The sequence below is a fragment of the Spirillospora sp. NPDC048911 genome (assembly GCF_043198015.1).
In the GTDB taxonomy this organism is placed as follows: domain Bacteria; phylum Actinomycetota; class Actinomycetes; order Streptosporangiales; family Streptosporangiaceae; genus Spirillospora.
In genome coordinates this window covers 903497-958755 of sequence record NZ_JBICUD010000002.1, presented here as the reverse complement: position 1 = coordinate 958755, position 55259 = coordinate 903497, and the positions used below count along the sequence as shown (strand labels likewise).

Here is a 55259-nt window from a genome sequence, read left to right as displayed (position 1 = left end):
CCGGTGCCGTCGAGCGACGCGCTGCCGAAGGGCGACGACGACACGTTCGTGATCCAGGAGCATCACGCCCGCAGCCTGCACTGGGACCTGCGGCTCGAACGGGACGGCGTGCTCGTGTCATGGGCGGTGCCCAAGGGCATCCCGCCGAGCCCGAAGGTGAACCACCTCGCCGTCCATACCGAGGACCACCCGCTGGAGTACGCCACGTTCGAGGGCGACATCCCGAAGGGCGAGTACGGCGGCGGCAAGATGACGATCTGGGACCGCGGCACGTACGAGACCGAGAAGTGGTCCGAGCGCGAGGTCATGATCGTGCTGCACGGCTCGCGGGTGTCGGGGAAGTACGTGCTGTTCCGCACGCGCGGCAAGAACTGGATGATCCACCGCATGGACCCGCCCGCCGACCCCGACGCCGAGCCGCTGCCGGAGAAGGTGCGGCCGATGCGCCCCGCCGAGGGCCGCCGCCTCCCCCGCGACCAGGGGGCGTACGGCTTCGAGTTCGCGTGGGGCGGCCGCCGGCTGCTCGCGTACGTCGAGGGCGGGCGCACCCGGTTCACCGACGGGCGGGCGCGCGAGGTCGGCGGCCCGGCCGGCCTCGGCGGCCCGCTCGGCCGCGACGTGGGCGCCCGGCCGGTCGTGCTGGACGGCGAGCTCGCCCAGGTGAACGGGACCGAGACCTACCTCATCTTCGACGTGCTGCATCTGGACGGGCATCCGCTGCTCGACGTCCCCTACTCCGAACGCCGCGAGCGGCTGGACGAGCTGGGGTTGTCGGGACCGCGCTGGCAGACGACGCCGTGGTTCCCGGGCGAGGGAGACGCCGTGCGGGAGGCGGCCGGGTCGCAGGGGCTCCCCGCGATCGTCGCCAAGCGCCTCGACTCCCCGTACCGGCCGGGTGAGGAGTCGGACGCCTGGCGGCTCATCCCCGTCCAGTAGGCCCGTTCAGCAGGCGCTGTCAGTAGGCGACGGTGATGCGGCGGCCGACCGCGTTCCGGTTCTCCAGCTCGTCGACCAGCGCGATGGCGTAGTCCTCGGCGCTGATGCGGCTGTTGCCCTCGGCGTCGGCCAGCAGCCGGTCGCCGCCCAGCCGGAACGTGCCGGTCCGCTCGCCCGGCTCGATGACCCCGGCGGGCGAGATGTAGGTCCACTCCAGGTCGTCCGCCTCCTTCCGGATCAGCTCCAGCAGCTCGGCCTGCGCCAGGGACTCGGCCTTGTACATCTCCGGGAAGTGCGGGTCGTCGACGAGCCGGACGCCCGGCGCCGTCTCCAGGCTGCCCGCGCCGCCCACCACGACCAGGCGCCGCACCCCGGCCCGGCGCAGCCCGTCCAGCACGGCGCGCCCGGCCGCCAGCAGGGGGCCGGCGGCGTCCGAGCCGTCGCGCGGCGGCGCGATCGCCAGCACGACGGCGTCGTGCCCGGCGGCGGCCGCCGCGACGGCCCCGGTGTCGCCGGCGGTGAGTTTCGTGGTCCCCTCCGCCCCGCCGCGGGTGGTGCCGGTGACCTCGTGGCCCCGCGTGCGGGCCTCGGCGGCGACCCGGCTCCCGATCATGCCGGTGGCGCCGATCAGCAGAATCCTCATGGCTCTGACCTCCGTGAACGTCGTCATGCTTCGACGGTATCCATCGGATACTGGTTACTTCAACGTGCCATTGGTACCCTATGGAAACCATGATGAACGGTGACGCCTTCGACCCCGACTGCCCGACCCGGCTGATCCTCGACCGCATCGGCGACAAGTGGTCGGTGCTGGTCGTGCTGAGCCTGCGCGACGGACCGCGCCGCTTCACCCAGCTCCGCGACAGGATCGGCGGTGTCACCCCCAAGGTCCTTACCCAGACCCTGCGGGCGATGGAACGCGACGGCCTGCTGACCCGGCGTGTGTTCGCCGAGGTGCCGCCCCGGGTCGAGTACGAGCTGACCCCGCTGGGCCTGTCCCTCCAGCGGCCGATCCAGGCGATCACCGACTGGGCCGAGGAGAACGTGAACGAGGTCATGACGGCCCGTTCGGCCCACGCGGGAACCTGAGCCGCCGCCAGTCCCTCAAATCGGTAGAGAGCCGCACCGGCGCGCCGTCGCCGGTGCCGATCACCATCCGGTTAGAGTCCGGCCGTGGCGACGAAAAAGGTGAATACGCGGGTGAAGCTCGCATGATGGGCCGAACGCACGCGCTCAGCGGAGCGCTGGCCTGGATGGCCGCGGTGCCGGTCATCAGCCAGGAGAGACTCCTCGACGACTACGCCGTCTCGTTGTCCGCCCAGCAGGTCCTCGCGGGCGCGGTCGTCTGCGCGGGCGCGGCGATCCTCCCGGACATCGACCACCACAACGGCCGCATCGCCAACACCTTCGGCCCGATCACGAACGTCATGTGCAAGTGGATCGGCAAGGCGTCCGGCGGGCACCGGATGGCCACGCACTCGATCCTGTTCGCGGTGCTCATCGGCTGGGCCATGGACGCCCTCGCCACCCACTACGTCTACGCGTGGTGGGCCTGCCTCTTCATGATCGTCGGCCTCGGGCTGCGCGGCGTGGGCTTCGACTTCGAGGGCAAGGAGCCGCAGTCCGCCTTGATGGACTGTGCCCTCGCGGGCATCACGGTCTGGCTCATGCACGACCTCGACATGAGCTTCGTCGGCTTCGCGGTGACACTCGGCTGCCTCGCGCACGTCGCCGGAGACTGCCTGACTCCACGCGGCTGCCCGGTCTTCTGGCCGCTCCAGCTGCGCGTCGAGCTCCCGGTGGTCCCGCGTACGGACGGCAAGGTGGAGAAGTTCGTCATCGCACCGCTGCTGACCCTGGGCGTCGCCATCATGGCCGTGCGTTCCATCCTGGGGGACGTCGCGGCCGACTGGCTCAACAACACCGGCTGACGGGCCTCAGCGCAGGTCGCGGTAGTTCTTGCACGAGAGGATCTGTCGTATGTGGGGCGGCTCCGGGGTCCCCGGCGCCTTGGTCAGCACCACGCGCACCCCGCCGTCCACGTCGGCGGCCTCTCCGGTGCACGCGAGCTGGCCGAGTGCCCGCCGTGACCATTTCACCTCCAGGGCCGGTGTGACCTCCAGAACGCGGATCTCCGAGGATCCGCTCCACCGTCCCCACAGGGGGGCGACCGGCACCTCAGAGGACAGCCCCTTGGATTGCTCGTCCCAGGTGGGCGCCGCGGCCAGCTGGTTGATCGCGAGCAGTTCGAAGCCGGGGAGCGCGGGGCGGGTCGTCTCGACCAGCTTCCCCTTCTTGACGAGGAACACCGTGATCGTGCCGCGCGCCCCGGCCCCGGGCGCGGGACCCGCGCTGACGACCGCGGTGCTCCGGACACCCCAGCCGCGCACCACCACCGCCACCAGCGCCACCGTGACGCCCGCCGCGATCGTCACGGCGGCGGCACGCAGCACGTTCGACCGTCGCATCATTCCTCCTCAGCTCCGCCTGGCCCGGCCAGCGGCAGCCAGAGCGTGAACACCGCACCGCCCTCCGCCGCGTTCCCGGCCTCCAGCACGCCTCCGTGCAGCACCGCGTTCTCGCGGGCGATGGAGAGACCCAGACCGCTCCCCTCACTGCGCGACCGGGCGGCCTCCGCCTTGACGAACCGGTCGAAGATCACCGGCAGCACCTCGGCGGGGATGCCGGGCCCGCCGTCGGTGACCACGAGTTCGAGCCCGTCCCGGCCGTCCCGGACGGCGCGGCCGAAGCCCAGCCGGACCGGCGGGCGCCCGTGCCGGAGCGCGTTGCCCGCCAGGTTGGCGACGATCACGTCGAAACGGCGCGGATCGAGCCGGGCCACGAGGTCCGCGGGTCCTTCCACCTCGATCCGGTCCGCCAGGCCCCGGGCGCCGAGCGTGGCGGCGACCGCCTCGGCCACCACGACGTCGTCCAGGACCAGGCGCGCCGCGCCCGCGTCGAAGCGGCTGATCTCAAGGAGGTCGTCGGTGAGCCGGCTGAGGCGGCGGGTCTCCTCGGCCACGAGCCGGACGGCCAGCGTCCCATCAGTGAGCACCGCCCCGTCTCCGTCGTCCACCGTCCCGTCCGCGAGCACGTCCGTCGCCGCGACCATCGCGGTCAGCGGCGTGCGGAGCTCGTGCGACACGTCGGCGACGAACCGGCGCGACGCGGCGTCCTTCGCCCGCAGTTCGGTCACCATGCCTTCGAGCGCGTCGGCGGTGCGGTTGAAGGTCTCGGCCAGGTCGGCGAGCTCGTCCGCGCCGCGGACCTCCACCCGCGTACCGAAGTCGCCCGACCCGAGAGCACGCGCGGCCCGGCCGAGCCCGCGCACCGGACGCAGCACCCCCCGGCTCGCCAGCAAGGCCAGGATCAGCGCGGCCAGAAGGGCCAGCGCGTCGGCGACCACGATCGACCGGGTGAACGAACGGAGGTCGGCGGCGACGCGTTCGAGGCTCACCGACACGATGGCCACCGGTACCGGGGCCTGCATTTCGACCTCGTCCGCGGGCACGCGGCTTCCGATCAGCAGGTAGGGACGGCCGTCGCCGACGACCCGCTGGAAGACCAGCCCCTTCACCGCCCGCCGCGCGAAGTCCGCCGTGACCCGGGCGTGCAGAGCACCGGCCGGTGGCAGCGGCGGGACGCCGAGCTGGCCGGAGCCGGCCGAGGGCCCGACGTAGGCCTTGCGGCGCCCGTCCGTCGTGGCGAGCGCCTTGGCCAGTATCTCGGCGAACTCCGTGGCGACACCCGGCGGAAAGCTGGTGGGGACCATGCGGGCGAAGGTCTGCCGGAACTGGATGAGCTCGGCCTCCTGCGTGCGCTGCAACATCTCCCGGCGCACCAGCACGTACGAGATCCCGCTCGCCCCCACCGAGGCCAGCAGCGCTACCGCGGCGAAGGCGGCGACCAGGCGGGCGCGCAGCCCGGTGAACGCCCTCACCGGACGGTGAACCGGTAGCCGAAGCCGCGGACGGTCTCGATGAGGCGCGGGTCGGCCGGCTCCACCTCGATCTTGGCGCGGACGCGTTGCACGCAGGCGTCCACGAGCCGGGAATCGCCCGGGTAGGTGTGCTCCCACACGGCGGCCAGCAGGTGCTGGCGGGTCATCGTGTGGCCCGGCCTGCGGGTCAGTTCGAGCAGCAGCCGCAGTTCGGTGGGGGTGAGCCGGACGTCGGAGCCCGCCTTGGTGACCTTCAGCGAGGTCCGGTCGATGACCAGGTCGCCGTAGGCCGACCGGTCGGCGTGGGTGTTCTCGGCGCGGCGCAGGACGGCCCGGATGCGGGCGTCCAGGACCCGCGGCTCCACCGGCTTGACCACGTAGTCGTCGGCGCCCGCCTCCAGTCCGAGGACGACGTCCAGATCGTCGCCGCGCGCGGTGAGCAGGATGACCGGCAGCGTGTCGGCGCGCCGGATGCGGCGGCACGTCTCGATGCCGTCGATGCCCGGGAGCATGACGTCCAGGACGGCGATCTCCGGGCGGCGGGCGCGCAGCGCCGCCAGGCCGTCCTCGCCGGTGTGCCGGGAGGTCACGCTGTGCCCGAGGCGGGTGAGCGCCATCTCCAGCGCCACCCGGGCCGAGGGGTCGTCTTCGACGAAGAGGATGCTCGCCACCCGGTCATTATCGATCATCCGGCGATCTTGATCCCGTTCTGTCACGAGATCCGGACATCGCCCCGACGTGACCATGACATTCGGGCACGACGGTGGGCCGCATGGTTCGAGTGCTCTCACCGTCGCAGGCGGCGACGATCATGCAGGCGCAGTCGTCGGCGCGCCGCCGGCGCCAGCTGACGGTGCTCTTCGTCTCGGGCTGGCTCGTCCAGGTCCTGATCCGGCTGTGGTTCGCCCGGACGCGGACGTGGCCGGCCGCCAACCCCGACGAGACCGGATACATGCTCGCGGCACGCTGGCTGGCGGGAGGACCCGGCGCCGACCTGTCGGGCAACACCTTCTACCAGGGCGGCTACCCGCTGCTGCTGACCCCGGCGTACTGGCTGAGCCACGATCCGGCGACGGTCTACACGCTGGTCATGGTGACGAACGCGATGGTCGGCGCCCTGGCGTTCCCGCTGGCCTACCTCGCCCTGCGCAGGCTCGGCACGGGACGGCGGGCCGCGGTGACGATGGGCTGGGCGGCGCCGCTGCTGCCCGCGTCGACGTTCTTCGGGGCGTACGCGCTCACGGACGCCGTGCTGCCCGTGATCGTGCTGGGCTGGGTCCTCGCGCTCGACCGGTTCGTGCGCCGCGGAGACGGGTGGACGGCGGCCGGCGCGAGCCTGATCGCCTGCTACGCCGCCGCGGTCCACACGCGCGGAACGGTGCTGGTGTGCGTCCACGCGGCCGCGCTTCTGGTCGTCCTGGCCAGGCGCGGGCGGCGGCTGACGGCGCTGCTCGGCGCCGTGACGACGGCGGGCGGCTTCTCGGCGGTCATGACCTTCCACGGCCTCGTCCAGGCGAACCTCTACCCGGAGGGTGTGCGGGATCTCGGGAACAACCTGGAGATCCGCCTGACCACGCTGGACGGGCAGCTGTGGGCGATCTCCGGAGCGATCGGGCAACTCTGGTACCTGACCGTCTCGACCTGGGGGCTGGCGGGCCTTGGTCTGGTCGCCCTGGTCGCCACCCTGGCCGGACGGCGCACGGGATTCGAGGAACGGCTCATGGCGGGAGTCGTCTTGGCCGCGACGGTCGGGGTGGCCTACATCTCGTCAGCGGCGCTGGGTGACGAGCACCGAGTCGGCAACTTCGCCTACGGCCGGTACCTGGCCTGCCTGGCGCTCGTGCCCACGCTCGCCGGTCTCGCGTTCCTGCTCCGTTCGGACCTGCGGCGGCAGATCATGGCCGCCGCGGGGGCCGCCGCCGTGACGGCGGGCAGCGGCCTGTGGGTGGCCCTGTACGCGGGCGAGCGGCTGCGCACCCACCATTTCATCGGGTTCGACTTCCCCGAGACCTCGTTCCTGGCCGCCGACCGGGCCGCGTTGCACCTGACCACGGCCTCGTTGTCGGCGCTCGGGCTGCTGGCGGGCCTTCTCGCGCTGCGGAGGCTGCACGAGTTCGCGCCGGCGGCGGGACTGCTCGCGATCAGCCTGGCCGCCATGACGTTCATCGTGGGCACGGGCATGAAGCGGGTGACACCCGACCCGCCCGTCCAGCTCCCGGCCGGCGGGCGGGTCGCCATCGACCGGTCGCTGGCCTGGGGAGTGCGGATCATCCTGCTGTACCCGGTCTGGTGGACCCGGCTGGAGCGGTTCGACTCGCGGACCACGCGCCCCGATCCGGAGGTGTGCACGGTGATCGTCAACCGGCCCGCCGGGACGGAGCCGGCGGCCTCCTGGCCGGGCCGTCCGGCGGGATGGACGGCCACGGCGGGAGAGTCGTGGGGCACCCATTGGGTCACCTGGCGGGCGCCGTCCTGCCCTGCGGAAGGGACCCTGCCCTGAGGAAGGGCCCGACGCCCCGGGGGACGAGCCCCGGAGCATCGGACCGTTCCAGCTCAGAATCGCGTGACGAGCGCGATGCGGTCGTGGTCGACCAGGAAGCCGTCGGAGACGAAGGTGACCTCGCCGCCGTACTCCAGGGTGGTCTCGATGATGTTGTCGACCACGTCGTCGACGACGTCGGCGCCCCTGAGCGCGCCGAGCGGCCCCTCCACCGGGACGAGCTCGTCGTGGGTCTTCACCGCCGGGGCGTAGTAGCCGCGCTCGACGACCAGGTGCTCGCCGCGGCCGTCCTCGACCAGGCTCATGACCTCGCCGAGCCCGGCGGCGTAGCGGTGGATGCTGCGCGCCGCCTCCAGCTCGGTGAGCACCGCGACCTCGCGGAAGTCGTCGTAGGCGTGCAGCACCGGCCGGGCCAGCTCGGCGAGCTGGCGGGGCGTGGCGCCCTCGTAGCTGCCGTCGACACGGCCCGCGATGGTCACGCCGTGGCCGGCGAGCTCGTCGAAGAACCTCTGGTGGCGGGTGACCCCCGCCACGATGACGGGCCGCCGGTCGTGGGCGAGCACGCCGTCGAGCGCCCCGGCCACCTCGCGGATCAGCTGCCGGTGGTGCTCGTCGCCGTGCCGGTCGATCCGGGGCGAATGGCGGGCGGCGCGTTCCTGCTCCCGGGTCGGGGAGCTGACCGGGAAGCCGTTCTCGGTGACCTCCGTGAGCTCGTCGCCCTGGCCGTCCCACAGCCGGGTGTGCTGGTCGGAGATCGACAGCAGCCAGTAGCGCGGGGTGCGGGTGTAGGCGGCGACCAGATCACGGGTCGCGAACGTGGTGTCAACGATCACGCGTTCGTCCACCGGCTGGTCGATCGTGAAGGCGTGGTGCTCGCCGTCCGGCGCCGCGAACAGCACCAGGCCGTCCTCGGCGTGCCGCAGGTCGACCTCGCCGGCCGCCCGTTCCAGGCCGCGCACGACCTCGTCGACGGCGGCGGGGGCGACCCGGGTGTCGTCGCGCAGCCGGCGGCGCACCTCGGCCAGGAGGTTGCGCAGGCGAATCGGGTCCTGCCGGTTGCCCGGCGCGCGGCGATTGGTCGGCATGAGCACCGACACCGCCGGGAACGTCCGCGGCTTGCGCAGTTCGGAGAGAGTAACGGCGTCCATGATCCCCCGATCGGTCGTCCTTCTCGTCTGGTCTCATTTGTAACGAGTCCCAGGTAAACGAGGCGTAAGCCGCGCTTGAGGATCGTTTCCGGTTAGCCGTAATTCGGCTCACGCGGAGACCGGGACGAGGACGCCCGGGTTGAGGATGCCCGCCGGATCCACGGCGTGCTTGGCCGCCCTGAGGGCGGCGGCGAACGGGTCGGGGCGCTGCCGGTCGTACCAGGGGCGGTGGTCGCGGCCGACGGCGTGGTGGTGGGTGATCGTGCCGCCCGCCGCGAGGACGGCCTCGCTCGCCGCCCGCTTGATCCCGTCCCACTGGGCGAGCTCGTCGCCGCGGCGGGCGGGGGCGAGCACGGTGAAGTACGGGGCCGGGCCGTCGGGATAGGTGAACGCGAACCGGCACGTCACGATCCCGGCGCCGCCGAGCGCGTCGCGGACGGCGCCTGTGACGGCCGCGTGGAACGCCGGGAACCGATCCCAGGTGACGGCGGTCTCGAAGGTCTCGGCGACGAGCCCGATGGCGGGGTAGGCGTTGCGGAGGTACGGCATGCGAAGGAACGCGTCCTTCCAGGCGGCGCCCTGCCCCCCGCCGGCCGTGCGGACCTCGTCCCACGTTCCGCCGTGCGCCCGTGCCAGCTCCAGGCCGCGGTCCATCCAGGCGCCGACGGGGTGATCGGCGGACTCGAAGCCGAGCATGAGCAGCGCGGACGTGCCGTCGCCGCCCGACGTCAGGCGCGCCTCGGCCGCGTCGAGCAGCCGGCAGTTCGACGGGTACAGCCCGGCCTGCGAGATCGCCCGCACCGCCTCCGCGCCTCGGTAGAACGACGGGAACCGCACCGCCGCCGAGGCGCGGTGATCGGGCCGGGGCCGGACCCGCACCCAGGCCTCAGTGATCACGCCGAGCGCGCCCTCCGAGCCGAGCAGCATCCGGTCCGGCGACACGCCCGCGCCCGAGCCCGGCAGGCGCCGCGACTCCCAGACGCCGCGCGGGGTGATGGCGCGGACCGACTCGACCAGATCGTCGATGCGGGTCGTGAGCGTGGCGAAGTGCCCGCCCGCCCGGGTGGCGATCCAGCCGCCCAGCGTGGAGAGCTCGTACGACTGCGGGAAGTGCCGCAGGGTGAGGCCGTGGGCACCGAGATGGCGGTCGATGCCGGGACCGAGCATGCCCGCCTGGATCCGGGCCGCCCGCGAGACCTCGTCGACCTCCAGCACCCGGCCGAGGCGGCCCAGGTCGAGGCTGACGGTGGGGCCGAGGCCGCGCGGCTCGACTCCGCCGACGACGCTCGTGCCGCCGCCGTAGGGAATGACGGCGACGCGCGAGTTCTCGGCCCACTCCAGGACGCGGATGAGGTCGTGCTCGTCGCCCGGCCGCGCGACGACGTCCGGCGGGTCGTCGAAGCGGCCCCGGAAGGCCCGCACGAGGTCGCGATAGGCCTGCCCGTAGGTGTGCGCGATCCGCTCGTGCGGCTCGGTGGTGCAGAACGGCAGCGCCGGCGGGGCGACCCGGGGCGGGGGCAGCCGGACGGCCTCGGCGGGCACCGGCTCCTCGATCGTGCCGTCGAGTTCGAAGCCGGTCACGGCACTCATCAGCTCGGCGGCGGCCGTGATCTCGGCCCGCGACGGCTCCTCGTTCGCGTACCCCCAGGCCCAGTGGCTTCTGCGTCTCATGATGAGAGCCTCCCGCGAAAGGCGCGCCGGGTCAGCCGAGCCGTTCGATGACCGGGCCGAACACGTCCATGAAGGGGCCGTGCACCGTGATGTAGGAGAACCCGTACCGCTCGCGCCGTTCCCGCAACTGCTCGGCCATCTGCTCCTCGGTGCCGATGAGCAGGTAGGGCGTCTCCAGGATCTCGTCGGCCGTCAGGTGGGGCAGCCGCCGGACGTTCTCCTCCGCCACCGCCCGGCGGTCATCGGTGACGACCACGAACTGCACGAGCAGGTTCCACTCGATCTCGCCGGCACGGTCGCCCGCGTGCTCGCGGACGAACCGCACCCGGTCGTCGGCCTGCTCGGCGGTGCCCAGCAGGAACGTGCCGGGCGGCTGCCCCTTCGCCTGGTAGACCCCCGCGATCCCGACGATGTCGGCGTGCTCGGCGGCGAGCCGCAGCACGGTGTCGCCCGTTCCGCCGATGAGCAGCGGCGGTCCCGACCCGCCGAACCCGGTCCGCTGCTCAGGCACGAGGTCTGTCAGCCCGAACATCTCGGCCGTCGCCCTGCGCTGCTCGTAGCCGGACGTCGCGAAGATGCGGCCCAGTTCCTCGACGGTCTCGGCCAGCCGGTCGACGCGGGCGCCGAACGGCTGCCAGGGGATGCCCGCCTCGTCGAACTCCCACTTCATGTGGCCCGCGCCGAGGCCGATCTCGACCCGCCCGCCGGTGAGCCGGTCGGCGGTCACGATCTCCCGGGCGAGCAGGTGCGGGTTCCAGAACGGCGCGTTCAGCACCAGCGTGCCGACCCGCAGCCGTTCGGTGGCGTCCGCCGCGGCCATCATCGTGGGGAAGGGCGCCGGGGCGCCCAGATGATCGGCCGCGAGCGCGATGTCGTAGCCGAGGCCCTCCGCGCGGCGGCAGCGCTCGACGAACTCCGCCCGCGACGGCACGTCGAAGACGTTGAAGCCGAACCGGAAATCCGGCATGCCCTGCTCCTAACCGGGCGTGATGAAGCCCGTCTCGTACGCGAAGATCACGGCCTGGGTGCGGTCGCGGGCGTGGAGCTTGCCCAGCACGTTGCCGACATGGGTCTTGACCGTCTGCGGGCTGACGAACAGCTCCGCGGCGATCTCGGCGTTCGAGTGGCCCTTGGCCATCAGCCGCAGCACGTCGGCCTCGCGCTCGGTGAGCTGGGCGTGCCAGCGCGCGCCGCCGCCGCCGCTGCCGCCCGCGCCGCCGTGCGCCGCGGCGAGCGACCGGATCGCGGCCGGGAAGAGCAGGGTGTCGCCGTGCGCCACCATGCGGATGGCCTGGAGGATCTCCTCGGGGCGGGTCCGCTTGAGCAGGAACCCGCTGGCGCCGGCCTTGAGCGCGTCGTAGACGTACTCGTCGTTCTCGAACGTCGTGACGACGATGACGCGGGGCGGCTCGGGGCCCTCCATGATGCGCCGGGTCGCCTGGATGCCGTCCAGCTTGGGCATCCGCACGTCCATGAGGATCACGTCCGGCTCGACCCGCTTCACCTCGGCCGGCACGTCGGCGCCGTCGGCGGCCTCGCCGACCACGGTGAGGTCCGGCTCGGCATTGATGATGGCGGCCAGACCGGCGCGGATCAGCCGCTCATCGTCCACCAGCAGCACCCGTATTGTCATGAACCCGACCTTAGGGGCAGCGACACCCCGACGCGCCACTGGCCGCCGTCCGGGCCCGCGGTCATGTCGCCGCGCAGCACGGTCACCCGTTCGCGGATGCCGTCCAGCCCGCGGCCGCCGCTGTGATGCCCGGCGGACACACCGTCCAGCGGATTGCTCACCTCGACCTCCAGCCTGCCACCGCGGACCGTGATGCGCAGTCGCACCGGCACCTTGCCGGCGTGCCGCAGCGCGTTGGTCAGGGCCTCCTGGACGATCCGGTAGGCCTCGCGCGACACCGCGGCGGGCACGTGCTCGACGCCCCCGTCCACCTCGGCGTCGAGCTTCACGCCCGCGATCCGGGTCTGCTCCAGCAGGCGATCGACGTCCTTGAGGGTGGCCTGCGGTGCGGTGCGCGGCGAGGCGTCCTCGCGCAGCAGGCCCAGCACGTGATCGAGATCCTCCAGCGCGGACCGCGCCGACTCCTCGATCGCGCTCAGCGCCTCGCGGGCGAACGCGGGGTCGGTGTCGAGCACCCGCCCGGCGGCGCCCGCCTGGAGCGTGACCACGCTGAGCGCGTGCCCGACGGAGTCGTGCAGCTCGCGCGCCAGCCGGTTGCGCTCGGCCAGCTTCACCGCCTTGGTCTCCAGCTCGGCCAGCCGCTCGGTGGGCGTGGGGCCGAGGAAGATCGGGGCCAGCCGGCTCAGCATCTCCCCCGCCGCGATGATGAGCGCGAGCAGGACGAGGACCATCAGCAGCCCGGCCGGCGGGCCGAGCCACTCCCACGCGCTCTGCTTCCAACCGTGCAGTGGCGACTCGTCCTCGGCAAGGCCCCAGTCGACGAACGGGAACAGCAGCAGGCCGATGGCGAACGGCGGGATCGCCAGGCTCATCGCGGCGATCACCACGCCGACGTGCAGGTGCAGGCTGAACCAGGCCCCGGCGCGCGCCCGCGACTCCCAGGAGTCCGGCGGCCGGGCGTTCAGCTCGCCGCTCGCGCCGCGCAGCAGTTCCCTGGCCGCCGTGCTCTCCAGGGGACGCACGGTCGGGACGAGCCCGGTGACGAACGCCGCGAAGATCGGCACGATGAGCACGGCCACGCCCGACAGCCCGCCTTGGGGTATGAAGGGCACGAGTCCGACGAGCACCATGCCGAGAAGCCAGTAGGGCAGGAGCAGCGCGCCGCCCACGACGAGATACGCCCACCGTCGCCAGGTGGTCTGGTCGGTGAGGCGGCGCAGAACCATGGACACACCACGATCCTTACAGATCGCCAGGGTCGGGGGCTCCCCCGCAGGTCGGGCGCCTGATCCCCCATACGGGTGAGGTCAGCCCTTGCGGCCCTGCTTGTCCTTCTCGGCGAGCTTGGCCAGCCGCGCGTTGTAGGCCGCCAGCTCGTCGTCCTGCCGCCCCGCCTCACCGGCCGCGGCGGCACGGTCGGCCTGCCGGTCGAGCCGCTTGGCCTGCCGCTGGTCGTCGAAGTACCACTGGAAGGCCAGCACGACCAGGACGATGAACGTGGGGATCTCGCCGAAGCCCCAGGCGATGGCGCCGCCGGTGTGGTGGTCCTTGATCACCGAAGTGCCCCAGGGCGGATTGACCGTCGCGTACCAGGCCTGAGCGAGGGGCTGCCCCAGGTTCATCAGCGCGAGGCCGAAGAACGCGTGGAACGGCATCGTCACGAACAGCAGCAGGATGCGTCCCGGGTAGGGCAGCTTCTTGGGCGCCGGGTCGACGCCGATCAGCACCCAGAAGAACAGCGTTCCCGACAGCAGGAAGTGGATGCTCATCGCGATGTGCCCGAGGTGGTTGCGCATCGCGCCCTCGAACAGCGAGGTGAAGTACAGCGTGAACGTGCTCGCCACGAAGATCACCGTGGCCACGGCCGGATGCGCCACGAACGCGGTGACCTTGCTGTGCAGGGCGACGGTCAGCCACTCGCGCGGGCCCCGGTCGCCGCGGATCTTGGCGGGCTTGAACGCGCGCAGCGCCAGGGTGACCGGCGCGCCCATGACCAGGAAGATCGGGGTCAGCATGGACAGCACCATGTGCTGCACCATGTGCACGCTGAACAGCACCTGCGCGTAACGCCCCACCCCCGTCTCGGTGACGGCCACGATGGTGAGCAGCCCGACGAACCAGGAGACGGTCCGCCCCATCGGCCAGGCGTCGCCGCGCCGCCGCAGCCGCAGCACCCCGGCCACGTACAGCGCGCCGAGCACCACCACGAGCGCCGCGAAGAAGAAGTCGAACGTCCACATGGACGCCAGCCGGCCGGGCGTGATCTCGGGCGGCATGTCATAGCCGGTGAGCGCCTTGATCGGGCTCTCTTCCTCCGTCGGCGCGGGCGGTGCTGTGCGCGCCAGCGCCACCGCGAGCCCCATGGTCGCGGCCATCACGGCCACTTCCACCCCGGCCAGCCGGGTGAAGGCCAGCGGCTTGCGCTCGGCCAGCGCCGGCAGCGTCCGCCCGCGGTGCCACCAGCCGAACCAGCCCAGCACCACGAAGAAGGCGATCTTGCCGAGCGCCAGCCGGCCGTAGTCGGTGCTCAGCAGCTCCGCCGGGTCGGGCAGCCGGGCGATCACGTTCACCAGCCCGCTGACGCCGACGGTGACGTAGCACCACAGGGCCATCCGGCTGAACCGGCCGGCCATGATCTCCAGCTTGTCGCGCCTGGTCATCGCGTGCACGACCAGCAGCGCGAGCCCGCCGACCCACGGCACCACGGCCGCGACGTGCAGCGCGACCCCCGTGACGGCCACCGAGTGGTTGGCCGCCGAGGCCGCGTGGCCGGTCAGCGGCGGCGGCAGCAGGGCCACCACCGCCATGACGAGCAGGCCGAACGCGGCGCCGGGCGTGGCCGCCGTCCGTGCCAGCAGCGCGACGACGACCGCGAGCAGGACGACGAGCATCAGGGCGGTGCCCTGCGGAAGCTGCCCCACATAGCTGCTGAGCTCGCTGCCGGTGACGACCTGGCCGACCGGCTCGCCGAGCACGTCCGCGACCGTGAAGATCAGCGTCCCGGCGGCCGCGGCGGCCCACGCGGCGGCGACCCACGAACCGGCCCGCAGATAGCTCACGGCGTCGTCGGAGAGCGTCGCCGCCCGTCCCCCGCCGATCGGCAGCAGCACCGCCGAGGCCAGCAGCGCGCCCACCGTCACCGCCGCGCACAGGTCCATCAGCAGCCGCGAGACCGGCAGCCCCCAGCGCGTCACCACGCCGGCGTCGCCGAGCCCCGGGATGATCTTCTCCGCCACCGCCCCGCCGAGCACCAGCCCGGCGACCAGCGTGCCGACCGCCGCCGCGACGGCGATCACCGCGACCCGCAGGACGCCCAGCGTGCCCCTATTCACCGCCGGAGCCCGCCCCGTGATCGCGCTTGGCCCGGTACACGATGACCATCCCGATCCCGATGCCGATCAGCGCCCCGACCACGATCATGACCCACTTGGCGCCACCAGACGAAGACTCCTTCACCGCCTTGGAATCGGTCACAGGAGGATCGGCCGCCGGCGTGGTCGTGGCGGCACCCTGCGCCCCGGTGAGCTGCTCGCCCGCCGTCGCGGTGAACTTCAGGTCGGCCTTCTCGATCCGGTGCCCGTCCTCACCCACCACCGCGTACGCCACGGTGTAGGTGCCGGCGGGGAGAGCACCGGTCAGCTTCTGCGTGACCTCGGGCCCCGACCGCGCGGCCGGACCGGTCTGGAACTCCTTGCCCTTCTCGTTCTTGACCAGCACCTTCGCCATGCTGATCTTGTCGCTGAAGACCAGCTCGACCTGGCTCACCCCCGTGGCCGTGGCGTCCTTGCCCGGCGTGCTGCTGAGCAGCCGGGTGTGCGCCAGCGCGGGCGTGGCGAAGACCGTCCCGAAGAAGAGGAGCAGCGCGGTGACGAGACCGGCGCGCCGAACCGGCGCGCGAAGCGTGGAGGTGATCATAGGAGGCGGAATCTCCAGTAAGAGAGGAAAGCATCCTCACCCTACTGAGCCTGCGCCATGGGTGCGCCGCGGGGCGTGAACAACCTGATCACAGGGTGGTCAGGATGTGGGTGCGGCCGTGTGATGCGAACTCGGCGCGGAGGGCGGCGGCGCGGTCCGGGTTGAGGGGCTCGTAGGTCAGGGCGCGGCCGGGGCGGTGCCAGATCGGGTCGTCGGCCTCCCAGCGGTCGCGGCGGAGGGGGCGCTTGTCGACCTTGCCCGTGGCGGTGAGCGGCATGGCGGGGACGACGCGGACGAAGCGCGGGGCCCATTTGGTGCCGAGATCGGGCTGGGCGGCCAGGAAGGCGGCGAAGGCGCCGGGGTCGAACGGGGCGTGGAGTTCGAGGGCCGCCATGACCTGGTCGCCCGTCCGGGGGTCGGGCACGGGGTAGACGGCGCACATGACGACGGCGGGCCAGCGGGAGAGGATGCGCTCGACCGGCGCGGCCGCGAAGTTCTCGCTGTCGACCCTGAGCCGGTCGGCGCCGCGTCCGGCGAAGTAGAAGAAGCCCTTCTCGTCGCGGTAGCCGAGGTCGCCGCTCCAGTATTTGCCGTCGCGCACTCGTTCGCCGTCCGCCTCCGGGTTCTTGTAGTAGCCCTCGAACGCCGACGCCACGTTCAGGCCGACGATCTCGCCGATGGCCTCCGGATTCAGCAGGCCGTTGTGGTCGTCGAAGCGGGCTCGGGGGCATTCGGCGCCCGTCTCGGGATCGAGGATGGCCACCTCGATGCCCTGTTGGGGCAGTCCCAGTGCGTCCGGTGGCGTCTCGGGTGTCTTCTGCAGGGAGATGGCGCCCTCGCTGGAGCCGTAGCCCTCGATGATCCGGCAGCCGAAGCGGGCGCTGAAGCGGGTCATGTCCTGGGCGGACGCCTCGGTGCCGAAGCAGGCCTGAAGGGGGTTGTCCGCGTCAGCCGGGTCTTCTGGCGTGGCCAGGATGTACGCGAGGGCGCGGCCGACGTAGTTGAAGTACGTGACGCCGAACCGCCGCACGTCCGGAAGGAAGCCCGAGGCAGAGAATTTCCTGCGCAACGCCACGGTGGCCCCGGCGTGCACGGCCATCGCGAGATTGGCCATGACGGCGTTGCCATGGAAGAGCGGCATCGCGACGTAGGTGACGGAGTCGCGCGTGATACTCATCCGCTCGGACATCACCGCTATGGCGGCAAGTCTCCCCTGACCGCAGGCCACCGCCTTGGGCGCTCCGGTGGAGCCCGACGTGAAGAGGAGCAGCAGCCGGTCCTGCGGCTTGACCGGGACGGGCTCCGCCGGAGCCGGCAACGCCGCCTGGTACTGAGCGGTGTCGATCAGCAGCAGCCGGTCGGTGCCGATGTCCAGCCCCTCCAGGAGAGGGGCGTGGGCGGTGTCGGTGACGATCAGGTCGCAGTCGGTATGGCGGATGTCGGTCGCGAGCTCCTGACCGCGCCGCGTCGGGTTGACGCCCACGACCGTGGCCCCGGCGAGCGCGGCGGCGCCGATCCAGAAGACGTACTCCGGCACGTTCTCCAGCAGGACGCCGACATGCGTGCCGGGCGAGATCAGCCCGGCACGCCGCCGGGCCGCCGTCACGACCTCGGCCCACGTGTACGACTCGTCCTCGAAGCGCAGTCCGGCATGCCCGTCATCGGCCCGCGCCAGCAACAGATCCGCGAACGTCCCGATCGCCACCCCGCGAGCCTGCCACCCAAGCTACCGCTTGGTCAATCCCCGCACGCCACGACCACCGCGTGGCCACCACCCATCGCGTGGCCACGGCCTACACGCGCCGCGAACTCCACGTGTCCGCCACCACGCGCGGTCAAGGGCTGCGCGTGGGCGAGGGACTGGGGTGGGTTAGACGCCTGCGCAGGTCAGGGCTCTGCGGTAGGCGGCCATTCGGGGCTCGGCCGGGGCTCCTGTCTCGGCCAGGAGTTCGGCCAGGTCGAACCAGGCCTGGGCGGCCTCGCGGGAGGACTCCATCTCCTCCAGGTGGGTCGCGGCGCGGGTGAGCACGTCGATGGCACGGTCGCGGCGGCCGAGGCGGACGCAGGCCTCACCTAGGACCGTGAGGGCCCAGGCGGTGGCGCGGCGGGGGGCGTCGCCGAGCAGGTCGAGCGCCTGCTCGGCCAGCTCGATGGCCTCGCCGGGACGGCCCAGCGCGATCTCGGCGCGGGCCAGCTCGGTCAGGCACCAGGCGACGTCGATCTCGCCGGCCGCGCTGGCGTTGATCTCGCCGCGCACCCGGGCCAGCAGGTCGCGGGCGCTGCCGGCCTGCTCGGGACGGGCCCGCAGGAGCAGGCCCGCGTAGGCGATCCGGAGCCGGTGCAGGTTCCGGGGGTCGGCGCTGAGACCGCCCTCGGGCTCCTCGCCCGCGAGGACTAGCGCGCGCTCGGCCAGGGCGACGCCCTCCTCGTACTCGCCGCGCACCTCGGCGACGTAGGCGGCCTCCCAGTAGGCGGCCATCCGGGCGCGGGCGCTGCCGATCCGCTCGGAGCGTTCGATCAGCTGTTCGGCGAGCTGGCGCGCGCGCACCAGGTCGCCGCGCTCGATGAACGCGGCGAGCAGCGCGGCGCCCAGGTGCACGGCGGCGTCCGTCGAGTCGGCGCCGATCGCGATGAGGTGGCGGAGTGCCTCCTCGGCGACCTGCACGCTGGCGCTGATGTCGCCGCGTTCGCGCAGGCACCGGCTGAGCGCGACGTGCACCTTGGACCAGTGGTCGAGATCGGCGTCGGCGGACGCCTCGGCGGTCAGCCCGCGCAGCCCGGCGATCGCCTCCTCCAGCTGGCCCGCCGCTTCCAGGGCCAGGGCGTGGCCCCAGCGCGCCTGGTGCAGCATCTCGGGGAGCGCGACCGCGTCGGCGTTGGCCAGGACCTCGGCGAAACGCGCCCTCGCCTCGGCCGCCGCGCCGTTCTGCAGGGCGATCTCGGCGTAGTCGAGCGTCACCCTGAGCTCGTCCACGACGTCCTCGCTGACCCCGCTGACCAGATAGGTCGGCGAGCAGCTCAGCTTGGTGGCGAGCAGCTCGATGACGCTGGGCGCGGGCACCCGCTTGTCGCTCTCGATCAGCGAGATGTAACTGTCGGACAGCTCCGGGAACGCCAGCTGAGCCTGGCTGACGCCCTGCCGGATGCGGAGCGCCCGGATGCGCTGCCCCAGTGTCTCCCGATCCATCGTGTGACCACCGCCTACCACGTGCTCACCGCTGCGTCGCGCGCAGGGCGAGGAAGAAATCGACTCGATCTTCCAGTGTGCCGAGATCCCGCCCGGTAAGTTCCTCTATTCGGCGGATCCGGTACCGAAGCGTGTTCACATGGACATGCAGCCGCGTCGCGGTACGGCTCCAGGAGCCCGAGCAGGCCAGGAACATCTCCAGCGTGTGCACGAGGTCGGCGCGCTTGTCGGAGTCGTACTCCTCCAGCGGGCCCAGCAGGCGGTCCCGGAACGACCAGCGCACCCGCTCCGGCACGGAGGCCAGGAGCAGGGCGTAGGAGTCGACCTCTCCGACCAACTCTCGCATTCGCACCTGCGCAGGCTATACACGGCGTCCCGTCCCAGTACAGAAGGGGGGCCTGCTGTACTGGGACGCATGAGCCTGTCCACGCACGTCCTCGACACCCACCGCGGGCGCCCCGCCGCCGGAATTCCGGTCCGGCTCGACCAGTACGAAGGGGACACCTGGAAGTCCCTCGCGGAGGGCGTGACCGATGACGACGGCCGCTGGACGGCCCTCCAGGAGCCGCCTGAGATCGGGACCTTCCGTCTGAGATTCGGTACCGGCCCGTACTTCACGAGCCTGGGCGTGGCGACCTTCTATCCCGAGGTGTGCGTCATCTTCGCGGTGCCCGACAGCGGGACGCGCCAGCACGTGCCCTTGCTCGTCAGCCCCTACGGCTACTCCACGTATCGCGGCAGCTGATCTGAACAGACCGTTACACGGATACCGGTTCGACCGGATCAGGTCAAGGGCAGTTAGGGTGTGCTCGTTTTCTTTTGATCGACCGGATTCGGAGCTCGGGTAGATGTCGCACGCCAAGACCGATGTCCCGCCCAGCCGGCTGGACGGGTTCTTCGACCTGACCGGGCGCGGGACCACCGTCGCCCGGGAGCTCCGCGGCGGGGTGACCACGTTCTTCGCGATGGCCTACATCGTCCTGCTCAATCCGATCATCCTCGGCGGGGCGAAGGACGTCACGGGCGCGAGCCTGTCGATCTCCCAGCTCACGACGATGACCGCGCTGTCGGCCGCCATCGCCACGACCATCATGGGCCTGGTCGGCAACACGCCGCTCGCGGTCGCCGCCGGCCTGGGCATCAACGCGGTGGTCGCCTTCCAGGCGGCGCCGGTGATGACCTGGCCGCAGGCGATGGGCCTGGTGGTGCTCGAAGGCGTCGTCATCGTGCTGCTCGCGGTCTCCGGCGTCCGCGAACGGATCATGAACGCGATCCCGCTGGCGCTCAAGCACGCGATCGCGGTCGGCATCGGCTGCTTCATCGCGCTCGTGGGCCTGATCGACGCGGGCTTCGTGACCTCCAGCGCCCAGAGCCCGCCGCTCTCCCTCGGCACCGGCGGTCACCTGCGGACGTGGCCGGCGGTGGTGTTCGCGTTCTCCCTCGTCCTCATGATCGTGCTGTACGTGCGGAGGGTGCCGGGCGCGATCCTGTTCGGCATCATCGCGGCGACCGTGCTGGCCGTGGTCATCCAGGACAACGCGTCCATCCCCAAGGGCGGCTGGGGCATCGTCACCCCGGACGTGCCCGACAAGCTGTTCGCGGCCCCCGACTTCGGGCTCTTCGGCGAGGTGGACCTGTTCGGCGGGTTCGGCCGTGCCGGGGTCATCACGGCGCTGGTGGTGCTCTTCACGCTCGTGCTCTCGGGATTCTTCGACGCGATGGGCACGATCCTCGGGATCAGCGACGAGGCCGGGCTGGTCAACGAGCGCGGCGAGGTGCCCCGGCTGGGCCGCGTCCTCACCGTGGACGGCATCTCCGCGTCCCTCGGCGGCGTCACCAGTTCCTCGGCCAACACCGTCTTCGTCGAGTCGGCGGCCGGCGTGGGCGAGGGCGCCCGCACCGGGCTGGCCAACCTCGCCACCGGCGCGCTGTTCGCCCTCACGCTCTTCCTGACCCCGCTGGCCGCGGTCGTCCCGGCCCAGGCGGCGGCGCCCGCGCTGGTCGTGGTCGGCGCGCTGATGATGACGCAGGTCGCCAAGCTCGACTGGAGCGACCTGGGCATCGCCATCCCGGCGTTCCTCACGATCATCTTCATGCCGTTCACCTTCTCGATCACGATCGGCATCGGCATGGGCGTGGTCAGCTACGCCGTCATCCAGGCCGCCCGCGGGCAGTGGCGGGCGGTCTCGATCTGGCTCTGGCCCGTCGTCGTGCTCTTCCTGGTCTTCTTCGCGATCGAGCCGATCGAGAGCTGGCTCGGCGTGAAATAGGCGTCCGCGAAGCAGGCGCGCCCGTCAGGCAGGCGCGCCCGTGCGGCGGGACGCGTCAGCGGGTGCCCGGGGCGGCGAACAGCTCGTACAGGTCGTCCAGCCTGATCACCAGCAGCGCCACCACGGCCACCGCGACGGCCGTGAGCGCCATCCCGGCAGGCGGGGGCGAGCCCGCCGCCAAGGCGGCGGCCAGCCCGGCCACGGCCGCGCACACCAGCAGCGCGTTGCGGACGACGTGCCGCCACCCGATCGGGGCCGTGCTCGCGCCGAAGCACCGGCATGAGGTGCTCACCCCGCCGCGCAACGCGGCCACCATGGCCACGCTGAACACGGCGAGCAGCAAGGCCGCGACACCCAGGCCGGCCGGGGCCGTCACCGGGACCAGGACCAGCAGCGCGGCCGCGATCTCCGCGGCGGCGACCGCCCGCGCGGCCCACCCGGCGGCGGCCCGGCCGACCTCGCGGCGCCGCAGCGCCGCGGCGAGCAGGATCCGGGTCGTCCGGGTGAACTCGGTGAACGCCGCCCGGCCGCGGACCTTGCCGAAAGCCGAGACGACGAAGATCAGGCAGATCAGGCCCCGGGCCCCGAACGCGACGTACTCCACCGGATGATCATGAGCTGGGGCGGGACGGGAGTCAAGAGCCGGGGATCCGGTTCCCCGGGTACTCCAATTTGAATGCCGCCGACGAAGTTCTGGGTGTCAAATAGTGCCGTCATGGCGTAAGCAGAAGGTAGGGCCTTACCCCCTGCGTGAAAGGCTGGCAGTTGGTGTCCGCGGACAATCCTCCCGATCCGCCTCCGCGCGGTCACGTGCTGCTCGCGCCGGACAGATTCGGAGGGGCGCTCACCGCGCCCGAGGTGGCCCGCCATCTCGCCGCCGGGCTGCGCCGTGCCCGGCCCGCGGTGCCGGTGGTGGAGCTGCCGGTCGCCGACGGCGGCGACGGCACCGCCGAGGCCGCGGTCGTGGCGGGCTACCGGCGGGTCGAGGTCGAGGTGTGCGGGCCCACGGGCCGCCCCGTCACCGCCTCGCTGGCGATCGACGGCCGTACCGCGGTGGTGGAGCTGGCCCAGGCCTCGGGGTTGCGGCGGCTGCCCAACGGCAGGCCGCAGCCGCTCACCGCGACCAGCCTGGGCACCGGGCAGCTGGTGGCGCACGCGCTGCGCCTGGGCGCCCGGCGGATCGTGCTGGGTCTCGGCGGCGGCGCGTGCGCCGACGGCGGCGCGGGCCTCATCCAGGGCCTCGGCGGCCGGCTGCTGGACGCCATGGGCAAGGACCTGCCCCCGGGCGGGGCCGCGCTGCGGTCCCTGCACGCCCTCGACCTGCGCGCGATGCCCGATCTGTCCGGCGTCACGATCGTCCTCGCGGGCGACGCCGTGGATCCGCTCCTCGGCCGCAACGGCGCGGCCTCCTCGTCGTTCGGGCAGCAGGGTCCCCGCCGGGGCGCGAGCAGGGAGGAGGCGCGGATCCTCGACGCGGGCCTGCGCCGCTGGGCCGATCTGGCCGAGGCGGCGTCCCGCAGGCCGACCCGCGACCGGCCGGGCGCCGGCGCGGCCGGGGGCGTGGGGTTCGCCGCCCTGGCGTTCCTCGACGCCCGGTTCGAACCGGGCATCGCCCTGCTGCTGGAGCTGCTCGGGTTCGCCGAGAAGGCCCGCGGGGCGCGCCTGATCGTCACCGGTGAGGGCACGCTGGACGTCCAGACGCTGCGCGGCAGGCCGTCGATGGGGGTGGCCAGGGCGGGCGCCCGGGCCGGGGTCCCGGTGGTGGCGGTGGCCGGACGGCGCGGGCTGACCGGAGAGCAACTGCGCAGAGCCCGCATCCAGGCCGCCTACGTGCTCACCGACATCGAGCCCGACCCCGACCGGTACCGGCGCCAGGCGGGCCCGCTGCTCGAACAGCTCACCGTCGCGATCGCCGACGAATGGCTCCCGCCGCGCGGCCCGCGCGACTGATCCGGCACCGATCCGCACCGATCCGCGATTGAGCTGCGGAGCTTTACATCTTGTTAGGAATGCGGGGAATGCCTATACACGTTGAACATGGCAAGGGGAGGCCGCCACACCGCACCCTGTAGGCGTACATCCTGGTCACATCCCTGGTCAATGACGATCGAGGGCACCGTCGGAGGACATCGTGAAGGTCGGCGTTCCGCGCGAAATCAAGAACCACGAGTACCGGGTGGCCATCACCCCGGCGGGGGTGCACGAGCTCGCCCGCCACGGGCACGACGTGTTCGTTGAGCGCGGCGCGGGGCTGGGCTCCCAGATCCCGGACGAGGACTTCGCCGCCGCCGGCGCCAAGATCCTGGACGGGCCGGACGAGGTGTGGGGCGAGGGCGAGCTGATCCTCAAGGTCAAGGAGCCCATCGCCGACGAGTTCCACCGGATGCGCCGCGGCCAGACCCTCTTCACCTACCTCCACCTCGCCGCCTCGCGCGAGTGCACCGACGCGCTGCTGGAGTCCGGGGTGACCGCCATCGCCTACGAGACGGTCCAGCTGCCCAGCCGCTCGCTCCCCCTCCTCGCCCCGATGTCGGAGGTGGCCGGGCGACTCGCCCCGCAGGTGGGCGCCTACAACCTGATGCGCTTCAACGGCGGCCGCGGGGTGCTGCCGGGCGGCGTGCCGGGCGTCGCCCCGGCCAAGGTCGTCGTCATCGGCGGCGGCGTCTCCGGGCTCAACGCCGCCCAGATCGCCGTCGGGATGGGCGCGGACGTCACGATCCTCGACGTCAACGTCGACCGGCTCCGCCAGATCGACGCCATCTACCAGGGCCGCCTCACGACCCTCGTGTCCAACGCCTACACCATCGAGCAGCAGGCCCGCGCGGCCGACCTGGTCATCGGCGCGGTGCTGATCCCGGGCGCCAAGGCCCCGACCCTCATCTCCAACGAGCTGGTCGCGCACATGAAGCCCGGCTCGGTGCTCGTCGACATCGCGATCGACCAGGGCGGCTGCTTCGAGGACTCCCGGCCCACCACGCACGCCGACCCCACCTACAAGGTGCACGAGTCGGTCTTCTACTGCGTGGCCAACATGCCGGGCTCGGTGCCCAACACCTCGACGTACGCGCTGACCAACGTCACGCTCCCCTACGCCGTGTCGATCGCCGACAAGGGCTGGCAGGGCGCCCTCCGCGCCGACCCCGCGCTGGCGCTCGGCCTCAACACCCACCACGGCCGGCTGACCTACGACCACGTCGCCGAGGCGCACGGACTCCCGTTCACCCCGGTCGCCGAGGTCCTCGCCTGAGCCCCGTACAGTGGCCCCCATGGGGGAACTGATCATCCTGCGGCACGGCGAGACCGAGTGGAGCCGCGACCGGCGCCACACCGGCCGGACCGATCTCCCGCTGACCGCGCGCGGCGAGGATCAGGCCCGCGCGGTGGCGCCGCTGGTGGCGGCGCGGCACCCCGTCCGCGTCGTCTCCAGCCCGGCCGAACGCGCCCGCCGCACGGCCGAGCTGGCCGGGCTGCGGGTGGACGAGACCGATCCCGATCTCTGGGAGTGGGACTACGGCGGCTACGAGGGCGTCACCAGCGCCGCGATCCGCGAGGAGCGGCCGGGCTGGTACCTCTGGGACGACGGGGTGATCCCCGGCGACGCCGATCATCCGGGCGAGCCCGTGGAGCAGGTCGGCAAGCGGGTCGACGCGGTGCTGGCCCGCGTCCGGCCGCTCTTGGCCGACGGCGACGTGGCCATGGTCGCGCACGGGCACGTGCTGCGCGTCCTCACGGCCCGCTGGCTGGAGCTCGAGCCCGCCTCGGGACGGCTGTTCGCCCTCGACACCGGCACCGTCTCCACGCTCGGCACCGAGCACGACCGCCCGGTCATCACCTCGTGGAACGTCCCGCCACCCGCGTAGGGACGAGCGGGTAGGATACCCCCTAGGGGGTTACCCTCTCCCGCGGGAACGTTCGCGGGCACCCCGACCGATTGCGAGGACGACGATGGCGACGGAGACCCCGACCCGCGGCTACACCGCCACCAAGGACCAGCTCCAGACCCGGCTGCGCCGGATCGAGGGCCAGGTCCGCGGCATCGAGCGGATGGTCGAGGACGACCGCTACTGCATCGACGTCCTCACCCAGATCAGCGCCATCCAGGCGGCGCTCGACAAGGTCGCGCTCGGGCTGCTGGACGGCCACGTGCGGCACTGTGTGGCCGAGGGCGCCGAAGAGGGCAAGAGCGAGCAGATGTCCACCGAGCTGATGGCCGCGGTGGGCCGCCTGATGCGCCGCGGCTGACCTTGTGGAGGGGCCCCGCTCCATGGTCTCCTTTGGGGAGCGGGTCGGGGGACCGGGACCATTGCCGTCTCGATGACAGGGGCCTCCCCATCATGGCCGACACGACGCCTGCCAAATCTCCTCCGTCCGCCGCGTCCACCGCCGGAAGACCGCCCGAAGGGCTCGATCGCGCGATCATCGTGCTCGGGCTGGTCATCGTCTCGGGCAACATCATGGCGATCCTCGACACGACGATCGTCAACGTGGCCCTGGAACAGCTCGGCCGCGACCTCGACGCCGGGCTCGCCACGATCCAGTGGGTCATCACCGGCTACCTGCTGGCGATGGGCTCGGTCATCCCGCTGACCGGCTGGGCGATCGACCGGTTCGGCACCCGCAAGGTGTGGATGACCTCGATCCTGCTCTTCGTGGCCGGCTCCGTGCTGTGCGGCCTCGCCTGGAACATCGGCAGCCTCATCGCCTTCCGGGTCCTCCAGGGGCTCGGCGGCGGCATGCTGATGCCCACCGGGATGTCGATCCTGACGATGGCCGCGGGCCCGCAGCGGATGGGCCGGGTCATGAGCATCGTCGGCGTGCCGATGCTCCTCGGCCCGGTGCTCGGGCCGGTGCTCGGCGGCTGGCTCGTCGGGGTCAACTGGCGCTGGATCTTCTTCGTCAACCTGCCGGTCGGCGCTCTCGCCCTCGCGCTGGCGTGGTGGAAGGTGCACGACGAGCGCGGCGAGAACGGCCCGTCCGCGCTCGACCTGCGCGGCCTGCTCCTGCTCCCGCCCGGCTTCGCGCTGCTGATCTACGGGCTCTCCACGGCGAGCGGCGAGGGCGGGTTCGGCCGGCCGTCGACGATCGCCTGGCTCGTGGCCGGTGCCGCGTTCGTGGCGCTCTTCGTCGTGCACAGCCTCAACCGCCGGGAGAAGGCCCTGATCGACGTGCGGCTGTTCGCGGACCGCACGTTCGCGGCGGCGGCCGTCGCGGTCTTCTTCGTCGGCATCGCCCTGCTCGGCTCGCTCCTGCTGCTGCCGCTGTACTTCCAGGTGGCCCGTGGTGAGGACGCACTGTCGGCCGGCCTGCTGCTCGCCCCCCAAGGTTTGGGCGCCGCCTGCGCGATGCCGCTCGCGGGCCTGGCGACCGACAAGATCGGGCCCGGCCGGATCGTCCCGGTGGGGATCGTGGTCCTCGTGCTCGGCACGATCCCGTTCACGATGGTCGAGGCCGACACCTCCTACTGGTGGCTCGGCGCCGCCCTCTTCGTCCGCGGGCTCGGCCTGGGCTGCACGATGATGCCGACGATGTCGGCGGCCCTGACCACGCTGGCCAGGTCGGCGGTGCCCCGGGCGACCAGCTCGCTCAACATCATCCTGCAGCTCGGCGGCTCGTTCGGCGCCGCGCTGCTCGCGGTGGTGCTGTCCAACGAGCTGCGGTCGCACCTCCAGGTGGCGGCGTCCGGCGGCGGCGAAGGCCGGATGGGCGAGATCCCCGACGAGGTCCGGGAACGGTTCGGGCCGATGCTGGCCGAGTCGTTCGGCCAGACGTTCTGGGTCGCGCTCGGCCTGACCGCCGTCCTCATCATCCCCGCGCTGTTCCTGCCCCGTAAGGGCACCGGCGGCGGAGGCCCGCCCCCGATCGGCTAGGCACGCCCGGTAACCCTGGAGCGTCAGGAGCGCCCGCGGAGCGTCAGGAGGCGATCGACCAGGTGGTGATCGCTTCCTGGTGCTCCCGGGTGAGGTCACGCGCGCGCTTGGCGTCCGGCGAGTACCGGTAGCGTTCGGGCACGACGTGCGAGGTGCGGTAGAGGCCCTTGAGGGTCAGCGTCGCGGCGAGATCCGAGGTGGGCAGGCCCGGCAGTCCGTACATACGGCGGGCCCACCGCGGCAGCGTCGTGACGACCAGCGTCGCGATGCCGGGCGCGGCGAGCTTGAGCGGCAGCATCTGCCGCGGGACGTTGGGGTTGAACAGGCGGCGCAGCCCTACGCGGGCCTCCTTGCACGCCCAGATGTGCGGGCGCATGCCGTCGTAGTACTCCTTCATCTCGCCGACCGAGGCGGGGACGACGGCGGGGTCGAGGCCGACCACCTCGGCGGCGCGCCGCTGCTCGTCCACGAAGCGGTCGGCGTCGGCGGCCGAGAGCGGCACCCCGGCGCGGCGGGCCACGTCCAGGTAGGAGTCGACCTCGCCCATGTGCACCCAGAGCAGGTTCTCCACGTCGTCGACGCGGAAGGTCTCACCGGTGCGCAGGTCGAGGCCCGTCAGCTTGGAGTGCAGCTTGCGGATCCGGCGGCCGACGCGGTCGACCTCCCCGGTCGTGCCGTAGGTGCGGACGCGCACGAACTCGACGGTCCTGCCGAGCCGCGCCCAGGCGGCCTGCGGGTCCATGAGCTCGGAGTTCTGCGCGGTCCCCCACATCGACCGCGGATGGAGCGCCTGCAGCAGCAGGGCCCGGACGCCGCCGACGACGAGCACCGGCTCTCCCATGACCCGCCAGGTCACCGAGCCGGGCCCGAACAGCCCGTAGTCCTCGTCACGCACCTGGGTCCGCCTTTCTCCGACAGCCGAGGCAACCACACCGCCCGAAGTAATTAAAGACTTATTGCCCGCGTATGACCTGCATCACACCAGTATGTCCAGATCAGCGGTCGGCGAGGCGGACGACGAAACGCTGGCCCGACCAGGTCTGGTCCACCGCGCAGACCTTGTTGTCGACCATCCCGGTGGCCAGCCCGTACTCCCGGACGATGTCGTCGGAGAGGTCGGTGGCCACGCCGCTCGACTTCTTCGGCCAGGCGATCCAGAGGCCGCCCGCGGTTTCGAGCCGCGCCCGCGACGCACCGAACCGCCGCTTCAGCGTGGCGAGGTCGGGGCAGAACGCCAGGATCACGTCGTACGGCTCGCGGCCGGACGGGCGGCGGTGCAGGACAACGCCGGGCGGAAGCGGACCCAGCTCGAAGCCGTCGGGCGTCCCGGCCATGAGCACCCGGTGCTCGGGCTTGATGCCCAGCTTGCGGGGCAGCGGGGTGCCCGAGTACCCGGCCGGCACGGCCATCAGTCGACCGCCGCGTCGTCGACGGCCTCGTCCTCCTCGGCGGGCTCGGTCTGCTCGGACATCCAGGCCAGGTAGTCCATGCTGCCCGCCACCACCGGGGTCGCGATGATCTCCGGGGTGTCGTAGGAGTGCCCCTCGGTGATGAGGGTCGCGAGCTCGTCGAACCGGTCGGCGGTGGTCTTGAAGAACACCATCCACTCCTCGGCGTGCTCGATCTCGCCCTCCCACCAGTAGGTGCTGGCGACGGGCCCGACGAGCTGGGCGCACGCCGCCAGCCGCTCGGCGACCGCCGACTTCGCCAGCTCGGCCGCCTCCGACCGCGAGTCGGTGGTCGTGGTCACCTGAACGTACGCCTGCGCCATGGCAAGCTCCTTCCCCCACCACCGATCGTAGTCGCGCTCCAGTCCGGTCACCTGGCCGGACGCACGACTTACCTGGCCGGATTCACGACGAGCGCGGCACCTCCGCCACGACGGGTGGGCTCCGCCACCGCCTGCACCAGGCCGGGACGCAGGATCTCCAGGCCGGTGGCTGCGCCGATGACGCCGGCGGGCGGGCCCGGGAAGGGCTCCAGCTTGTGGCCGCGGGCCGTGAGCGCCTCGCCGTACAGCTTGATGAACGCCGCCTCGGCGAAGACCGCCGGAGTGTTGCGCTGGGTGGCGCGCGGCGCGGCCAGGGCCGTGGGCAGGTCCATGCCGAGGTCGATCCGGTTGAGCAGGATCTGCAGGACGGTCGTGATGATGGTCGAACCGCCGGGCGTGCCCACCGCGAGCATCGGGCGGCCGTCCTTCAGCACGACCGTCGGGGCCATGCTGCTGCGCGGCCGCTTGCCCGGTCCCGGGAGGTTGGGGTCGGGTGCCGCGCCGGGCGCGGGCGGCTGGAGGCTGAAGTCGGTGAGCTCGTTGTTGAGCAGGAAGCCGCGGCCCGGCACCGTCAGCCCGCTGCCGCCGAACTGCTCGATGGTGACGTTGTAAGCGACGACGTTGCCCCACTTGTCTGCGACGACGAGGTGGGTGGTCTGCGGGCCCTCGTACGCCAGGGCGCGCGTCGCCTGCCCCGGCGGGATGCACGGCGTGTAGCCGCCGTCGGGCGAACCGGGCGCCACCGGCGCCGTGGCCGCCTGGCCGGCCTTGATGAGGCAGGCGCGCTCGCGGGCGAATCCGGTGGAGAGCAGCTCGTCCAGCGGCACGTCCACCTTGGCCGGGTCGCCGACGTAGCGGCCGCGGTCGGCGTAGGCGAGCTTGCTCGCCTCCAGGTAGTAATGCAGGGTGCGGACCGGGTCGTTGGCGCCCAGCCGGAAGTTGCCCAGGATGTTGAGCGCCTCGCCGACGGTGGACCCGCCGGACGAGGACGGCGGCATCCCGTACACGTCCAGGCCGCGGTACGTGACGCGGGTGGGCTTCTTCGACAGCGCCTTGTAGGCGCGCAGGTCGCGCGTCTCCATCAGGCCGGGACGGACGTTGCGGGTGGACGCGGGATCCACCGGGGGCCGCTTCACCGTCCGGACGACGTCCTTGCCGAGCTGCCCCTCGTACAGCCAGCGCGGCCCGCGCTCGCCGAGCTCGCGGTAGGTGCGCGCGAGGTCGGGATTGCGGAACGTCGAGCCGACCTCGGGGAGCTTGCCGCCGGGCAGGAACAGGGCGCGGGTCGGCAGGATGTCGCGGAACCGCGCCTCGTTGGTGGCGGTCTGGTCGCGGAACTCCTGGTCCACGACGAAGCCGCGTTCGGCGATCTTGATGGCGGGCTTGAGGAGGGTGCGCAGGTCGCGGCTGCCGAACCGGCGCAGGCCGAGCTCCCACTGCGCGACCGTGCCGGGCACGCCGACGCTCAGCCCGCTGGTGACGGCCTGGTCCATCGGGATCGCCTTGCCCGTGGCCGGGTCCACGAACGACGTCTCGGTCATCTTGGCGGGAGCGGTCTCGCGGCCGTCGAGCGCGTAGACCCTGCGGGTCTTGGCGTCGTAGTAGGTCATGTAGCCGCCACCGCCGATGGCGGCCACGTACGGCTCGGTCACGCCCAGCGTCGCGCCCGCCGCGACCGCCGCGTCCATGGCGTTGCCGCCGCGCCGGAGCACCTCGATCGCGGTGCGGCTCGCGTCCGGATCGACCGTGGAGACCGCGCCGCCGTATCCCGTGGCCACCGGCTGCCGCGACGGCGGGGCGGGCGGGGCGTCGGTGCCGGGAGCGTCCGCCGAGGCGGCGGAGAGCGGTGTGACCAGGGCGAACGTGAGAGCCGGGAGAACGGCCACCCCGATACGCCGGTGATTCCTGCTGCGGGACACGGAACCTCCTGGAATGCGTGACGCCCCCACCGTCCCATCGATCTCCGCGACCCGCCAGCGTCCCGGCCTACCCCGGCCTCCCCCGCCCTCCCGGGGAGCGCTCCCAGCAGATGACGCCTGTCCGAATCAAGGGAAGACGTTGCGGTTTTACCTGTAACTGGGGAATTCTTAGGAACTTCAGCAAGCTCTGTCTCGCGAACAGCGGCGCGGGTTCAGGCCAAGGGACACCTATGACCTGGGACATCCGCATGCGTAACGACATGTTCCGACGGCTGCCGGTGGAGCAGGCGACCGGACAGCTGTACGGGGGCCGGCACCGGCTGCGCGTCGTCTACCGGACCCGAGACCTCATCGTGCTCGGGCTGGGCGTCATGATCGGCGCGGGGATCTTCAAGGTCGCGGGCCAGCAGGCGGTGAACAACGCGGGCCCGGCGGTGATCATCTCGTTCGTGGTGGCCGGGCTGGTCTGCCTGCTGGCGGCGCTCTCGTACGCGGAGCTCTCCTCGATCATCCCGGTCGCGGGCAGCGCCTACTCCTTCAGCTACGTCGCGTTCGGCGAGGTGTGGGCCTGGGTGGTGGGCTGGTCGCTCATCCTCGAACTCCTGCTCGCCACCTCCGTCCTGGCGCGCGCCTGGTCCCTCTACGCGACGCAGGCGCTCACCGACTTCGGCGTGCCGATCCCCGAGCCGCTCGTCGGGATCATCGGCCAGGAGAAGGGGTTCGACCTCTTCGCGCTGCTGATCCTGCTCCTGGTCGTCGGGATGCTGGCGACCGGCAGCCGGCTGGGCCTGCGCACCCTCTGGTACATGGTGCTCGCCAAGCTGATCGTGCTCGGCCTCGTGATCGCGACCGGGCTGAAGTTCTTCCACCCCGGCAACCTCACGCCGTTCGTGCCGCCCGCGCAGCCCGCCCCGGACACCAGCAGCCAGACCGTGCTGGACGCGATCTGGGGCGGCGTGACCGGCGGCAGCCCCCAGGTCTTCGGGATCTGGGGCATCCTCGCCGCGACGCCCGCCATCGCGTTCGGCTACATCGGCTTCGACCTGATCGCCACCGCCTCGGAGGAGACCGAGGACGCGCCGCGCAAGGTGCCCCGCGGCATGATCGTCTCGCTGGCCGTCACCATCGTGCTCTATGTCGGCGTCGCCGTCGCCATGATCGGCATGATCTCCTACAAGAGCCTGGACCCGGACAAACCGCTGCTGGCGGTGGCGTTCGGCAAGGTGGGCGCCGACTCGATGGGCAAGATCATCGACGTCGGGGTGGTGCTCGGGCTGACCACCGTCATCCTGGTGCTGGTCATCAGCCTGACCCGGGTCTTCTTCTCGATGGCGCGCGACGGTCTGCTCCCGCGCGGCATCGCCAGCATGAGCCGCTACAAGGTGCCGTCGCGCGCGACCCTGACCGCCGGCGTCGCGGCGATCGTGATGTCGCAGACGCTGGACGTGCTCACGCTGGAGCAGATGGTCGTGATCGGCACCCTGTTCGCGTTCATGTTCGTGGCGGCGGCGGTGCTGGCGCTCCGCCGCGATCGGCCCGACCTGCACCGCCCGTTCAAGGTCCCGGCCGCCTCGCTGACCGTGCTGGTGACGATCCTCGCGGTCGGCTGGCTGATGCTCAATCTCCAGGTGCTGACCTGGGGCTACTTCGCGATCTGGATGGCCATCGGGATGGTCGTGTACGTCGTGTACGGGCGCCGCAAGAGCCAGTTGCGCGAACTGCTGAAGGCGGCGGCCGCCGCCCCGCCGCCGGTGGCCGTGGCGGCGCCGCTGGCCGCTCCCCCGCCCGGCATGTACCCCCCGGCGAGCACGCCGGTCGCCCGCTCGCAGACGACGGGGGCGTTCGCCGCCGACCCCTACCACTTCACGGCACGCCCGAACGATCCGTATCAGAACGACCCGTACGCGAACGATCCGTATCAGAACGATCCGTACGGCAACGAGCCGTACCGGAGCGATCCCTACGGCCACCCGCCGAGCCAGCCCCCGAGCCAGCCGCTCAGGCGGCCTTCAGGGCAGTATCCGGCCGAGCCGTACCCGGGCAGCCGCCCGCCCGCGGGTCAGTCCCCCACCGGCCGGTACTCCTCGGAGCCGTACCAGAGCGGTCCTCGGCGCATCGACCCGTACGAGCCCTACGAGCCTTACGACCCGTCCGCGGACGAGCCGTACCCGAACGAGCCCGGCGACGAGTATCCCGACCCGCCGTCCGGCGGGCGGCATCGCCGCTGAAGACCTGGCCAGAGGCCGTCTCCCGAGAGGGAGGCGGCCTCTTTCGCTTTAAGGGTGGACGAGCGGCGGCAGCCGGGTTATGTTCTTCTCATAGCGAGATTGACTCAACTTGAGACCTACTCAGAGGGAGATCAACGCGATGGCCCCGGACCCACGGCGCGACGAGCAGGAGTTCCTCGCCAAGTACGACCCCCGGGACTACGACCCGGTCGCGGTGACCGTGGACGTCGTGGCGCTGACCATCCGCGACGGCGGCCTGAACGTGCTCCTCGTGCGGCGCGGCAACGCCCCGTACGCCGGGATGTGGGCGCTGCCCGGCGGCTTCGTCCGGGGCGTGCGCGACGCGGAAGACCTGCCCGACGCGGCGGTCCGTGAGCTGGCCGAGGAAACCGGTGTCAGCGCCAAGGGCGGCGCGCTCGGCCGCGTCCACCTGGAGCAGCTCGGCACGTACGGCGCCCCAGGCCGGGACCCGCGCATGCGCATCATCTCGGTCGCCTACCTCGCGTTCGCCCCCGAGCTTCCCGACCCGGAGGCGGGCAGCGACGCCGTCGACGCCGCCTGGGTGCCGGTCGACGCGCTCGGCCTCACCGAGGCGGCGGATCAGCGGCCCGGGACGACGCGCAGGCTCGCCTTCGACCACGCGCGGATCCTGAGCGACGGCCTCGAACGCGCCCGCGCCAAGCTCGAGTACACGCCGCTGGCCACGGCCTTCTGCGCGGGCGAGTTCACGATCCCCGAGCTGCGCGCCGTCTACGAGTCGGTCTGGGGCGAGGAACTGCACGCCGGCAACTTCCACCGGAAGGTCCTGTCGGTCCCCGGCTTCGTGGAGAGCACCGGCGGCACCTCGGACAAGGGCGGCCGGCGCGGCGGCCCACGGCCCAAGCTCTACCGCGCGGGCGACGCCCGCCTCCTGCACCCCGCTCTGCTCCGGCCCAGCCGAGAGGAAGAGATCAGATGACGACGAAGATGGAGCTCGACGAAGCCCTGGCCCGGCTCGACCGGGTACGGACCCCCGCCGGCCTGTTCGGCGCCGACGCCGCCGAGGCGACCCGGACCTACCGGCGGCTGGCCCACCTGGTCCATCCGGACGCCACCGGCGGCCGCACCCGCGACGCGTTCACCCGGCTCAACGCGCTCTGGCGCACCTACAACCGGGACGACGCGGGCACGATGACGACCCGCCGCCACTCCTACCGCCTCGGCGGCGTCCAGGCAGAAGGCGATCTGGCCAACCTCTACGCCGCCGCGTACGACGGCGCGCGCCGGGCGGTCGTCAAGCTGCCGCGCGATCCGCGCGACAGCGACCTGGTCGAACGCGAGGCGGTGGCGCTGCGCCAGCTCCCCGAGGACGGGGACGACCGGTTCCGGGCGTACGTGCCGCGGCTCATCGAGACGTTCCGGCACCGCGACGCGGCGACCGGCGAGCAGCGCCAGGCCAACGCGATGGTCGCGCTCGACGGCTTCCGCAGCCTCGCCGAGGTCCGCGAGGCCCATCCCGGCGGGCTGGATCCGCGCGACGCGGCCTGGATGTGGCGGCGGCTGCTGGTCGCGCTCGGGTTCGCCCACCGGGCGGGCGTCCTGCACGGCGCGGTGCTGCCCGAGCACGTCCTCGTCCATCCGGAGAAGCACGGGCTGGTGCTCGTCGACTGGTGCTACTCGGTGCCCGGCTGCTACTCGTACGCCGACGCCACCGGACGGGTGCCCGCCATGGTCGACCGCTACACGTCCTGGTACCCGCCGGAGGTCCCGGCGCGGCAGCGGGCGAGCGCCGCCACCGACCTCTTCATGGCGACCCGCTGCATGACCGAGCTCATGGGCGGCCTCGGCCAGACGAGCACCGCGCCCAAGGCGATCCGCATGTTCGCCAAAGGCTGCCTGCTCACTGCACAGAAGCGACGCCCGGACGACGCCTGGCGGCTGCTGGGCGAATTCGACGAACTGCTCGAACGGCTGTACGGCCCACGCCGTTTCCGCCCGTTCCACATGCCTGACTCACACCCCCCGGTGATCTAAGGAGGACACCATGGGAAGCGGATACTGGTCCACCGACGTCTACGCGGCCGCGGCGAGCTACCGCTCGGCCACCGGTGCGAGCGCCTTCGCCTACAGCGACGGCGGCGCCACCGCCGTCCACCCCGACCTCGACCCGAAGGGGGTGACCGCGCGGGAGAGCCGGGACTCCGACGACCATCCTGAATCGCTGGCCGTCGCGGTGCTGTTCGACGTCACCGGCTCGATGGGCGGCGTGCCGCGCACGCTGCAGACCAAGCTGCCCGACCTGCTCGGCCTGCTGCTGCGCAAGGGGTACGTCGAGCACCCGCACATCCTGTTCGGCGCGGTCGGCGACGCGACCTGCGACCGCGCCCCGCTGCAGATCGGGCAGTTCGAGGCCGACAACCGCATGGACGACGACCTCGGCAAGATCTACCTCGAGGGTGGCGGCGGCGGGCAGATGACCGAGTCGTACGAGCTCGGCATGTACTTCATGGCCCGGCACACCTCGATCGACTGCTTCGAGAAGCGCGGCAAGCGCGGCTATCTCTTCATGATCGGTGACGAGCTGGCCTACCCGAAGGTCCGGCGGCGCGAGATCGCCAAGGTGATCGGCGGCGACCCCGGCGAGGACATCCCGATCGAGAAGATGCTGCGCGAACTCCAGCGCATGTACGAGGTGTACTTCATCATCCCGGAGGGCGCCTACCACTCGCAGAGCCGGAAGCTGAAGGACTTCTGGCAGGGCCTGCTCGGCCAGCACGTGCTCTACCTGGACGACCTGGACGCCGTTTGCGAGACCATCGCTCTCACGATCGGCCTCGCGGAGGACGCCATCGACCTCGACGAAGGGCTGGAGCACCTCGACGAGGTCGGCTCCGCCGCCGGAGCCTCGGTCTCGCGGGCGCTGGCCCGGCTGGACGCGAGCCGTGCCCCGGTCGCCTCGTCCGCCGTCCCGGCCGATCTGCGCGCCGCGCCGTCGGCGACCACCCGGCTGTAGGCCGCCATGCACGTGATCGTGGCCGACCTGGGCTTCGGCGACGCGGGCAAGGGCACCGTCGTCGACTGGTTCTGCTCGCGGGGGCCCGAACCGGTGGACGCGGTGGTGCGCTTCAACGGGGGCGCCCAGGCGGCGCACAACGTCGTCGCCCCGGACGGACGGCACCACACGTTCGCCCAGTTCGGGTCGGGGACGTTCACGCCCGGCGTGGCCACGCACCTGTCGCGGTTCATGCTCGTCGACCCGCTCGCGCTCGCCGCCGAGGCCGATCATCTGCGGGCGCTGAACGTCCGTGACGCCCTGGCGCGGCTCACGGTCGACCGCGACGCGTTGCTGACCACGCCGTACCACCGGGCCGCCAATCGCGCACGCGAGGCGGCCCGGGGTACGGCCCGGCACGGATCGTGCGGGATGGGCGTCGGCGAGACGGCCGCCTACGCGCTGACCCACGACGACGCACCCCGCGCGGGCGACTGCCACTCCCCCGCGCGCCTGCGCCGCCGCCTGACCGCACTCCGCGACTGGTACCTGGAAACGTTTCCACCGCACGCGGCCGACGGGCGGTCGCCCTCCACGGGTGAGGGGCGGGCACCCTCCGCGGACGACAGGTGGATGCCATCCGGGAGTGAGGAGCGGGTGCCTTCGGTTGAGGAGTGCCTTGAGGTGTTCCTCGCGTTCGGCGAACGGGTCCGGATCGTCGGCGGCGAGCACCTGCGGGGGCTGCTGCGCACCGGGACCGTGATCTTCGAGGGCGCGCAGGGCGTCTTGCTGGACGAGTGGCACGGTTTCCACCCGTACACCACCTGGTCGACGACCACCTTCGCCAACGCGGAGACGTTGCTGGCGGAGGCGGGCGCCACCGGCACGCGGCTGGGCGTGCTGCGGGCGTACGCGACGCGGCACGGCCCCGGACCGTTCGTCACCGAGGATCCGGCGCTGACCGCGGACCTGCCGGACCGGCACAACGGGCCGGGACGCTGGCAGGGGGCCTTCCGCGTCGGCCATCTCGACGCGGTGACGCTGCGCTATGCCCTCGATGTGGCAGGCGGCGTCAACGAGCTCGCGCTGACCCACCTGGACGTGGCGCGCGAGCGGGACGACCTGCTGCTGTGCCGGTCGTACGAGCTGGACAGGCGGCGCGTGGAACGTCTGCCGGTCGGCCCCTCGGGCGACCTCGACCGGCAGGCGGCGCTGACGCGGCGGCTGCTCGCGGCTCGTCCGGTCTACGAGCCGCTCGGCGACGCCGTGACCGCGGTGGAGGAGATCGCGGGAGCGCCCGTCAGGTTGCGCTCGTCCGGGCCGACCGCCGCCGACAAGCTCTACGACCAGGTGAGGGGCAGGGTGTCCAGCCCGAGGAGCATGTAGGCGTGCTCGATCGCCTCGGCGCCGTCCGGGATCCGGTAGTCGGGGATCCGGCGGTGCCACTCCTCCAGCGCGACCCGGATCTCCAGGCGGGCGAGGTGGGCGCCGAGGCAGCGGTGCGGCCCGGCGCCGAAGGCCAGGTGCCGGTTGGGCGCGCGGTCGAGGACGACGCGGTCCGGCTCGGGGAAGACCGCCGGGTCGCGGTTGGCCATGGTCAGCGGCAGCATCACCATCTCGCCCGCCTTGACCGGGCATCCGGCCGCGGTGACGTCGCGCGCCGCCTTCCGGGCCGGCAGGACGATCGAGTACGCGCGGAGCAGTTCCTCGATCGCCGAGGGGATGAGCCCGGGATCGCCGCGCAGCCGCGCGCGGTCGTCCGGGTGCGTCGCCAGGTGCCAGAACGTGTACGACATCTGCGACGTCAGCGTGTCGAGCCCGGCCATGAACATCAGCAGGCAGAACGCCAGCAGATCCTCGTCGGAGACGGGCTCGCCGTCGATCCGCCACGACACCGCCGCGCTCACCAGATCGTCGCGGGGCTCGGCCCGCCGCTCCTCGATCAGCCCGGCGAACATCTCGGTCACCTTGCCCATCGCCGCCATCCGCGCGGGGTTGGCCGCGGGCGGGCCGTGCAGGATGGCGTGCTCCCACTCCAGGAACGTGTCGAGCCGTTCGACCGGCAGGCCCATCAGCTCCAGGAAGATCACCGACGGGAACCGCAGGGCGAAGTCGGACACGAAGTCGCACGACCCGCGCGGGGCGATCTCGTCGATCAGGGCGGCGCAGTGCTCACGGATCCGGCCCTCCCTCGCCTTGGCCGTGGCGGGCGTGAAGTACGGGCGGAGCAGGCGCCGCCAGGGCGTGTGCTCGGGCGGGTCGAGCATCTCGGGGATCCAGCGGTAGCGCGGCTCGGAGTCGAGGGCGTTGACCGACCGGTTGGAGAACGTCGCCGGGTTCTGGAGGGTCGCCTGGATGTCCTCGTGCCGGGTCAGCACCCAGAAGCCGCGGCCGAACGTCGAGTGGAAGCCCGGGTGGTCGTCGCGCAGGCCGTCCATCAGCGCGGCGGTGGTCCCGACCGGGCGGGTGCCGGCGAGGGGGTTGAAGTCGAGCCGGGGATGGTCCGCCGTATCCTGCGTCTCCTGCTGCGTCACCCGTGTGTCTCCCGTGTCAGTGTTTGCGGCCTACGCCGCAGAAGTACCAGGTCGGAAGGTCCCGCCGGGGCTCGGCGCCCTCCCGGGGACGCCACTCGGTGAGCCGTACCAGGCCCGGGTCGAGCAGCTCGAAGCCGTCGAAGAAGCGTCTGATCGCCGGGTAGGGGCGCAGCGTCATGCCGGTGCTGGCGCGCCGGTAGACGTCCGCTCCCGCCGTCGCGTTCGCGGCGTGGTCGGCGGCGGTGATGTGCGAGATCGCGACGTGGCTGCCCGGCGCGATCATCTCCCGCAGCCGCCGCACGATCTTCCAGGGATCCTCGTCGTCGCGCACGCAGTGCAGGACGGAGACCAGCAGGATCGCCACCGGGCGGGCGAGATCGATCAGCCCGGTCAGCTCGGCCGAGCCGAAGATCTCGTCCGGCCGCCGCACGTCGCCCTGGATCACCCTGGTGCCCGCGGCGCCCTCGAGCAGCGCCCGGCCGTGCGCGAGCACGACCGGGTCGTTGTCGACGTAGACCACGTGCGCGCCGGGCTCCACCTGCTGGGCGACCTCGTGCGTGTTCTCGAGCGTCGGGAGGCCTGCCCCGATGTCGACGAACTGGTCGATCCCGGCGGCCCCCGCGAGATGGCGGACCGCCCGCTGGAGGAAGCCGCGGTTCTCCTGGGCGAGGGCGGGTGTCTGCGGCGCGACCTCGAGCACCTGGTCGGCCAGCGCGCGGTCGGCGGCGTAGTTGTCCTTGCCGCCGAGGTAGTAGTCGTACATGCGGGCGACGTTCGGCACGCTCAGGTCGACGTCGCCGGGTCCCCGGCCGCCGTCCATCCGCATCACCCCGACCCCGCACCGGCGTCACATGTTGATTTTTCACATGATCTTACGACCTCCGGCCATGTTCCCACCATGGTTCGGCGGGAGGATCCGGAGCAGGACGGCGTAGCCCGCAGCCGCGACGGCGAAGCCCACCAGCGCGGTCACGTCGCCGAACGACGCCCAGTTGGCCGGCACCGGCCCCACGTACTTCTGCTGGTTGGAGAACAGCCACACCGACAGGACGACGCCCGCGAGCATCGCGATGGGCCCGGCGAGGTTGCGGTACCCCTTGTCGAAGAGCAGCGCGTCGCTCGGCTCGGTCCCGCGCCGCAGCCACTGGTCGGTGAGCACCACGCCCAGCCACGGACCGATCCAGTACGCGATGACCAGCAGGAACGCCTCGTAGTCGTGGCCCGCGTCGTCGAGCCCGAAGTAGGCGACGACCAGCCCGATCGCGCCGAACGCCAGTGCCGCCACGCCGCGCTGGAGCGCCACCGGCAGCCGGATGCCCAGCGTCACGAACGACATCGCGCCCGAGTAGATGTTGATGGCGTTGGCGCAGATCGCGCCGAGCGTGATCGCCAGCAGGGTCAGGTTCCCGAGCAGGGACGGCATGTGGCCGGTGAAGGTGCCGGTCGGGTCGCCGAGCGCGTCACCGCCGATGGTCACCGACGCCGAGCCGACGATCTGGAGGAGGGTGCAGCCGGCGAAGATGCCGAGGCCCGCGTACAGCCCGGTCGCGCGCCTGCTCGTGGCGGGCGGCAGGTAGCGGGTGTAGTCGGCGGCGTACGGGTTCCAGCCCGCCGCGTACCCGAACGAGGCGGCGGTCGCGATGAGGAAGCCGCCCAGCCCGCCGCCCTCGCCGCTCGCCGGAGCCGAGAAGTTCGCCTTGCCCAGGATGACGACGGCGCCGACGGCGAAGACCACGGCCAGCACCGGGAAGGCGTAGCGCTCGACGGTGTGCACCAGGTTGTGCCCGAAGAACCCGATGGCCACCTGGACGAGCACCACCCCGGCCAGGCACAGCGGCTTGGGCAGGCCGGTCAGCGTGGCGAGCGCGAACGTGGCGCTGACGCTGTTGACCGCGAACCAGCCGACGCCGCCCGCGACGGTGTTGAGCCCGGCCGGGAGCGCGTTGCCGCGGTAGCCGAACGCGATCCGCCCGAGCACCATCTGCCCGACGCCGTGGCCGGGGCCGCGCGCCGACAGGATCCCGTGCGTGACCGCGCCCAGCCCGGTGCCGAGCGCGGCCGCCGCGGCCGCCTGCCAGAAGGTCAGGCCGAACGCGGCGACGGCCAGCACGCCGAGGAAGATCGTGGCGAATTCGAGGTTCGGCGAGGTCCAGGTCCAGAGCAGCTTGAGCGGGGTGCCGTGCCGCTGGTCGTACGGGATGAACTCGGTGCCGCCGGGCTCGACGGCGGCGAGCCGGTCCCCGTACTCGGCCTGCCGGACGACGACGCCGGGGGGTGGCTGCTCGGTCGCACCGCCGCCGGGCGGCGGCTCTTTCACTTCGGTCACGGGGGGCTCCTGCCGGCAGGGACGAGGATCAGCCGAGGGTGATGGCGTCGAGACGTTCGAGCAGGAAGTCGTGGGCACGGACGGGCTCGTGCGCGACCCGGCCGACCGGCGGCCCGATCGACTCGATCGAGGCGTCGGGATCGCACTCGTAGAAGTAGATGAGCGACACCAGTTCCTCGTCGGGCGCGCTCGGATCGGGCGGCAGCACCCGGTGCCGGTTGGACTTCCAGCGGTCACCGGTCCAGCGGGCGAGCAGGTCGCCGGTGTTGATGGTGAACGAGTCCTCGACGTACGGCGCGTTCACCCAGCCGCTCTCGTCGGAGTAGACCTGGAGCCCGCCGACGCCGTCCTGGCGGTCGAGGACGGTGACGGTGCCGAAGTCGGTGTGCGGGCCGATGCGGAACTGTCCCGGCTCTGGCGTGCCGAGCTGTGACAGCGGCGGATAGCGGTTGATGTTGAGCGTGTAGGACGCGTGACCCGTTCGCGAGGTGAAGTAGTCCGCGTCCAGGCCGAGGGCGGCGGCGCAGAGCTTCAGCAGTTCGTCCGACAGGACGCGCATGCGGTGCAGGTAGTCGGTGAGGAGCCCCTCCAGTTCGGGCACTTCGCCGGGGTAGACGTTGGGCAGGAACCATTCGGCGTCGAACACCGGATCGCCGATCGGCCGGTCCGCGCCCACCGCGAACGTCTCCTTCATGTCGGGTGGCGTCTCGGTGCCTTCGGCGTAGCCGTTGGCCTCCACGCCGGGAGGCAGCCAGCCGCGCTCCCCCACGGTCACGGCGTAGGCGCGCTTGGCCTCGTCCGGCAGCGTGAAGAACCGCTTGGCCGCCGCTCTGATGTCGCTTCGTATCCCGGCGGGCACACCGTGCCCGGTGACGATGAGGAAGCCGATCTCGCTGAGCGCCTCGTCGACGCGCGCGGCCACCTCCCGCCTGTCGCCGTCCGCGCCGTGGAACCAGGGGCCGAGATCGATGATCGGAACGGAGTCCATCTCCCCAGGCTCCCCCACCGGGAAGTCCGCGAAACGGACACGAAACCCCAGCGCGGCAGATTTAACCGTCTTGGAACAACCGGGCAGGTCATCCCGTCTGCGAGGATCGGGCCATGCTTCAGGTGTGCCCGAACGGTCCCCTCGACCACTCCGTGCCGCTCTCCCCCGACCAGCTCGCCGTCTCGGCGCGGGACGCGGTCGTCGCGGGCGCGGAGGACATCCATCTGCATCCCAAGGGTCCGGACGGCGCCGACTCGCTCGAACCCGACCATGTCGCCGCGGCGGTGCGGGCCGTGCGGACCGCGGCGCCCGGGATCCGCGTCGGCGTCACCACCGGCGCCTGGGCCTGCCCGGATCCGCGCCGCCGCCTGGACCTCGTGGCGTCCTGGAAGGTGCTGCCCGACCACGCCTCGGTCAACTGGCACGAGGAGGGCGCCGAGCTCGTCGCCGACGCGCTGCTGGACCACGGGGTGGCGATCGAGGCGGGCATCTTCTCCGGCACGGACGCGGCCCGGCGCTTCCTCGCCTGGCCGTCCCGGCATCGGGTCCTGCGCGTCCTCGCCGAGGTGGTCGACACCGATCCGGAGACGGCGCCCGCGACGGCCGCCGCCCTGCTCGCCGAGCTGGAGCCGAACGAACGTCCGGTCCTGTTGCACGGCGAGCAGGGCGGCGCTTGGCCGGTCCTGCGCCTGGCGGCCTCGCTCGGGTTGGACACCCGCATCGGCTTGGAGGACACGATGCTGCTACCGGACGGATCGGAGGCGCTCGACAACGCCTCGCTCGTCAGGGCCGCCCGCAGCATCTTCTTCGAGCACGCCGGATCCAGGTGACCCAGCGGTCACTCCAGGCCGGGCACTCCCAGCAACTGGAGCCGTTCGAGAGCCGTCCGGCGTGAGGGCCTGCCGCCGGCGCCCGCGGCCCATTCCCGCCACACCGGCCAGCGGGCCAGGTCGAAGCCCTCGTCCGCGTAGTCGGCGTCGCTGTCGATCAGGTCGCGGACGAGCCGTTTCCTGCCCTCGTCGACGATGCCGGGCCACTCCAGGTACTCGATCGACCAAGCCGGCCGCTTCTCGCCGCCGCGCGAGGAGTGGCGGAGGTGCACGTCGAACGCGAGCACGTCGCCCGGCTCGGTCTCCAGGGCGATGTCCGGGGTCGGGAGCCCCGGGCCGAAGCCCTGGTTGGCGGGGTCGCGGGACAGGTACCGCTCGACGCGGCGGGCGAAGGCGGGATCGTGCGAGCCGGGGATCACGCGGAGCGCCCCGGTACCGGCCGTCCGGGGATCGAGGTGGACGAGGAACTTCACCCCGCGCACGTCCGGCCCGACGTCGGTGTGCCATCCGGCGTTGGCGGTGAAGCAGACGGCGATGCCGGGGGCCGGCACCATCGGGGCGCCGGCCAGTTCGGTGGCTCCCTGGAAGAGGCGCGGGTCGTCGGCGATCAGTGACTGCGCGAACGGCGCGCGGTCCACCGTCAGGGGCAGGTAGTCCCCGGAGATGCCGCCCTCGTCGCCGGGGTCGGTGCCGAGCCCGCCGAACGCGGCGGTCAGCTCGGTGGTCACCTCGGCCCGCAGGCGGGCGACCTCATCGGCCGTGAGCAGGCCGCGAAGCACGACGAAGCCGAACGCCTCGAAGTGCGCGATGTCGATGTGACTGAACACGTGTGTTGTCTCCTTGGTCGTCTCGTACGGGTCATGGACACGTCGGGACGACGGCGGAGCGCGAGCACGTTCACGGCCACACGCACGGGTGTGTCAGCGTCAAGTGAATCCGGTGTTCATGATTCGCAGGTTCATGATTCGCACCCTAACCGCTGGCGGCGTCGGCGTTGGTGATCAGCCAGGTGTAGACGACCATGTGCAGTTCCAGCCGCTGCGCCGGGTCGGCCAGGTCGGTGCCGAAGAGCGCTTCGAGCTGGCGCATCCGGTAGCGGATGGTCTGCGGATGGACCTTCAGGCGGGCGGCCACCTCGGTCGCGTTGAAGCCGCATTCGAGGGCGGCGAGCAAGGTCTCGGCCAGGCGGCGGCGGTGGGCGGGGCGGGCCTCCTGGAGCGGGGCCAGCCGGCGGGCCGCGACGCGTTCGACCAGTTCGTGGTCCTGCATGAGGAGCATGACCGGCATGTGCTCCTCGGCGATCACCGGGCCGGGCTCCTGGATGATGCCCTTGCGGGTGAGGTCCAGCGCGTGCCGGGCCCAGCGGAGCGAGGTGCGGAGGTCGGTGATCTCGACGGTCGGGCCGATCGCGGCGATCCAGCCGCGCAGGCCGTTGCGCAGCAGCCGGCGGCGGCCGGGCCCCTCGGGGTCGGGCAGGACGAGGCAGGGCTCGTCGAGGTGGAGGCCGACCAGGACCTCGGGCGGCAGGCTCGGCCGCCCGGTGTTGCGGCCGCGCTCGACCAGGGCGATCGCGGCGACCGTCTGCGGCACGGTCCAGCCCGCCTCGCCGGCCCGTTCCTTGATCGTGCGGAGCTGGGGCTCGGCGCCGATCAGCAGGTCGAGCAGGCGGCGGCGGCCGCCCTCGATCAGCCCGGCCGCCTGCGCCGAGGCCTCGGCGTGGCCCTCGGCCACGGCGAGGGCGATCTGGTCCAGGTAGGTGAAGACCGCCTGGGCGACCAGGCCGGTGGCGCCCGGGGTGAAGCCCTGGCTCTGGCGTTCGGACTCGGCGGTGAGGCGCCGGACCGCGATGCCGGCGCCGATCCGCATGGCGGCCTGCCAGGTGTCGAGGCTGCGCCCCTCCTTGGCCTCGCCGACCCCGATCTGCCGGTGGAACTCCAGGATCTCCTCGGACGGGACGTCGGGGTCGATCATCAGGTCGACGAAGTGCCCGATCACCCACTCCACGGCCTGACCGATCACCTCGGAGTACCGCGGGTCGTGGGGGCGCACGTACTCCGGCAGCTCGCGTTCGATCTCGCGGATCGCCTCCCGCGCGATGCCCGGCACGAACTCGCGCAGCGCGGCGGCCTTGGCCGGCACGCCTTCGACGGGCAACCGCAAATCGATCAAGCGATCGGACGCACCCAAACGCCGCTACCTCTCGTCGTCGGAGACGGCCCGCCGTGAATGACGGCACGTTACTTGTAACCGACGCGACATCCCTTGCTCAAGTACCAATATGTCCGCCCGGTCACCGTGGAATCGCGCCGGGAACAACGGCAAGGCCGGCCGAAACGCCGCCGACATGCGGGATCCCCGGCGCCGTCGGCCCGGCGCCGGGGACCCCAGCTGTGTTCCCGCGTGGTCGGATTCCCCGCGGTCTGGTGGACGCGGTCTAGTAGACGCTCACGCCGTAGACGCCGAGCGGTTCGGTGACGGGCTGGAAGAACGTGGTGCCGCCGGACGAGCAGTTGCCGCTGCCGCCGGAGGTCAGGCCGACGGCGGCGGAGCCGGCGAACAGCGAGCCGCCGCTGTCACCGGGCTCCGCGCAGACGTTGGTCCGGATCAGGCCGGACACGGTGCCCTGCGCGTAGCGGACGGTCTGGTTGATGGCGGTCACGGTGCCGCTGTGCACGCCGGTGGTGCTGCCGCTGCGGCGGACGGCCAGGCCGACGACCGCGTTGCGAGCCGAGGTGATGTCCTGAGTGCCCGGGTACAGGTAGACGTCACCACCCTTGGCGATGGAGGTGTTGGTGTAGCGGACGATGCCGTAGTCGTTGCCGGGGAAGCTGGTGCCGGTCCGGGTGCCGAGCACGGTGCTCTGGCTGGAGTTGGCGTACCAGGTGGCGCCGATGTTGGTGCAGTGCCCGGCGGTCAGGAAGAACGTCGTGCCTGCGCTGTTGCGGACGTTGAAGCCGAGGGAGCAGCGGGAGCCGCCGGTGTAGATGGCCTGGCCACCGGAGATCCTGAGGCTGAACGTGCCGGCGACGTGCTCCAGCCGGACGGCGGATCCGTGCTTGGCGGCGGCGGCGCGCACCTTGGCGAGTTTCGCGCCGGTGACCGAGTCGTCGTAGGAGAGGACGACCTGGTTCGTCGTCGAGTCGACGGCCCAGGCCGTGCCGGACGCCTTGACCGAACGGTCGATGGCGTCGGTGACCTTCTTGAGGGCCGCGCCGCTCCGCAGGACGGTCCTGGGAACGGCGCCGGCGGCGCGCACCTGCTGCACGGCACCGGAGTCGGCGACGGTGACGACGAGCTTGCCGCCGTCCATGTAGGAGCCTGCGCTGCGGGAGCCGAGCTTCTTGGCCAGGGAGTCGGCCAGCGTGCTCGCGTCGGGAGCGGGGGACGGGGGTGCCGCCTGTGCGGCGGGGACGGCGGTCAGCATGGCGGCCGCGGTGGCGGCGGCCAGGCTCACGACAGTGACGGGGCGGATGGGTCTCATCCTCACTGTGCCTCCAATGAGTCAGAACATGTCCGGATGACGTGCCCTGAGTCATGAGAATCGTGAAGATATCTCGTTTTCGCGACAAGGGGGAGAATTTGCTCAATAGCCTGACTTCCTCTGGCAACCCTGCGCAAGCCCCATGTCAGACACGGATGAATCGCTCTTCCCGGGCCTTTCCATCCGCCTGTGGCCGGATCCGGCCACCAATGCCGCGTCGAGGACGAGACGGGCCAGCGCACCGGTGGCGACGAGGGTCGTCACGTGTCCCCTCCGGGGCAGCAACGTCAGCCTTCCGTCCCGGCACGCCCGCAGGAATTCCGCCTCGTGCCGGCGGAACGCGTCCCGCTCCCCGTTCACCAGCCAGACGGGCCCCTCGTACGAGGCCAGCGAACGCAGCGGCCGCGACGCCGAGATCGCCTCGATCACCTGCGGCATGACCTCGCTCGCCAGGCCGCCCGCGACCACCGCCTCGCCGACGGGTCCCGGCAGCACGCGGCGGAAGACGCGCTCGCTCACCCGGTCGGCCCGCCGGGGATCGCGGGCCGCGAGCCGTCCGCCCATGCGGTACGCGTCGCCGAGCAGCCCGCCCGGCCGCATCGTGCAACCCATCGCGACGAGGCCGGCCACCCGTTCCGGATGGCGCCCGGCGGTCGCGATGCCCAGGTAGCCGCCCATCGACAGGCCCACGACCAGGGCCCGCCCGCCCAGGGCGTCGATCGCCTCGGCCACGGCGTCCACCGCCGTCTCCATCGTGAACCGCTCGCCGCGCCTGCGGCCGTGGCCGGGCATGTCCGGGGCCGCCACCGGATGGCGTTCGCCGACGATCTCCATGACGGGGCGCCACATCGTGCCGCTGATCCTGATCCCGTGCAGGAAGACCACGGGCAGTGGATGAGTGTCCATGGCACGACCGTAACATCGAAACACAACGCAACGTTGCGTTGCTTTTTTGCTAACCTCACCCCCATGACCGGACCGCGCCGCGCACCAGAGATCTTCGACGCCACCCTGGAACTGCTGGCCGCCAAGGGATATGACGGGCTGACCATCGAGGGCGTCGCCGAGCGGTCCGGCGTCAACAAGACGACGATCTACCGGTGGTGGCCGTCCAAGGCCGCGCTCCTGGGCGCGGCGCTCACCAGGGCGCGCACGCTCCACTTCGAGCTCCCGGACACCGGCAGCCTGCGCGGGGACCTCGAGGCCCTGACCGGCGCGATCCTCGGCCTGCTCACCACTCCCCCGGCCGCCGAGATCGCCATGGCGGCGCTCGGCGCCGCCATGGGCAGCCGGGAGTTGGCGGCGCATGCCCGCTCGTTCTTCGCCGACCGGCTCGCCCGCGAACAGCCGATCTTCGAACGCGCCGTCGCGCGCGGCGAACTCTCCCCCGGCGCCGACCCGATGCTGATGCTGGACCTGCTCGCCGGCGCGGTGTGGCTGCGCGTCGCGTTCCGAGGGCTGCCCCCGGAGGAGGGCTTCGCCGAACGGGCGGTGGCGACCGTGCTCGACGGCGCCGGTTCGAGCGGGGCCGGTGCATAGATCGCGTTGGAGCGGGCAGGGGCGATCACGTACGGCGATCGTACGAGAGGAGGGATCATGGGATTCCTCGACAAGTTGAAGAACAAGGCCCAGAAGGCCAAGGGACGGGGCAAGGAGCAGGCAGGTCGCGAGACAGGCGACCCGTACCTGGAGTCCGAGGGCCGCAAGGACCGGATGGCCGGTGGCGCCAAGCAGGTCGGCGAGCAGGCCAAGGACGTCGCCAAGGAGGCGCGCGACACGTTCAAGCGGTGATCTGAGACCCCGCTGAGAGAGGGCCCCTCAACGGCGAGGGGCCCTTTCTCATACACGGTCGGGCCGCGGCGAAACAATCTTCCAGCAACCTCTTGGCAACCAAGCGTACACACGCGATGCTTTTGTGTTACCAGCGAGCCGTCGACGTACAGATCGCGAGGTCCCGCCAATGAGAGACACCGCCGTCGACGTGATCGTCGTGGAGGGAGAGCGGCACACCACCGTGCTGCTCTCCGGCGAGATGGACCGGATGACCGCTCCCGCGGTGCGCTACCGCCTGTTCGCCCTCGCCTGCACCACCGACCGACCGCTGGTGCTCGACCTGGCCGGGGTGACGTTCTTCGACGCCGAGGGGCTGCGCGTCGTCTCGGCCGCGGCCCGCCGCTGCGACGAGGCGGGGGTCGGTCTCGCCACCGTCGGCGTGCGCCCGTTCGCCGCCAAGATGTTCCACATCCTGCGCTTGCACGAACGCATCCCGCTCTGCTCGTGCCTGGAGGAGGCGCTCTGGTGCCTGCTCCCGCCCACCGACGCCGAACTGGCGGCCTGGCTGGACGGCTGACGCCGGAAGCTCCACGGCGCGAGCGCTATTTGATCTTGGTGTAGGTCAGGTCGAAGTCGTGCTCCCACGCGACGCCGTCGGCCGACTTCTCCCAGTAGGCCTCGATGGCGGCGCCGCCGGGCAGGAGGGTGCCGGTGAAGCGCTGATGGAAGCCGGGCGCGTCGCGCCACAACCGCCAGACCCCGCCGTCGAGCGACATCCGGTAGATCCTGAACATCCCCCGGGCGTCCGCGAAGAACTGGCAGAACTCGCCGCTCGCATCGTCCAGGCCGATGATGGTCGTGGTGGGCAGCGGCGAGTCGGCCACCCATTCGGGCGGCGCCCCGTCGGCGAGCTCTCCGTCGGCGTGCTGGACGAGGAACCTGCCCTCCATCCACTCGAACGTCGTCCAGGCCCGCCGGTAGAGCCGCACGGGAAGATCGACGGTGATCTCCCACTCCCCCACGAGGGCGTCCAGCCGCTCGAGCAGGGGATCGGATGTCGGCTGCGGCATCAGGTGTCGGCCTCCTGGTCCGGCTGCACCACCTCGCGCACCACGATCTCGTCCAGCCGGCGCTCGACGATCGCGCCCACCGGCCAGTCACGGACCAGGATGCGCAGCTCGGCGGCCTCGTGCTCGGCGTAGGAGGAGTCGTACCCCTGCTGCTCCAGACTGGAACGGATCGCCAGGACGTAGTCGTCGTCGGAGAAGCCGGGAATCTCGCGGATCATGGCGGTCGTGGTGGCACGGTGCGAGTTGAGCCCGGCGAAGGCGCGGCCGCAGCCGCAGCCGCCGTCCGGGTCGGCCTGGTCGCGGCCGCAGATGACACCGATGTGCACCAGCTCGCCCTCGACGCACCAGTCGAAGTCGTTGTGACGGTGTCCCTGGGTGGCGTTCGTGGCGGTGAGGAGTTTCAAGGCCCGGCCCCCTTCGTGTCGCGCCCCACGGTACGACGCGGGTCCGACATCTCACGAGAGATCGGCGAATCCCCCGGGTGCGGGAGCGGCGGTCCTGACGTAGCGTCACGTCCATGAGCGATGTCCTGGTCCAGCGTGACGGCGCCGTCACGACGATCACCATGAACCGGCCGCAACGCCGCAACGCCCTCTCCCGCCAGTTCCTGCTGGAGCTCACCGAGGCGTTCCGCGAAGCGGGGCGCACCGACGCCCTCGGCATCGTGCTGGCGGCGAACGGGCCGGTGTTCTCCGCCGGGCACGACTTCGCCGACATGGCGGGCGCGTCGCACGCCGACGCGCGCGGCCTCCTGCAGACCTGCGCCGAGCTCATGGCCACGATCCAGTCGGTGCCCCAGGTGGTCGTCGCCCAGGTGCACGCGCTCGCCACGGCGGCGGGCTGCCAGCTGGCGGTGACCTGCGACCTGGTGGTGGCGAGCGAGAACGCGGGCTTCGCGGCGCCCGGCGGCAAGGGCGGCTGGTTCTGCCACACCCCGATGGTCGCGATCTCGCACAACATCGGCCGCAAGCGCGCGATGGAGATGGCCCTGACGGGGGACGTGGTCGACGCGCGCACCGCGTACGAGTGGGGCATGGTCAACCGGGTGGCGCCACCCGCCGAGCTGGAGAAGGTCACCCGTGACCTGCTGGAACGGGCCACCCAGGGCAGCCCGCGCAGCAAGGCGCTCGGCAAGCAGGCCATGTACGCCCAGCTGGACCGCACGGAGCCGGACGCCTACACCTACGCGATCGAGGTGATGGCGGCCTCCAGCCAGACCCCGGAAGCACAGGAGGGCATGCGCGCCTTCCTGGAAAAGCGACCCCCCGAGTGGCCCGCCTAAGTCTCAGCAAACCCGAACGGCCATCACACAGACGTCGTCCGCCGGCTTCTCTACGCGTCGTGTGCTCTGGGTGAGCACTTGAGTCGTCTGGGTGATTGCGAGAAGGTGAAACGGTGGCGGCGGAGTCACGGGAACGCCCGTGGCGGGGCGGCGCTCCGGCCGCCGTCGGCGGGGTGGTCGCATGCCGGTCGATCGTCTGTTCGTCGGACGCGCCGAGGAGCTGGCGCGGCTCGGTTCCCTCCTGGACGACGCCCGCAAGGGGAGACCGCGGCTCGTCCTCGTCGAGGGGCCCGCCGGGATCGGCAAGACGGCTCTGGTCGAGCGGTTCCTGGCCGGCGCGGGTCCGGGCGCCGTGCTGCGGGCCGGCGGGGCCAAGGAGGAGGGCCTGCTGGCCTTCGGGGTGCTCGAACGGCTCGGCCCGTCGGTTCCCCGCGATCTTCGGTCCGATCAGTACCTGACCGCGGGGGCGGCGTTCCTGGAGACGCTCGGGTCCGCCGGCGACACGACCATCGTGGTCGTCGACGACGCCCACTGGGCCGACACCCCTTCGCTGCTCGCGCTGGCGTTCGCGTTCCGGCGCCTTCGCGTCGAACGGGTGCTCGGGGTCGTCCTCGCCCGCGACGCCTTCGACCCGCGGCTGCCGCAGACGCTCCGGCGGCTGTTCACCGGGCCCGGCGGCCACCGGCTGCCGCTCGGGGGCCTGGCGGCGGACGAGCTGCGGCGGCTCAGCGGCGGATTCGGCGACGCGCCCCTGTCGCCGCGCGCGGCCGCCCGGTTGCGCGAGCACACCGGGGGCAACCCCCTGCACGCCTGCGACCTGTTCGAGCAGGTACCGCTGACCGTGCTCGGCAACCTGGAGGCACCGCTGCCGGCGCCGCGCTCCTATGCCCTGCTGGTGCTCGCCCGGCTCGCGGGCTGCGGCGAGCAGACCCGGCGCCTCGTCGGAGCGGCGAGCGTGCTCGGCCAGGCCTCACCGCTGCACAGGGCGGCGCGGCTCGCCAACGTCGGCGACCCGTTGCACACGCTTGAGGAGGCCGTGACCGCCAAGCTTCTGCAGGAGCAGCCCACCGCACGGGAGGGTCCAGCGCTGGAGTTCCCCCACCCGCTGGTGCGGGCGGCGGTCTACCGGAACCTCGGGCCGGTTCAGCGGGCCGTCCTGCACGAGCGCGCCGCGGAGCTGGCCGTCGACGAGCTGGAGATTCTGCGGCACCGGGCGCACGCGGCCGTCGGCTCGGACCCCCGGCTCGCCGCGGACCTGGCCGCCTGCGCGCGCCGGCACGTCGCCGCGGGCCACTGGACGAGCGGCGGCGCGCTGCTCGCGCAGGCCGTCCGGCTCGCCGCCGGCGACGGCGAACGTGCGCGGCTCACGGTGGAGGCGGTGGAGGCGCTGCTGTTCGACGGCCGCGTCGACGCCGCCACCGCGCTCGCCGGGGAGCTCCCGCCGGCCACCGATCCGGCCGCGCGCCACTTCGCCGCCGGTCATCTGGCCGCCGTCACCGGGCAGGTCTCCGTGGCGGCCGGGCTGCTCCAGGAGGCCTGGGAACTGTGCGACCCGGAGTCCTCGCGGTGGCTCGCGGCGCGGATCGCCGAGCAGCTGGCCAAGCTGGCGGCGCGCCAGACCGAGGGCGCGCGGGCCGCCGGGTGGGCCGCCCGGGCCCTCGATCTCGCCGGCCCCGGCCGGGGCAGTGACCTCCTCCGGTTCATCCAGGTGACCGGCCTCGCCATGGCCGGCCGGTGGGACGAGGCGCGGGCCCTCACCCGCGGCCTTCCCGATCCCGCGGTCGCGGCGGTGGCCGAACTGGACGCCCTGCTCGGACGCGGGCTGCTGCGCGTCTGGTCGGACGACCTCGCCGGGGCCCTGCGGGACCTCGCCGGTGTCGCCGTCGCCGGCCGGGACCGTTCGGTCTCCTTCCGCCTGCTGGCGTCCGCGCTCCTCGGCCAGGCCGAGTACCGGCTCGGCCGGTGGGACGACGCCCTGCTGCACGCCGACACCGCGACCTCCCTGGCGGAGGACACCGGCCAGATCGCCCTCGTGCCGATGAGCGCCCTCGTCTCCGTTCAGGTCATGGCCGCCCGGGGCGAGTGGGAGCACGCCTCCGAGCGGCTGGACGCCGCCCGGCGCAGCGTGGAGCGGACCGGGAGCCGCTCCGGGTTCGTCCACGCCGCGAGCGCCGAGGCCCACCTGGCGGCCGCTCGCGGCGACCACGAGCGTGTTCTCGGTGCCCTGGAGCCACTGCTCGATCTTCCCTCCCGCGACGGGACCTACGAGCCCGGCGCGATCGCCTGGCGCGGCCTGCTCGTCGAAGCGCTCACCGCCGGCGAGGAGTACGCGCGGGCGGACGACGTCCTCACCGGCTACGAGACCGACGGGGCGGCGCGAGGCCGCCACTCGGCGCAGGCCGCGGCGGCCCGGGCGCGCGGCGGCCTGCTGGCGGCCCGGCGGCGCCCCGCGGAGGCCGAGGCGTGCTTCCAGAGCGGCCTGGCCCATGCCTCCCTTGTCGACGACCCGTTCGCCCGGGCGCGGCTGCATCTGGCGTACGGCGCGTTCCTGCGCCGCGTCGGCAGGCGGGGCGCCGCCGTGCGACGGCTGCGGGAGGCCGAGACGGTGTTCGCCCGGCTGGACGCGCGTCCCTATCTGGAGCGCTGCGTCCAGGAGCTCGCCGCGTGCGGTCACGACCGGACCGCCGGGGACCGGGGGCCGCTGCACCAGCTGACGCCGCGCGAGCAGGCCGTCGCGCGGCTGGCCGCGACCGGGCTCACCAACCGGCAGATCGCCCGGGAACTGGTGCTCAGCGTCAAGACCGTGGAATACCACCTCGGCCACGTCTACGCCAAGCTCAACGTCGGCTCACGGACGGCGCTGGCCTCGATGCTCGCCGGCGACGGCGACGGGCTTCCCGGCGCGCCTTTCCCGCGAATCTCCGGTTGAAGAGCGCCCTTTAATAGTTGTTAGGAAACCGTCAATCTTCCCCGCCATTCAGAACACCTCCGGCCCGCCTTGCGAAAAATGAGCGCCATGAGACGCATCAATACGCGCCTGGCGGCGTGCTCGGCGGCGGTCATTTGCGCCGCCGGGACACTGCTGGCCGGGGCGCCCGCCGCTTCCGCGGCCCCCAGAATCAGTTTCGGCTACGACCCGACGTCCAACGGATACAACATCTACCCCTACAGCGACGGGATCGTCGCCGGAGCCGCCCGGTGGCTGCAGGACCCCGAAGGCTCCTATCCGGGGGACACGCTCGAGGCGAGGGACTCGTACGGGGACGGCTACGGCGTCGAGGCGCATCTGACCACGAACCCGCAGCGGATCGCGACCACCCGCGGGCACGGCGCCCCTTACGCCGACCTCGCCTCCGGCAACCTTCCCGAAGGCAAGAAGTACTACATGTACGTCTGCATGGTGAAGGGCGACTACTCCAACTGCTCCGACTCGGTGGCCGTGTACGCGTGACCTTCGTGTACACGCGTAACCGTTCATCGGCCAATTCGAAGGTGAGGTCCGACTTCATGAAATCGTTCTCGAACTCGCTCACGAGCAAGGCCGCGAAGGTGGCGCTCATCGGCGCGACCGTGGCGGCCGGACTCGTGGCGGTGCAGACCCCGGCGCAGGCGTCGCACAAGTGCGCCCACGGGGCCGACGAGGAGATCTGCTTCTTCCGGCTCAAGAGCTACGGCGGTGGCTCGCGGGCCTTCTACAACATCGACGCGACCTACAAGAACGACTACTGGGACGGCACGAGCGCGACCAACAGCCTCGACAACAGCATCACCTCCTACGTCAACTACGACAACTACTGGTACTTCAAGGAGTGCCGGTACGTGAACCACGATTCCTGCATCGTCGTCGTTCCGCCGAACACCTACGACACCAATCTCGCGGGCAGCACATGGGGCGACGGCGGCTCCTTGGACAACTCCTTCAGTTCGCACTACAAATACGACCTGGTCTGACCGGGGACGATCGGAGGGAGTCAGCGTGCGGCGAATCTCGAAACGGCTCACGTCCACGGTGGTGCGGTCCGCCGTCGCGGGCGCGGTGGTCACCGGCACCGTCATGGCCATGGCACCGGCGGCGTCCGCGTCGCACAAGTGCGACAGGTCGCAGGAAATCTGTTACTGGCGCCTCTCGGGCTACACGGGCGGATCGCGGGCCTTCACCAACGAGGACTACACCTACACCAACGACTACTACGACAACCTGTCGCCGACCAAGAACATCAACAACTCGATCTCGTCTCTCGTCAACTACCACTCCAGCCGGTTCTACCGGCTGTGCCGGTACGTCGAGCAGAGCTACTGCCTGTTCAGCATCGAACCGCAGGTGGCCCGGCCCAACCTCGCCGACTACGTGTGGCCGGGCAGCGCCTCCCTGGACAACAGCATCAGCTCGCACACGGTCTACTGACCGCCGGAACGGCGAACGCGCAGAAAGGATCTGACATGAGGGAACGGCCACGAGGCACCGCCGCCCGGATCGCCCGCGCAGTCGTCATCGGCGCGGTCGCGGCCGGCGGGACGGCGGTCGCCGCTCCGAGCGCCTCGGCCTCGCACGCGTGCGGCGGGACGTTCGACGACTACGAGATCTGCTTCTTCCGGCTCAGCGGCTACTCGGGCGGATCGCGGGCCTTCACCAGCAGCGACACGACGTACGCGAACGACAATTACACCGGGACCAGCACGTCCCTCAACAACACGATTTCGGCGTACTACAACTACCATCCCTCGCGGTGGTACACCGTGTGCCGCTATGTCAGCCAGGAAGGGTGCTACTTCACCATTCGCGAATACCAGCGCGACTCCGATCTGGGGAACAACACCTGGACGGGCGGCTCGGTCGGGATGGACAACACCTACAGCTCCCACGTCTACAACAACGCGTAGCACTCCAAAGGGGCGGGCCGGGCGGGAAATCCCCCCCCCGCCCCCCCGGGGGGTTTGCCGCCCCCCCCAAAGGCGCCTTACCGGGCCCCACAACGCCCCCGTCCGGCACCCCCCGAAAACCACCCACCCCCGACCCCA

Annotated in this window: 54 protein-coding genes and 1 pseudogene (1 of these 55 cut by a window edge); 26 read left to right on the top strand and 29 right to left on the bottom strand. The window is 72.0% G+C overall.

All coding sequences use genetic code 11. The features are described 5' to 3' along the window. Positions 1–936, top strand: the 3' portion of a protein-coding gene (locus ACGFNU_RS11725; protein WP_392592585.1) for a DNA polymerase ligase N-terminal domain-containing protein. Its footprint begins 93 nt before the window's first position; only the last 936 of its 1029 coding nucleotides appear in the window; its start codon lies off the left edge, out of view; the stop codon is at positions 934–936. 19 nt (positions 937–955) lie between these two features. On the opposite strand, the gene ACGFNU_RS11720 is transcribed toward ACGFNU_RS11725, so the two are convergent. Continuing rightward, on the bottom strand, positions 956–1606 hold the full coding sequence (locus tag ACGFNU_RS11720) for an NAD(P)-dependent oxidoreductase (RefSeq protein WP_392592583.1): 651 nt from the start codon (positions 1604–1606) through the stop codon (positions 956–958). A 62-nt stretch (positions 1607–1668) separates the two neighbouring features. On the opposite strand from ACGFNU_RS11720, the gene ACGFNU_RS11715 reads away from it, so the two are divergent. Together ACGFNU_RS11715 and ACGFNU_RS11710 are read left to right on the top strand one after the other, a co-directional pair. After that, positions 1669–2025, top strand: a complete 357-nt coding sequence (locus ACGFNU_RS11715) for a winged helix-turn-helix transcriptional regulator (RefSeq protein ID WP_392592581.1) — start codon at positions 1669–1671, stop codon at positions 2023–2025. Positions 2026–2147: 122 nt separating this feature from the next. Further along, positions 2148–2867 (top strand): metal-dependent hydrolase, encoded by a 720-nt coding sequence (locus ACGFNU_RS11710; protein WP_392592579.1) that lies wholly within the window; start codon positions 2148–2150, stop codon positions 2865–2867. 6 nt (positions 2868–2873) lie between these two features. Here the strand turns inward: ACGFNU_RS11710 and ACGFNU_RS11705 are convergent, their stop codons facing one another. From ACGFNU_RS11705 to ACGFNU_RS11695, 3 genes are read right to left on the bottom strand one after another with little or no spacing between them, the layout of a single operon-like run. Then, positions 2874–3404 carry a hypothetical protein gene (locus tag ACGFNU_RS11705; protein WP_392592577.1) on the bottom strand — a complete coding sequence of 177 codons (531 nt, stop codon included), beginning with the start codon at positions 3402–3404 and terminating at the stop codon, positions 2874–2876. Further along, positions 3404–4876, bottom strand: a complete 1473-nt coding sequence (locus ACGFNU_RS11700; protein ID WP_392592575.1) for an ATP-binding protein — start codon at positions 4874–4876, stop codon at positions 3404–3406. The genes ACGFNU_RS11705 and ACGFNU_RS11700 overlap by 1 nt, the downstream gene beginning before the upstream one ends. Next, on the bottom strand, positions 4873–5565 hold the full coding sequence (locus ACGFNU_RS11695) for a response regulator transcription factor (protein ID WP_392592573.1): 693 nt from the start codon (positions 5563–5565) through the stop codon (positions 4873–4875). The genes ACGFNU_RS11700 and ACGFNU_RS11695 overlap by 4 nt, the downstream gene beginning before the upstream one ends. 83 nt (positions 5566–5648) lie before the next feature. On the opposite strand from ACGFNU_RS11695, the gene ACGFNU_RS11690 reads away from it, so the two are divergent. Then, a complete protein-coding gene (locus tag ACGFNU_RS11690; protein ID WP_392592572.1) occupies positions 5649–7376 on the top strand; it encodes a hypothetical protein in 1728 nt (575 codons plus the stop codon). A 53-nt stretch (positions 7377–7429) separates the two neighbouring features. Here ACGFNU_RS11690 and ACGFNU_RS11685 read toward each other — a convergent pair whose 3' ends face one another. The 10 genes and pseudogenes from ACGFNU_RS11685 to ACGFNU_RS11640 all read right to left on the bottom strand — a co-directional run. Beyond that, on the bottom strand, positions 7430–8524 hold the full coding sequence (locus ACGFNU_RS11685; RefSeq protein WP_392592570.1) for a hypothetical protein: 1095 nt from the start codon (positions 8522–8524) through the stop codon (positions 7430–7432). Between the two features lie 108 nt (positions 8525–8632). Then, positions 8633–10195, bottom strand: coding sequence for an FAD-binding oxidoreductase (locus ACGFNU_RS11680; RefSeq protein ID WP_392592568.1), 1563 nt, complete (start codon positions 10193–10195; stop codon positions 8633–8635). Positions 10196–10226: 31 nt separating this feature from the next. Next, a complete protein-coding gene (locus ACGFNU_RS11675) occupies positions 10227–11162 on the bottom strand; it encodes an LLM class F420-dependent oxidoreductase (RefSeq protein ID WP_392592566.1) in 936 nt (311 codons plus the stop codon). Positions 11163–11171: 9 nt separating this feature from the next. After that, a complete protein-coding gene (locus tag ACGFNU_RS11670) occupies positions 11172–11828 on the bottom strand; it encodes a response regulator (RefSeq protein ID WP_392592564.1) in 657 nt (218 codons plus the stop codon). Then, positions 11825–13054, bottom strand: coding sequence for a sensor histidine kinase (locus ACGFNU_RS11665; RefSeq protein WP_392593503.1), 1230 nt, complete (start codon positions 13052–13054; stop codon positions 11825–11827). Before ACGFNU_RS11665 ends, ACGFNU_RS11670 begins: the two co-directional genes overlap by 4 nt. An 81-nt stretch (positions 13055–13135) precedes the next feature. Beyond that, positions 13136–15160 (bottom strand): cytochrome c oxidase assembly protein, encoded by a 2025-nt coding sequence (locus ACGFNU_RS11660; RefSeq protein WP_392592562.1) that lies wholly within the window; start codon positions 15158–15160, stop codon positions 13136–13138. After that, positions 15153–15743 carry a copper resistance protein CopC gene (locus tag ACGFNU_RS11655; RefSeq protein WP_392592560.1) on the bottom strand — a complete coding sequence of 197 codons (591 nt, stop codon included), beginning with the start codon at positions 15741–15743 and terminating at the stop codon, positions 15153–15155. Before ACGFNU_RS11655 ends, ACGFNU_RS11660 begins: the two co-directional genes overlap by 8 nt. An 88-nt stretch (positions 15744–15831) precedes the next feature. Continuing rightward, positions 15832–17448 carry an AMP-binding protein gene (locus tag ACGFNU_RS11650; RefSeq protein WP_392592558.1) on the bottom strand — a complete coding sequence of 539 codons (1617 nt, stop codon included), beginning with the start codon at positions 17446–17448 and terminating at the stop codon, positions 15832–15834. Positions 17449–17613: 165 nt separating this feature from the next. Next, positions 17614–18930, bottom strand: a complete 1317-nt coding sequence (locus ACGFNU_RS11645; RefSeq protein ID WP_392592556.1) for a helix-turn-helix domain-containing protein — start codon at positions 18928–18930, stop codon at positions 17614–17616. Between the two features lie 25 nt (positions 18931–18955). Continuing rightward, positions 18956–19279, bottom strand: a pseudogene (locus tag ACGFNU_RS11640) (PucR family transcriptional regulator); the annotation flags it as partial. 66 nt (positions 19280–19345) lie between these two features. Between ACGFNU_RS11640 and uraH the strand changes: the two are divergent. After that, a complete protein-coding gene (gene uraH / locus ACGFNU_RS11635; RefSeq protein WP_392592554.1) occupies positions 19346–19675 on the top strand; it encodes a hydroxyisourate hydrolase in 330 nt (109 codons plus the stop codon). 103 nt (positions 19676–19778) lie between these two features. Continuing rightward, complete coding sequence (locus ACGFNU_RS11630; protein WP_392592553.1) at positions 19779–21200, top strand: NCS2 family permease; 1422 nt, start codon at positions 19779–19781, stop codon at positions 21198–21200. A 55-nt stretch (positions 21201–21255) separates the two neighbouring features. On the opposite strand, the gene ACGFNU_RS11625 is transcribed toward ACGFNU_RS11630, so the two are convergent. Next, entirely contained in the window at positions 21256–21804 is a 549-nt protein-coding gene (locus tag ACGFNU_RS11625; RefSeq protein ID WP_392592551.1) for a MauE/DoxX family redox-associated membrane protein, read from the bottom strand. Positions 21805–21968: 164 nt separating this feature from the next. Here ACGFNU_RS11625 and ACGFNU_RS11620 point away from each other — a divergent pair, with 164 nt between their 5' ends. The 5 genes from ACGFNU_RS11620 to ACGFNU_RS11600 all read left to right on the top strand — a co-directional run bounded on the left by ACGFNU_RS11620 (position 21969) and on the right by ACGFNU_RS11600 (position 27067). Next, on the top strand, positions 21969–23150 hold the full coding sequence (locus ACGFNU_RS11620) for a glycerate kinase (protein ID WP_392592549.1): 1182 nt from the start codon (positions 21969–21971) through the stop codon (positions 23148–23150). A gap of 181 nt (positions 23151–23331) precedes the next feature. Beyond that, the gene (gene ald / locus ACGFNU_RS11615; protein ID WP_392592547.1) at positions 23332–24447 is read left to right on the top strand and encodes an alanine dehydrogenase; all 1116 of its coding nucleotides are present in this window, start codon (positions 23332–23334) and stop codon (positions 24445–24447) included. A 19-nt stretch (positions 24448–24466) separates the two neighbouring features. Next, the gene (locus tag ACGFNU_RS11610) at positions 24467–25060 is read left to right on the top strand and encodes a histidine phosphatase family protein (protein WP_392592545.1); all 594 of its coding nucleotides are present in this window, start codon (positions 24467–24469) and stop codon (positions 25058–25060) included. An 85-nt stretch (positions 25061–25145) separates the two neighbouring features. Beyond that, entirely contained in the window at positions 25146–25442 is a 297-nt protein-coding gene (locus ACGFNU_RS11605) for a metal-sensitive transcriptional regulator (RefSeq protein ID WP_392592543.1), read from the top strand. A 92-nt stretch (positions 25443–25534) separates the two neighbouring features. Next, a complete protein-coding gene (locus ACGFNU_RS11600) occupies positions 25535–27067 on the top strand; it encodes an MDR family MFS transporter (protein WP_392592541.1) in 1533 nt (510 codons plus the stop codon). 43 nt (positions 27068–27110) lie between these two features. Here ACGFNU_RS11600 and ACGFNU_RS11595 read toward each other — a convergent pair whose 3' ends face one another. The 4 genes from ACGFNU_RS11595 to ggt all read right to left on the bottom strand — a co-directional run bounded on the left by ACGFNU_RS11595 (position 27111) and on the right by ggt (position 30757). Further along, positions 27111–27962: an oxygenase MpaB family protein gene (locus ACGFNU_RS11595; protein ID WP_392592539.1), complete on the bottom strand. Its 852-nt coding sequence runs from the start codon at positions 27960–27962 to the stop codon at positions 27111–27113. A gap of 100 nt (positions 27963–28062) precedes the next feature. After that, positions 28063–28476 (bottom strand): hypothetical protein, encoded by a 414-nt coding sequence (locus ACGFNU_RS11590; protein WP_392592537.1) that lies wholly within the window; start codon positions 28474–28476, stop codon positions 28063–28065. Beyond that, entirely contained in the window at positions 28476–28838 is a 363-nt protein-coding gene (cutA, locus tag ACGFNU_RS11585; RefSeq protein WP_392592536.1) for a divalent-cation tolerance protein CutA, read from the bottom strand. Before cutA ends, ACGFNU_RS11590 begins: the two co-directional genes overlap by 1 nt. A gap of 68 nt (positions 28839–28906) precedes the next feature. Then, on the bottom strand, positions 28907–30757 hold the full coding sequence (gene ggt, locus ACGFNU_RS11580) for a gamma-glutamyltransferase (RefSeq protein ID WP_392592534.1): 1851 nt from the start codon (positions 30755–30757) through the stop codon (positions 28907–28909). Positions 30758–30987: 230 nt separating this feature from the next. Between ggt and ACGFNU_RS11575 the strand changes: the two genes are divergently transcribed. The 5 genes from ACGFNU_RS11575 to ACGFNU_RS11555 all read left to right on the top strand — a co-directional run bounded on the left by ACGFNU_RS11575 (position 30988) and on the right by ACGFNU_RS11555 (position 37342). Continuing rightward, positions 30988–32985: an amino acid permease gene (locus ACGFNU_RS11575; RefSeq protein WP_392592532.1), complete on the top strand. Its 1998-nt coding sequence runs from the start codon at positions 30988–30990 to the stop codon at positions 32983–32985. A gap of 139 nt (positions 32986–33124) precedes the next feature. Beyond that, positions 33125–33943: an NUDIX domain-containing protein gene (locus tag ACGFNU_RS11570; RefSeq protein ID WP_392592530.1), complete on the top strand. Its 819-nt coding sequence runs from the start codon at positions 33125–33127 to the stop codon at positions 33941–33943. After that, positions 33940–34998 carry a molecular chaperone DnaJ gene (locus ACGFNU_RS11565; protein ID WP_392592528.1) on the top strand — a complete coding sequence of 353 codons (1059 nt, stop codon included), beginning with the start codon at positions 33940–33942 and terminating at the stop codon, positions 34996–34998. Before ACGFNU_RS11570 ends, ACGFNU_RS11565 begins: the two co-directional genes overlap by 4 nt. 10 nt (positions 34999–35008) lie before the next feature. Further along, the gene (locus ACGFNU_RS11560; protein ID WP_392592526.1) at positions 35009–35977 is read left to right on the top strand and encodes a hypothetical protein; all 969 of its coding nucleotides are present in this window, start codon (positions 35009–35011) and stop codon (positions 35975–35977) included. 6 nt (positions 35978–35983) lie between these two features. Next, positions 35984–37342: an adenylosuccinate synthetase gene (locus ACGFNU_RS11555; RefSeq protein WP_392592524.1), complete on the top strand. Its 1359-nt coding sequence runs from the start codon at positions 35984–35986 to the stop codon at positions 37340–37342. On the opposite strand, the gene ACGFNU_RS11550 is transcribed toward ACGFNU_RS11555, so the two are convergent. The 4 genes from ACGFNU_RS11550 to ACGFNU_RS11535 are packed head-to-tail and all read right to left on the bottom strand — an operon-like array spanning position 37297 to position 41804. Further along, positions 37297–38490 (bottom strand): cytochrome P450, encoded by a 1194-nt coding sequence (locus ACGFNU_RS11550; RefSeq protein WP_392592522.1) that lies wholly within the window; start codon positions 38488–38490, stop codon positions 37297–37299. The two genes, ACGFNU_RS11555 and ACGFNU_RS11550, sit on opposite strands and share 46 nt — an antisense overlap. Before the next feature lie 16 nt (positions 38491–38506). Beyond that, positions 38507–39310, bottom strand: coding sequence for an SAM-dependent methyltransferase (locus tag ACGFNU_RS11545; protein ID WP_392592520.1), 804 nt, complete (start codon positions 39308–39310; stop codon positions 38507–38509). 42 nt (positions 39311–39352) lie between these two features. After that, the gene (locus ACGFNU_RS11540) at positions 39353–40816 is read right to left on the bottom strand and encodes a purine-cytosine permease family protein (protein WP_392592518.1); all 1464 of its coding nucleotides are present in this window, start codon (positions 40814–40816) and stop codon (positions 39353–39355) included. A 28-nt stretch (positions 40817–40844) separates the two neighbouring features. Next, on the bottom strand, positions 40845–41804 hold the full coding sequence (locus ACGFNU_RS11535) for an isopenicillin N synthase family dioxygenase (RefSeq protein WP_392592516.1): 960 nt from the start codon (positions 41802–41804) through the stop codon (positions 40845–40847). 113 nt (positions 41805–41917) lie between these two features. On the opposite strand from ACGFNU_RS11535, the gene ACGFNU_RS11530 reads away from it, so the two are divergent. Then, complete coding sequence (locus tag ACGFNU_RS11530; protein ID WP_392592514.1) at positions 41918–42634, top strand: 3-keto-5-aminohexanoate cleavage protein; 717 nt, start codon at positions 41918–41920, stop codon at positions 42632–42634. A gap of 8 nt (positions 42635–42642) precedes the next feature. Here ACGFNU_RS11530 and ACGFNU_RS11525 read toward each other — a convergent pair whose 3' ends face one another. From ACGFNU_RS11525 to ACGFNU_RS11510, 4 genes are all read right to left on the bottom strand, one after another. After that, positions 42643–43461, bottom strand: coding sequence for a phytanoyl-CoA dioxygenase family protein (locus tag ACGFNU_RS11525; protein WP_392592512.1), 819 nt, complete (start codon positions 43459–43461; stop codon positions 42643–42645). Between the two features lie 145 nt (positions 43462–43606). Continuing rightward, the gene (locus ACGFNU_RS11520; RefSeq protein ID WP_392592510.1) at positions 43607–44803 is read right to left on the bottom strand and encodes a PucR family transcriptional regulator; all 1197 of its coding nucleotides are present in this window, start codon (positions 44801–44803) and stop codon (positions 43607–43609) included. 265 nt (positions 44804–45068) lie between these two features. Then, the gene (locus tag ACGFNU_RS11515) at positions 45069–46115 is read right to left on the bottom strand and encodes a S1 family peptidase (protein WP_392592508.1); all 1047 of its coding nucleotides are present in this window, start codon (positions 46113–46115) and stop codon (positions 45069–45071) included. 102 nt (positions 46116–46217) lie between these two features. After that, a complete protein-coding gene (locus ACGFNU_RS11510) occupies positions 46218–47021 on the bottom strand; it encodes an alpha/beta fold hydrolase (protein ID WP_392592506.1) in 804 nt (267 codons plus the stop codon). Positions 47022–47084: 63 nt separating this feature from the next. Here ACGFNU_RS11510 and ACGFNU_RS11505 point away from each other — a divergent pair, with 63 nt between their 5' ends. The 3 genes from ACGFNU_RS11505 to ACGFNU_RS11495 all read left to right on the top strand — a co-directional run bounded on the left by ACGFNU_RS11505 (position 47085) and on the right by ACGFNU_RS11495 (position 48465). Beyond that, positions 47085–47654: a TetR/AcrR family transcriptional regulator gene (locus tag ACGFNU_RS11505; protein WP_392592504.1), complete on the top strand. Its 570-nt coding sequence runs from the start codon at positions 47085–47087 to the stop codon at positions 47652–47654. A 57-nt stretch (positions 47655–47711) separates the two neighbouring features. After that, entirely contained in the window at positions 47712–47906 is a 195-nt protein-coding gene (locus ACGFNU_RS11500; RefSeq protein WP_392592502.1) for a CsbD family protein, read from the top strand. Between the two features lie 169 nt (positions 47907–48075). Continuing rightward, positions 48076–48465 (top strand): STAS domain-containing protein, encoded by a 390-nt coding sequence (locus tag ACGFNU_RS11495; protein ID WP_392592500.1) that lies wholly within the window; start codon positions 48076–48078, stop codon positions 48463–48465. A 25-nt stretch (positions 48466–48490) separates the two neighbouring features. Here ACGFNU_RS11495 and ACGFNU_RS11490 read toward each other — a convergent pair whose 3' ends face one another. Both ACGFNU_RS11490 and ACGFNU_RS11485 read right to left on the bottom strand, forming a co-directional pair. Then, complete coding sequence (locus ACGFNU_RS11490; protein WP_392592499.1) at positions 48491–48958, bottom strand: hypothetical protein; 468 nt, start codon at positions 48956–48958, stop codon at positions 48491–48493. After that, positions 48958–49362, bottom strand: coding sequence for a hypothetical protein (locus ACGFNU_RS11485; protein ID WP_392592497.1), 405 nt, complete (start codon positions 49360–49362; stop codon positions 48958–48960). Before ACGFNU_RS11485 ends, ACGFNU_RS11490 begins: the two co-directional genes overlap by 1 nt. A 113-nt stretch (positions 49363–49475) precedes the next feature. Between ACGFNU_RS11485 and ACGFNU_RS11480 the strand changes: the two genes are divergently transcribed. From ACGFNU_RS11480 to ACGFNU_RS11455, 6 genes are all read left to right on the top strand, one after another. Next, complete coding sequence (locus ACGFNU_RS11480) at positions 49476–50240, top strand: enoyl-CoA hydratase-related protein (RefSeq protein ID WP_392592495.1); 765 nt, start codon at positions 49476–49478, stop codon at positions 50238–50240. Between the two features lie 181 nt (positions 50241–50421). Then, positions 50422–53169 (top strand): ATP-binding protein, encoded by a 2748-nt coding sequence (locus tag ACGFNU_RS11475; protein ID WP_392592493.1) that lies wholly within the window; start codon positions 50422–50424, stop codon positions 53167–53169. Positions 53170–53256: 87 nt separating this feature from the next. Next, on the top strand, positions 53257–53691 hold the full coding sequence (locus ACGFNU_RS11470; RefSeq protein WP_392592491.1) for a hypothetical protein: 435 nt from the start codon (positions 53257–53259) through the stop codon (positions 53689–53691). Between the two features lie 56 nt (positions 53692–53747). After that, on the top strand, positions 53748–54191 hold the full coding sequence (locus ACGFNU_RS11465; RefSeq protein WP_392592489.1) for a hypothetical protein: 444 nt from the start codon (positions 53748–53750) through the stop codon (positions 54189–54191). Positions 54192–54216: 25 nt separating this feature from the next. Then, a complete protein-coding gene (locus tag ACGFNU_RS11460; RefSeq protein ID WP_392592488.1) occupies positions 54217–54645 on the top strand; it encodes a hypothetical protein in 429 nt (142 codons plus the stop codon). 35 nt (positions 54646–54680) lie between these two features. Further along, positions 54681–55121: a hypothetical protein gene (locus ACGFNU_RS11455; protein WP_392592486.1), complete on the top strand. Its 441-nt coding sequence runs from the start codon at positions 54681–54683 to the stop codon at positions 55119–55121. The last annotated feature ends 138 nt before the right edge of the window (positions 55122–55259 follow it).

Coding starts and splice junctions, on each gene's coding strand:
- ACGFNU_RS11710 (WP_392592579.1), top strand. CDS start 2,148: ATGATGGGCCGAACGCACGCGCTCAGCGGAGCGCTGGCCTGGATGGCC.
- ACGFNU_RS11495 (WP_392592500.1), top strand. CDS start 48,076: ATGAGAGACACCGCCGTCGACGTGATCGTCGTGGAGGGAGAGCGGCAC.
- ACGFNU_RS11500 (WP_392592502.1), top strand. CDS start 47,712: ATGGGATTCCTCGACAAGTTGAAGAACAAGGCCCAGAAGGCCAAGGGA.
- ACGFNU_RS11565 (WP_392592528.1), top strand. CDS start 33,940: ATGACGACGAAGATGGAGCTCGACGAAGCCCTGGCCCGGCTCGACCGG.
- ACGFNU_RS11545 (WP_392592520.1), bottom strand. CDS start 39,310: ATGGACGGCGGCCGGGGACCCGGCGACGTCGACCTGAGCGTGCCGAAC.
- ACGFNU_RS11655 (WP_392592560.1), bottom strand. CDS start 15,743: ATGATCACCTCCACGCTTCGCGCGCCGGTTCGGCGCGCCGGTCTCGTC.
- ACGFNU_RS11610 (WP_392592545.1), top strand. CDS start 24,467: ATGGGGGAACTGATCATCCTGCGGCACGGCGAGACCGAGTGGAGCCGC.
- ACGFNU_RS11480 (WP_392592495.1), top strand. CDS start 49,476: ATGAGCGATGTCCTGGTCCAGCGTGACGGCGCCGTCACGACGATCACC.
- ACGFNU_RS11475 (WP_392592493.1), top strand. CDS start 50,422: ATGCCGGTCGATCGTCTGTTCGTCGGACGCGCCGAGGAGCTGGCGCGG.
- ACGFNU_RS11515 (WP_392592508.1), bottom strand. CDS start 46,115: ATGAGACCCATCCGCCCCGTCACTGTCGTGAGCCTGGCCGCCGCCACC.
- ACGFNU_RS11505 (WP_392592504.1), top strand. CDS start 47,085: ATGACCGGACCGCGCCGCGCACCAGAGATCTTCGACGCCACCCTGGAA.
- ACGFNU_RS11705 (WP_392592577.1), bottom strand. CDS start 3,404: ATGCGACGGTCGAACGTGCTGCGTGCCGCCGCCGTGACGATCGCGGCG.
- ACGFNU_RS11570 (WP_392592530.1), top strand. CDS start 33,125: ATGGCCCCGGACCCACGGCGCGACGAGCAGGAGTTCCTCGCCAAGTAC.
- ACGFNU_RS11510 (WP_392592506.1), bottom strand. CDS start 47,021: ATGGACACTCATCCACTGCCCGTGGTCTTCCTGCACGGGATCAGGATC.
- ACGFNU_RS11680 (WP_392592568.1), bottom strand. CDS start 10,195: ATGAGACGCAGAAGCCACTGGGCCTGGGGGTACGCGAACGAGGAGCCG.
- ACGFNU_RS11470 (WP_392592491.1), top strand. CDS start 53,257: ATGAGACGCATCAATACGCGCCTGGCGGCGTGCTCGGCGGCGGTCATT.
- ACGFNU_RS11685 (WP_392592570.1), bottom strand. CDS start 8,524: ATGGACGCCGTTACTCTCTCCGAACTGCGCAAGCCGCGGACGTTCCCG.
- ACGFNU_RS11630 (WP_392592553.1), top strand. CDS start 19,779: ATGTCGCACGCCAAGACCGATGTCCCGCCCAGCCGGCTGGACGGGTTC.
- ACGFNU_RS11535 (WP_392592516.1), bottom strand. CDS start 41,804: ATGGACTCCGTTCCGATCATCGATCTCGGCCCCTGGTTCCACGGCGCG.
- ACGFNU_RS11675 (WP_392592566.1), bottom strand. CDS start 11,162: ATGCCGGATTTCCGGTTCGGCTTCAACGTCTTCGACGTGCCGTCGCGG.
- ACGFNU_RS11590 (WP_392592537.1), bottom strand. CDS start 28,476: ATGGCCGTGCCGGCCGGGTACTCGGGCACCCCGCTGCCCCGCAAGCTG.
- ACGFNU_RS11575 (WP_392592532.1), top strand. CDS start 30,988: ATGACCTGGGACATCCGCATGCGTAACGACATGTTCCGACGGCTGCCG.
- ACGFNU_RS11720 (WP_392592583.1), bottom strand. CDS start 1,606: ATGACGACGTTCACGGAGGTCAGAGCCATGAGGATTCTGCTGATCGGC.
- ACGFNU_RS11490 (WP_392592499.1), bottom strand. CDS start 48,958: ATGCCGCAGCCGACATCCGATCCCCTGCTCGAGCGGCTGGACGCCCTC.
- ACGFNU_RS11465 (WP_392592489.1), top strand. CDS start 53,748: ATGAAATCGTTCTCGAACTCGCTCACGAGCAAGGCCGCGAAGGTGGCG.
- ACGFNU_RS11645 (WP_392592556.1), bottom strand. CDS start 18,930: ATGGATCGGGAGACACTGGGGCAGCGCATCCGGGCGCTCCGCATCCGG.
- ACGFNU_RS11690 (WP_392592572.1), top strand. CDS start 5,649: ATGGTTCGAGTGCTCTCACCGTCGCAGGCGGCGACGATCATGCAGGCG.
- cutA (WP_392592536.1), bottom strand. CDS start 28,838: ATGGCGCAGGCGTACGTTCAGGTGACCACGACCACCGACTCGCGGTCG.
- ACGFNU_RS11455 (WP_392592486.1), top strand. CDS start 54,681: ATGAGGGAACGGCCACGAGGCACCGCCGCCCGGATCGCCCGCGCAGTC.
- ACGFNU_RS11530 (WP_392592514.1), top strand. CDS start 41,918: ATGCTTCAGGTGTGCCCGAACGGTCCCCTCGACCACTCCGTGCCGCTC.
- ACGFNU_RS11665 (WP_392593503.1), bottom strand. CDS start 13,054: ATGGTTCTGCGCCGCCTCACCGACCAGACCACCTGGCGACGGTGGGCG.
- ACGFNU_RS11560 (WP_392592526.1), top strand. CDS start 35,009: ATGGGAAGCGGATACTGGTCCACCGACGTCTACGCGGCCGCGGCGAGC.
- ACGFNU_RS11600 (WP_392592541.1), top strand. CDS start 25,535: ATGGCCGACACGACGCCTGCCAAATCTCCTCCGTCCGCCGCGTCCACC.
- uraH (WP_392592554.1), top strand. CDS start 19,346: ATGAGCCTGTCCACGCACGTCCTCGACACCCACCGCGGGCGCCCCGCC.
- ACGFNU_RS11670 (WP_392592564.1), bottom strand. CDS start 11,828: ATGACAATACGGGTGCTGCTGGTGGACGATGAGCGGCTGATCCGCGCC.
- ACGFNU_RS11555 (WP_392592524.1), top strand. CDS start 35,984: ATGCACGTGATCGTGGCCGACCTGGGCTTCGGCGACGCGGGCAAGGGC.
- ACGFNU_RS11605 (WP_392592543.1), top strand. CDS start 25,146: ATGGCGACGGAGACCCCGACCCGCGGCTACACCGCCACCAAGGACCAG.
- ACGFNU_RS11695 (WP_392592573.1), bottom strand. CDS start 5,565: ATGATCGATAATGACCGGGTGGCGAGCATCCTCTTCGTCGAAGACGAC.
- ACGFNU_RS11715 (WP_392592581.1), top strand. CDS start 1,669: ATGATGAACGGTGACGCCTTCGACCCCGACTGCCCGACCCGGCTGATC.